The organism is Bacteroides cellulolyticus (assembly GCF_025567135.1).
Classification (GTDB): Bacteria; Bacteroidota; Bacteroidia; order Bacteroidales; family Bacteroidaceae; genus Phocaeicola; species Phocaeicola cellulolyticus.
This window is the reverse complement of sequence record NZ_JAOQJJ010000008.1, coordinates 57,672-111,151: the sequence shown is the minus strand read 5'-3', so window position 1 is coordinate 111,151 and position 53,480 is coordinate 57,672. Positions and strand designations below refer to the sequence as shown.

At 39.3% G+C, this 53,480-nt stretch carries 38 protein-coding genes, 1 pseudogene and 1 riboswitch (1 of these 40 only partly in view); of the genes and pseudogenes, 16 read left to right on the top strand and 23 right to left on the bottom strand.

Features of this window, described 5'->3' with window-relative positions; genetic code table 11:
- From OCV82_RS09440 to OCV82_RS09415, 6 genes are all read left to right on the top strand, one after another.
- On the top strand, positions 1-896 hold an 896-nt coding region (locus tag OCV82_RS09440; RefSeq protein WP_154044194.1), incomplete at its 5' end, for an IS110 family RNA-guided transposase.
- 104 nt (positions 897-1,000) lie between these two features.
- Positions 1,001-1,198, top strand: a complete 198-nt coding sequence (locus OCV82_RS09435; RefSeq protein WP_154043669.1) for a hypothetical protein — start codon at positions 1,001-1,003, stop codon at positions 1,196-1,198.
- Positions 1,199-1,547: 349 nt separating this feature from the next.
- Positions 1,548-2,921, top strand: a complete 1,374-nt coding sequence (radA, locus tag OCV82_RS09430; RefSeq protein WP_154044193.1) for a DNA repair protein RadA — start codon at positions 1,548-1,550, stop codon at positions 2,919-2,921.
- Positions 2,922-2,980: 59 nt separating this feature from the next.
- Positions 2,981-4,624: an NAD(P)/FAD-dependent oxidoreductase gene (locus tag OCV82_RS09425; protein ID WP_154044192.1), complete on the top strand. Its 1,644-nt coding sequence runs from the start codon at positions 2,981-2,983 to the stop codon at positions 4,622-4,624.
- A gap of 44 nt (positions 4,625-4,668) precedes the next feature.
- Positions 4,669-5,250, top strand: a complete 582-nt coding sequence (locus tag OCV82_RS09420) for a response regulator transcription factor (RefSeq protein WP_154044191.1) — start codon at positions 4,669-4,671, stop codon at positions 5,248-5,250.
- 85 nt (positions 5,251-5,335) lie between these two features.
- Entirely contained in the window at positions 5,336-7,747 is a 2,412-nt protein-coding gene (locus OCV82_RS09415; protein ID WP_154044190.1) for a TonB-dependent receptor, read from the top strand.
- A 67-nt stretch (positions 7,748-7,814) separates the two neighbouring features.
- On the opposite strand, the gene OCV82_RS09410 is transcribed toward OCV82_RS09415, so the two are convergent.
- The 5 genes from OCV82_RS09410 to OCV82_RS09390 form a co-directional block, all read right to left on the bottom strand.
- Complete coding sequence (locus OCV82_RS09410) at positions 7,815-8,753, bottom strand: Ppx/GppA phosphatase family protein (RefSeq protein WP_239469100.1); 939 nt, start codon at positions 8,751-8,753, stop codon at positions 7,815-7,817.
- Between the two features lie 134 nt (positions 8,754-8,887).
- The gene (locus tag OCV82_RS09405; protein ID WP_154044189.1) at positions 8,888-10,948 is read right to left on the bottom strand and encodes an RNA degradosome polyphosphate kinase; all 2,061 of its coding nucleotides are present in this window, start codon (positions 10,946-10,948) and stop codon (positions 8,888-8,890) included.
- Between the two features lie 109 nt (positions 10,949-11,057).
- Entirely contained in the window at positions 11,058-12,176 is a 1,119-nt protein-coding gene (locus OCV82_RS09400) for a glycosyltransferase family protein (protein ID WP_154044188.1), read from the bottom strand.
- Positions 12,173-12,973, bottom strand: a complete 801-nt coding sequence (locus OCV82_RS09395) for a UDP-2,3-diacylglucosamine diphosphatase (RefSeq protein ID WP_154044187.1) — start codon at positions 12,971-12,973, stop codon at positions 12,173-12,175. The genes OCV82_RS09400 and OCV82_RS09395 overlap by 4 nt, the downstream gene beginning before the upstream one ends.
- A gap of 149 nt (positions 12,974-13,122) precedes the next feature.
- On the bottom strand, positions 13,123-14,127 hold the full coding sequence (locus OCV82_RS09390; RefSeq protein WP_154044186.1) for a class II fructose-bisphosphate aldolase: 1,005 nt from the start codon (positions 14,125-14,127) through the stop codon (positions 13,123-13,125).
- Between the two features lie 390 nt (positions 14,128-14,517).
- Between OCV82_RS09390 and OCV82_RS09385 the strand changes: the two genes are divergently transcribed.
- Both OCV82_RS09385 and OCV82_RS09380 read left to right on the top strand, forming a co-directional pair.
- Complete coding sequence (locus OCV82_RS09385) at positions 14,518-14,769, top strand: type B 50S ribosomal protein L31 (RefSeq protein WP_013617874.1); 252 nt, start codon at positions 14,518-14,520, stop codon at positions 14,767-14,769.
- Positions 14,770-14,886: 117 nt separating this feature from the next.
- Positions 14,887-18,987, top strand: coding sequence for a hybrid sensor histidine kinase/response regulator transcription factor (locus OCV82_RS09380; RefSeq protein WP_154044185.1), 4,101 nt, complete (start codon positions 14,887-14,889; stop codon positions 18,985-18,987).
- Between the two features lie 98 nt (positions 18,988-19,085).
- On the opposite strand, the gene OCV82_RS09375 is transcribed toward OCV82_RS09380, so the two are convergent.
- The gene (locus OCV82_RS09375) at positions 19,086-19,553 is read right to left on the bottom strand and encodes a YhcH/YjgK/YiaL family protein (protein WP_262543377.1); all 468 of its coding nucleotides are present in this window, start codon (positions 19,551-19,553) and stop codon (positions 19,086-19,088) included.
- Between the two features lie 222 nt (positions 19,554-19,775).
- A pseudogene (locus OCV82_RS15240) lies at positions 19,776-19,883 on the bottom strand (hypothetical protein); the annotation flags it as partial.
- Between the two features lie 279 nt (positions 19,884-20,162).
- Between OCV82_RS15240 and OCV82_RS09370 the strand changes: the two are divergent.
- From OCV82_RS09370 to dnaG, 8 genes are all read left to right on the top strand, one after another.
- A complete protein-coding gene (locus tag OCV82_RS09370) occupies positions 20,163-21,053 on the top strand; it encodes an AraC family transcriptional regulator (RefSeq protein ID WP_262543376.1) in 891 nt (296 codons plus the stop codon).
- Positions 21,053-23,998, top strand: coding sequence for a helix-turn-helix domain-containing protein (locus tag OCV82_RS09365; protein WP_154044184.1), 2,946 nt, complete (start codon positions 21,053-21,055; stop codon positions 23,996-23,998). The genes OCV82_RS09370 and OCV82_RS09365 overlap by 1 nt, the downstream gene beginning before the upstream one ends.
- A 141-nt stretch (positions 23,999-24,139) precedes the next feature.
- The gene (locus OCV82_RS09360) at positions 24,140-26,590 is read left to right on the top strand and encodes a glycoside hydrolase family 31 protein (protein WP_154044183.1); all 2,451 of its coding nucleotides are present in this window, start codon (positions 24,140-24,142) and stop codon (positions 26,588-26,590) included.
- 145 nt (positions 26,591-26,735) lie between these two features.
- Positions 26,736-28,154, top strand: coding sequence for a CCA tRNA nucleotidyltransferase (locus tag OCV82_RS09355; protein ID WP_154044182.1), 1,419 nt, complete (start codon positions 26,736-26,738; stop codon positions 28,152-28,154).
- Between the two features lie 246 nt (positions 28,155-28,400).
- A riboswitch (cobalamin riboswitch) is annotated at positions 28,401-28,582 on the top strand.
- Between the two features lie 28 nt (positions 28,583-28,610).
- Entirely contained in the window at positions 28,611-30,998 is a 2,388-nt protein-coding gene (locus tag OCV82_RS09350) for an anaerobic ribonucleoside triphosphate reductase (RefSeq protein WP_154044181.1), read from the top strand.
- A gap of 8 nt (positions 30,999-31,006) precedes the next feature.
- Positions 31,007-31,483, top strand: a complete 477-nt coding sequence (gene nrdG, locus OCV82_RS09345; RefSeq protein WP_154044180.1) for an anaerobic ribonucleoside-triphosphate reductase activating protein — start codon at positions 31,007-31,009, stop codon at positions 31,481-31,483.
- A gap of 1,057 nt (positions 31,484-32,540) precedes the next feature.
- On the top strand, positions 32,541-33,542 hold the full coding sequence (locus OCV82_RS09340) for a malate dehydrogenase (RefSeq protein WP_154044179.1): 1,002 nt from the start codon (positions 32,541-32,543) through the stop codon (positions 33,540-33,542).
- Between the two features lie 102 nt (positions 33,543-33,644).
- Complete coding sequence (dnaG, locus tag OCV82_RS09335; protein WP_154044178.1) at positions 33,645-35,810, top strand: DNA primase; 2,166 nt, start codon at positions 33,645-33,647, stop codon at positions 35,808-35,810.
- Here dnaG and folE read toward each other — a convergent pair.
- From folE to clpX, 16 genes are all read right to left on the bottom strand, one after another.
- Complete coding sequence (gene folE / locus OCV82_RS09330; RefSeq protein WP_154044199.1) at positions 35,807-36,385, bottom strand: GTP cyclohydrolase I FolE; 579 nt, start codon at positions 36,383-36,385, stop codon at positions 35,807-35,809. The genes dnaG and folE overlap by 4 nt on opposite strands.
- A gap of 27 nt (positions 36,386-36,412) precedes the next feature.
- Complete coding sequence (locus OCV82_RS09325; RefSeq protein ID WP_154044177.1) at positions 36,413-36,874, bottom strand: SPOR domain-containing protein; 462 nt, start codon at positions 36,872-36,874, stop codon at positions 36,413-36,415.
- Positions 36,875-36,967: 93 nt separating this feature from the next.
- Positions 36,968-37,723, bottom strand: a complete 756-nt coding sequence (gene tpiA / locus OCV82_RS09320) for a triose-phosphate isomerase (RefSeq protein ID WP_154044176.1) — start codon at positions 37,721-37,723, stop codon at positions 36,968-36,970.
- 41 nt (positions 37,724-37,764) lie between these two features.
- Positions 37,765-39,087: a BT_3928 family protein gene (locus OCV82_RS09315; protein WP_154044175.1), complete on the bottom strand. Its 1,323-nt coding sequence runs from the start codon at positions 39,085-39,087 to the stop codon at positions 37,765-37,767.
- On the bottom strand, positions 39,077-39,619 hold the full coding sequence (locus OCV82_RS09310) for a DUF1599 domain-containing protein (protein WP_154044174.1): 543 nt from the start codon (positions 39,617-39,619) through the stop codon (positions 39,077-39,079). Before OCV82_RS09310 ends, OCV82_RS09315 begins: the two co-directional genes overlap by 11 nt.
- A 137-nt stretch (positions 39,620-39,756) precedes the next feature.
- Positions 39,757-40,665 carry a peptidoglycan DD-metalloendopeptidase family protein gene (locus OCV82_RS09305; protein ID WP_154044173.1) on the bottom strand — a complete coding sequence of 303 codons (909 nt, stop codon included), beginning with the start codon at positions 40,663-40,665 and terminating at the stop codon, positions 39,757-39,759.
- A 233-nt stretch (positions 40,666-40,898) separates the two neighbouring features.
- Positions 40,899-41,525 carry a DUF3256 family protein gene (locus OCV82_RS09300; protein ID WP_154044172.1) on the bottom strand — a complete coding sequence of 209 codons (627 nt, stop codon included), beginning with the start codon at positions 41,523-41,525 and terminating at the stop codon, positions 40,899-40,901.
- Between the two features lie 151 nt (positions 41,526-41,676).
- The gene (gene mutL / locus OCV82_RS09295) at positions 41,677-43,569 is read right to left on the bottom strand and encodes a DNA mismatch repair endonuclease MutL (RefSeq protein ID WP_154044171.1); all 1,893 of its coding nucleotides are present in this window, start codon (positions 43,567-43,569) and stop codon (positions 41,677-41,679) included.
- 24 nt (positions 43,570-43,593) lie between these two features.
- Positions 43,594-43,890: a hypothetical protein gene (locus OCV82_RS09290; protein ID WP_154044170.1), complete on the bottom strand. Its 297-nt coding sequence runs from the start codon at positions 43,888-43,890 to the stop codon at positions 43,594-43,596.
- Positions 43,891-43,898: 8 nt separating this feature from the next.
- Positions 43,899-45,566: an OstA-like protein gene (locus OCV82_RS09285; protein WP_154044169.1), complete on the bottom strand. Its 1,668-nt coding sequence runs from the start codon at positions 45,564-45,566 to the stop codon at positions 43,899-43,901.
- A 29-nt stretch (positions 45,567-45,595) separates the two neighbouring features.
- Positions 45,596-46,969, bottom strand: coding sequence for a peptidylprolyl isomerase (locus tag OCV82_RS09280; protein ID WP_154044168.1), 1,374 nt, complete (start codon positions 46,967-46,969; stop codon positions 45,596-45,598).
- Positions 46,962-47,828: a peptidylprolyl isomerase gene (locus OCV82_RS09275; RefSeq protein ID WP_154044167.1), complete on the bottom strand. Its 867-nt coding sequence runs from the start codon at positions 47,826-47,828 to the stop codon at positions 46,962-46,964. Before OCV82_RS09275 ends, OCV82_RS09280 begins: the two co-directional genes overlap by 8 nt.
- 36 nt (positions 47,829-47,864) lie before the next feature.
- Positions 47,865-49,046, bottom strand: coding sequence for a hypothetical protein (locus tag OCV82_RS09270; RefSeq protein WP_154044166.1), 1,182 nt, complete (start codon positions 49,044-49,046; stop codon positions 47,865-47,867).
- Between the two features lie 80 nt (positions 49,047-49,126).
- Complete coding sequence (gene guaB / locus OCV82_RS09265; RefSeq protein ID WP_154044165.1) at positions 49,127-50,602, bottom strand: IMP dehydrogenase; 1,476 nt, start codon at positions 50,600-50,602, stop codon at positions 49,127-49,129.
- A gap of 157 nt (positions 50,603-50,759) precedes the next feature.
- A complete protein-coding gene (gene recQ, locus OCV82_RS09260; RefSeq protein WP_154044164.1) occupies positions 50,760-52,943 on the bottom strand; it encodes a DNA helicase RecQ in 2,184 nt (727 codons plus the stop codon).
- A 133-nt stretch (positions 52,944-53,076) separates the two neighbouring features.
- Positions 53,077-53,480: the 3' portion of an ATP-dependent Clp protease ATP-binding subunit ClpX gene (gene clpX, locus OCV82_RS09255; RefSeq protein ID WP_154044163.1), read on the bottom strand. Its footprint extends 847 nt past the window's final position; the window shows 404 of its 1,251 coding nt (coding positions 848-1,251); the start codon falls outside the window, past its right edge; it ends in the stop codon at positions 53,077-53,079.

The window sequence follows — 53,480 nt, the reverse complement described above, 5'->3', positions numbered from 1 at the left end:
TGAAGGTTGTGGTGGCGACAATAGACGGAGTAGGCATCCAACGTGATACCCGCTCATTCAAAACCTTCACGAGTTCTTTGAATGAATTGAAAGAATGGCTATTGTCCAATGGTGTAACGCATGTGGCAATGGAAAGTACCGGTGTTTACTGGAAACCTGTTTATAAGGTACTTGAAGATTCCATTCCCAATGTCTGGATAGTCAATGCCCGTCACATAAAGAATGTTCCGGGTCACAAGACAGACAAGATGGACAGCGAATGGATCTGCAAGCTTCTTTTGGCAGGTCTTCTCAATCCGAGCTATATTCCTCCCAAGGAGCAGCGTCAGCTTCGTGACCTGACTCGCTACCGGAACAAGCTTATTCAGCAGATAGCTTCAGAGAAGAACCGTATGATGCGTATTCTTGAAGACTGCAACATCAAGCTTTCAAGTGTTGTAAGTAACACAAGCGGTACGACAGCTACTTCTCTTATTGATATGCTTTGTGAAGGTAAAGTCCTTACTCTTGATGATATAAAGTCAGTTTACCACGGAAAACTGTCAGCCAGTCCGGAAGAGTTGTTGGAGGCGTGTACCGGTTTTGTTGAAGATCATCACATTTATCTTCTCCAGATGATCCGAAAGGATATAGACCAGACTCAGGCTTTGGTTGATGATTTGTCCGAACGTATAAAGAGACTGTTGTCCAAGTACGATAATGTCCTTGAACTTCTCAGGGAGATTCCCGGTTTTAGCACCAAAGTTGTAGAGGATCTGGTTTCTGAGATAGGTCTTGACATGTCCCACTTCCCTTCAGAAAAGCATCTTTCGTCCTGGGCCGGTCTTTCTCCGGGCAACAACGAGAGTGCGGGCAAAAAAAAAGCGCACGAATCACTCACGGAAACAAACAGGTAAAGGCGGTAATCACAGAAGCCGCATGGGCTGCGACCCGTACAAAGAATACGTTTTTCAGTGAGAGATACCATCGTATAGCTGCCCGCAGAGGAAAAAAACGTGCCTTGATTGCAGTGGGACATTCTCAGTTGATATCCGTTTATCTGATACTGAGTACGGGAGCCCGTTACCATGAACTTGGTGCACAATATATGCAATCCAAGATAGAGCAGAAACGCAAGGTATATTTGTCTTCCGAACTTAAAAAGCTTGGATACAATGTCTCGCTTACTAAAGTTCCACAAGCAGTAACACCCAATTAACAATACAGACCAAAGGCCGACTTTTACTGGAATTACCATAGTCCGAAAATGAAATTGGTCTCAACAGCTAAGCGCCAAAGATTGTGACTTATGTACACGTGTATGAAACTTTTAAATTCTTAGCTGTTGCTATTTGTCATCGTATAATCGTATAATAGCCGCATTTGTGTTTTCATGAGTGCTAATCTTTCTTTTGTCAAAACACTCGGTTTTATATCAATTTTAGTATAAACCTGTCCTACTTTATGTGTAGGACGCTTAATATTTACGTATGAAAAACTGTGTTTTTCATTTGTCTCTACGCTCACCTTTCATTACTTTTGCATATTATACATTATCAAGCTCAACAATGGCAAAAGACAAAACAGTATTCGTATGCACAAACTGCGGACAGGAGTCACCAAAATGGATTGGTAAATGTCCTTCATGCGGACAGTGGAACACTTTTTCGGAAGAAGTGGTGAGAAAGGAAACACCTGTGGCAAAGCATGCCGTCCACGGTATTGAATCCATTCGTTCAAAACCACAATATCTTAAGGAAATTGTTTCATCGGACGAACAGAGAATTGACCTTATGGACGACGAGCTGAACAGAGTGCTCGGTGGCGGACTGGTGCAAGGTTCGCTCACACTGCTTGGCGGCGAACCGGGTATAGGCAAGTCAACCCTAGTTCTGCAAACAGTACTACATTTGACCAACAAAAGAATACTGTATATATCAGGCGAGGAAAGTGCGCGACAACTCAAGCTGCGCGCGGACAGAATAAAGCATAACGGAGAGAGCGAACTGCTCATAGCATGCGAGACCTCGCTGGAACAGATTTTTGCTAATATAAAGAGTACTTCTCCGGACTTGGTTATTATTGACTCCATACAGACTATTTCTACAGAGAATCTCGACTCATCGCCCGGAAGTATAGTACAGGTGAGAGAATGCTCGGCAGCAATACTGCGATTTGCAAAGGAAACGGGAACTCCGGTCATACTGATTGGTCATATCAACAAGGAAGGAAGCATTGCCGGGCCTAAGGTATTGGAACATATCGTTGATACTGTACTTCAGTTCGAAGGCGACCAGCACTATATGTACCGAATACTGCGAAGCATAAAAAACCGTTTCGGAAGTACCGCCGAACTGGGTATATACGAGATGCGTCAGGACGGTCTGCGTCAGGTAAGCAATCCTTCTGAACTGCTGCTCACACAGGATCATGAAGGAATGAGCGGAATTTCCATAGCCTGTGCAACTGAAGGTATCCGTCCATTCCTTATCGAGGTACAGGCACTTGTGAGTACTGCTGCCTACGGAACGCCTCAACGCTCGGCAACAGGGTTCGACATCAGAAGAATGAACATGCTGCTTGCTGTACTGGAGAAACGTGTAGGGTTCAAACTGGCCCAAAAGGATGTATTCTTGAACATTGCCGGTGGACTGAAGGTGAACGACCCTGCTATCGACCTGGCTGTGATAAGTGCCATTCTGTCAAGCAATATGGACACCGAAATAGAATCGGGAGTATGTATGGCAGGCGAAGTGGGACTGAGCGGTGAGATACGCCCTGTGAACAGAATTGAACAAAGGATAAGCGAGGCCGAGAAACTTGGTTTCACACGTATGCTGGTGCCAAAACATAATCTGCAAGGATTGGACAAAAAGAAAATAAAGATTGAACTTGTTCCTGTAAGAAAAGTGGAAGAAGCATTCAGGGAACTTTTCGGATAAGAAACTATCCAAACTCATCAACTAACAACTAACAACTAAAGACTAACAACTCCACCAAGATGGTAAACGAATATCAACTCAGAATATTGCCTGAACAGGCTGCAAGCGAACAGTCGCTGAAGACATATATCAGCCGCGAAAAGGGGCTTGACATCAGAACTATCAATGCCGTGAGGGTACTGAAAAAAAGTATTGACGCACGCCAGCGTACCATATACGTAAACGTAAAGGTACAGGTGTTCATCAACGAAGTACCGGATACACAGGAATACACCCCTACTGAGTACAAAAACGTGAGCGGAAAGCCTCAGGTGATTGTTGTGGGCGCCGGTCCGGGAGGACTGTTTGCCGCACTGCGACTTATAGAGCTTGGTCTGCGTCCGGTAGTAATTGAACGCGGAAAGAACGTACGCGAAAGAAAAGAAGACCTGGCAAAAATCAGCCGCGAGCATAAGGTTGACCCTGAATCGAACTACAGCTTCGGCGAAGGTGGAGCAGGCGCTTATTCCGACGGCAAGCTTTACACAAGAAGCAAGAAGCGCGGCAATGTGGATAAGATTCTGAATGTGTTCTGCCAGCACGGAGCCAGCACCTCAATCCTTATAGATGCACACCCTCACATCGGAACAGACAAACTGCCAAGGGTGATTGAAAACATGAGAAATACCATTCTGGAATGTGGTGGAGAAGTTCACTTCAAGACCAGAATGGATGCCATTATTATAGAGAAAAATAAGGTTGTTGGCATTGAGACCAACGACGGAAGGACTTTCAGAGGTCCGGTGATACTTGCCACCGGTCATTCCGCACGCGACGTTTACCGCTGGCTATATGCCAACGGGGTGAAAATGGAGACTAAAGGTCTTGCCGTAGGTGTACGTCTGGAGCATCCGTCAATGCTTATCGACCAGATTCAGTATCACAACAAGAACGGAAGAGGCAAATATCTTCCGGCAGCTGAATACAGTTTCGTACAGCAGGTTGACGGACGCGGTGTATATAGCTTCTGTATGTGTCCTGGTGGTTTTGTGGTTCCTGCCGCAAGTGGTCCTCACCAACTGGTTGTAAACGGAATGAGCCCAAGCAACCGTGGTACGAAATGGAGTAACTCGGGTATGGTGGTAGAAATTCGTCCTGAAGACTTGAACGACCCTACCCTGCAACTGCAGGCATGCGAAGTGATTGAAGGCTCTGCAGAACAGCAGACAGAGGAACTGATACGCAAGACTGCCAAGGATGGAGAACAGTCGGTTCTGGCAATGATGCAGTTCCAGGAAAGACTGGAACAGATATGCTGGCAACAGGCAAATATGCGACAGACTGCTCCCGCACAAAGAATGGTAGATTTCACAAGAAAGAAACTGAGTTACGACCTTCCTGTCACTTCCTACAGCCCTGGCATTATATCATCACCACTACACTTCTGGATGCCTAAATTCATCAGCGAACGTCTGAGCAAAGGATTCGAGATGTTCGGCAGAAGTTCGCGCGGATTCCTCACCAACGATGCGGTGATGATTGCAGTGGAAACACGTACATCGGCGCCTGTCAGAATTGTACGCGACAACGAAACGCTGCAGCATGTCACAGTGGAAGGACTCTTCCCTTGCGGTGAAGGTGCAGGTTATGCCGGAGGAATAGTATCGGCTGGGGTTGACGGAGAGAGATGTGCAGAAGCTGTTGCTGCGTTAATGAGAATTTAAACACCATTTAAATACCATTTAAACACTGTTTAAACGATAATAAAATGATTCCTGAAATTGCCATAATCGAAAAGAATACTCTTACGGCACTTGGATTGCAGACCATATTGGAAGAGTTGATACCGCAGGCTGTCATACGCGTGTTCCACTCGTTCGAAGCTCTAATAGACGATACTCCGGACATGTATGCACACTATTTTGTGTCGACATCAATATATTTCGAGCATACCGCTTTCTTCCTTGAAAGAAAGCCAAAAAGCATAGTGTTGTCAGCCGGAGAGCCGCAGATTCCGGTTGGCATTCCTGTGCTCAACACCTTTCTGCCACAGGAAAAGCTGATCAAAGCTTTTATGGATATGCGTAGCAAGGGACACGAAATGACACATCATCCGGTCAAACCTTTACAAAACGAAAACATCAATACTCTTTCTGCCAGAGAAATTGAGGTGCTGGTTCTTGTAACCAAAGGACTGATAAACAAAGAAATTGCTGATAAGCTGAACATAAGCCTCACAACGGTAATATCACACAGGAAAAACATAACGGAGAAGCTTGGCATAAAATCCGTTTCCGGACTGGCTATTTATGCCGTAATGAACGGATATATTGATGCCGACAGCATATAAAATCATAATAAATTAGGATTGTACATTTTCACCAATTGAGTTTCCTTTGCATCCGGATTTACAAAAACGACAAACAGACTAAAAAATGAAAAAAGGTACAGTTCTAAAATCATTGAAGATAATGGCAGCAGGTGTAACTGTCATCTCTGCTGCGACACCGGCATATAGCATGCCTAAGGAGGAAACAGCAGAAGCTCCAAAAGACACAACACGAGTAATAGACATTGAAGAAGTTATAGTAATAGCTACTCCTAAAGAAAACAACAGACTGAGACAACAGCCTCTTTCTGCAACATCTTTTTCGCAAGGAGATATGAGAAACAACTCTGTGACTTCTGTAAAATCATTGTCCGGACTTGTTCCAAACCTGTTTATACCTGATTACGGATCTAAACTTACCACATCAGTTTACGTAAGAGGTATAGGCTCAAGAATAAATACCCCTGCCGTAGGACTATACGTTGACAATATTCCTTTTATTGACAAATCGGCTTTTGATTTCAACTATTCAGATATAGAACGTATAGACGTATTGCGCGGTCCGCAGGGTACTCTGTACGGACGCAACACTATGGGTGGTCTTATACGTGTATTCACTAAATCTCCTTTTTCATATCAAGGTACAGACATAAGCCTAGGAGCAGCCACTTATAACAACTATAAGGCTTCGGTAAACCACTATCATCGCATTTCTGACAAATTTGCATTTTCAGCAGGAGCTTTTTATGAACATGAAGGAGGCTTCTTTGAAAATGTGGCACGTAACAACGAAAAGATAGATAAAGGTGACGAAGTAGGTGGAAGAATGAGAGCTATCTGGTTGCCAAAAGACAATCTTAAACTGGACTTTACAGTAAATTATGAATATTCCAACCAGGGAGGTTATCCATATCAGCTGACAAGCCTTTCTGAAACAGACATCTACTATCAGGACTTGAAAGGGGACTTGGGTAAAGTAGCATACAACAATGAATGCGGATATATGCGTCATCTCCTCAACGGTGGGTTGAACCTTGAACATCAGGCAGACAACTTCATTCTGAGCAGTGTTACAGGTTTCCAGTATCTGAAAGATGAAATGAACCTTGACCAGGACTTCACAAGAAAGAATGTCTATACTATGTCACAGAGACAGAATTCAAAAACAATAAGCGAAGAAATAGTTCTGAAATCAAAACCGGGACGCCGCTGGCAGTGGACTACCGGCGTGAGCGGTTTCTACCAATGGCTGGATACTGAAGGGCCTGTGACTTTCCATGAGGATGGTATTTCATCATTAATGGAAAACAATGTAAACGGTATATTCAAGAAAATCAAAGAAGAGTACCCTATGATGCCGGACATGAGTCTTGATATAACAGATGAAAACATATTAATTGGTGGAAACTTCAAATCTCCAATGCTCAGTACGGGAATATACCACCAATCAACAATAAATGATATTATCTTTGAAGGACTTTCATTTACAGCAGGTTTAAGAATGGAATACGAAAGATACTGGCTGGACTATAACTCTAACACCAATATCAATTTCGATTTTAAAATAGCTGTTATGCCTATGCCATTCAAAGGATTGAACTCTTCACCGAAAGTAAATGGTAATATAAGCCATGACTATATTCAGTTATTGCCTAAATTCGCCCTACAATACGATTTCAACAAAAGCAACAATATCTATGCATCAGTATCTAAAGGTTATCGTTCAGGAGGATACAATATACAAATGTTCTCTGAAATAGTACAAGGAGAAATGATAAATGGAATGATAGCTGTATTGGACGAAAAGAGCCACGGTTTGGTTTCACAAATGGGAGGAGACAAAATTCCTCACTATGAATTCAACATTCAGGAAACAACAATGTATAAACCTGAATATTCATGGAACTACGAAATAGGTTCGCATATGACCATGTTTGACGGACGACTTCAGGCAGATGTAGCCGCATTCTATATGGACACTCACGACCAACAGATTTCACGATTTGCAGCAAGCGGCTTGGGACGTATAACAGTAAATGCGGGCAAGAGCAGAAGCATCGGTGGTGAACTGGCTCTGAAAGCACAGATAACAGATGCATTCAGCCTGAACGGTAATTACGGATACACTCATGCCACATTCACCGACTACGTAGTAAGCGATGAAGTAAACTATAACGGCAACTATGTACCATTCGTTCCACAGCATACTTTCAACATTGGCGGACAGTACATTTTCCGAATGAAAAGTGGATCATGGCTTGACAATATAATGTTGAATGCCAACTATAAAGGAGCCGGACGTGTATATTGGACAGAACAAAATAACGCATACCAGAATCTTTACGGTACACTGAACGGACGTATCAGCCTGAACAAAGGAAACGGACAGATAGGTATCTGGATTAACAATGCACTTAACACAAAATACCAGGCTTTCTACTTCGAATCAATGAACAGAGGATTTGCACAGATGGGACGCCCGATGCAGATAGGTGTCGATTTAAGATGCCGATTCTAATTACTTACTACATAAAACAAAAAAATGGCAGGACACGTTTTTCGTTCTGCCATTTTTGTTTGTTATATCACACCTCATTATTCAAAGCTTTCCATTTGTTTCGCAAATAAATACCGTCTATCACTCCATCAGCAAGTCCGATAACAGGAACGTAAATGTAAGTAGCCTTAATAATTCCGGCAATGGTAAGGAAAATATCACCGGCCGGAACAATAACATCAGCACGGTCAGGTTTAAGATTGAATTTCTGCATTCTTTCGGACACAGTCAATTGCTTCAGTTCATTATGAAGCTCCTCAAGTGACGCAACTGTCATACGGGCACGCTTCTTGTCTTTCTTCTCAATCATGCGGTACAACTTATTGATATTACCTCCCGAACCGATAATATTCGTATCCGGATAAGACTGCGCCAGTTCTGCCATGTCATTTTTCAGTCTCTCCCACTCGCCTTCTTTCACTGCCTCATTAAGGATACGCACTGTTCCGATGTTATATGAACGGCTACATACCAACTGACCTTTGGACAGCAAATTGATCTCAGTACTACCACCACCGACATCGACATACATATAATTACCCTTACGGTCTTCCATAGACTCAACATGGTTGTTATATACAATCTTTGCCTCTTCCTGACCGTCGATTATCTCAATCTCAATTCCCGTCTCCTTGGCAACACGTTTTATTATCTCCGGACCATTCTTTGAGTCACGCATTGCAGAAGTAGCACACGCGCGGTAATCCTTTACGTCATATATCTTCATGAGATAACTGTAAGATTTCATCAGACGAAGCATGTTTTTGGCACGTTTATCAGAAATCTTATTCTTTGAGAACACATCAAATCCCAACCTGAGGGGTACACGCAACAATAATACCTTTGAGAATTTCACTCCTTCTTTTGTTTCTTCAAGATGCTTGATAAGCAAACGCACCGCATTGGAACCGATGTCTATGGCTGCATAATTTACGCCATTCTGCATTGTTTCAATTTCTTTACTCATAGTATTTGCCTTTTATATTTTAACAATAAGTTTATAAACTAGATAGTTGCTTGCCACCATACCCTTGCGGGCAAGCGACAAGCAACATTGTGAAAAATCAAGCTATATTTATCTATTCGTTAACGTCGTTGATTTCAATTTTCAGCCAGATAACTATCGTAGAGGGCTTCCTGAGAACGGAACGGTGTTTCATCTTCATTAAGAGAAACAAACTTGTTATCGCCAAATCCATCTACTATACGTCCCTGAAGAGTATCTTTAAGTCCAAAGTCAACAATACGCTTCAACTCACCTTTGATAGCAGGATCATAAACAGGGGTTATAACCTCCACACGGTTATCAAGATTACGAGGCATCCAGTCGGCAGAACCCATGAAGACTTTCTCTTCTCCTCCAGCAGCAAATATAAATATACGTGAATGTTCCAGATAACGGTCTATTATACCTTTAATCCTGATATTACTGCTTACTCCAGGTATGCCCGGTACAAGAGAACAATTTCCGCGTACCAACAAATCAATATCAACACCTGCCTGAGAAGCCTCATAAAGTTTTTCAACCATTACAGGATCTGTGATATGATTTATCTTGACTTTTATATATGCAGGTTTTCCTGCCTTACGGTTCTTTATCTCGTTATTAATAAGAGTTATAAACTTATTCTTCATTTCATTAGGAGAAACAAGCAACTCTTTAAACTTGATAGGCGTATAAGGACGTTCGATAAAATCAAAAACCGCATCAACATCATTCACCAACCTTCTGGAAGCAGTCATCAAGACACAGTCCGTGTACATACGGGCATTCCCTTCATGGAAGTTACCGGTACTAACACATGCTATATCCGGACCTGTTTTCATTCCGATGTGTGTTATCTTTGAATGCACTTTCAAGCCTTCTACTCCGAAAATAACCTTTATGCCGGCATCCTGCATCTTCTTAGACCAGTTAATGTTAGAAGCCTCATCAAAGCGGGCAAGCAGCTCTATGACCACTGTTACCTTCTTTCCGTTTCTGGCAGCTCCGATAAGAGCCTTTACTACTTTTGATTCTTTTGCAAGTCGATACAAAGTTATCTTGATGCTACTTACTTTCTTGCTTACAGCAGCTTCCTGCAGCACTCTAATGAATGAATCGAAATTATGGTAAGGAACATGTATAAAACGATCCTTTTCCTGAATCTTGGACAAAAGACTCTCCGGACCATCCAATTCTTTTTTCATTATAGGAGTCCAAGCCGGATATTTCAGGTTCTTCCTGCCACAGTCTGGAAACTTCATCAGATCCTTATGATTCTGGTAGCGACCACCTGAAAGAATAGTGTCCCATGAATCGACATCAAGCTTATTAAGCACTCGCTTCATAAGATCCTTAGGCATATCACCGTCATATATTACACGTAACGGTTCACCACGCTTACGGCTCTTTACACCTTTGGAAATCTTCTGCAATGTACCCGTTCTAAGGTCATTGTCAATCTCCATCTCTGCATCACGGGTAAATTTAAAAGCGTATGCTTCATAATCTGTAAATTCAAGACCCTCAAAGACAATAGGAAGACAACACCTTACTACATCATCAAGATACATCATATAGCTCTTTCCATCGCAGTCAGGAAGACGAACGAAACGTCCGCACAATCCTACTGGAAGTTCAAGAAAGGCATAGTCAGCAATCACCTTTGAGCCGTTTTTCTTCTGAAGCTTTACAGCCAGATAAATATTTTCATCAGTTTCAGAATCAAGAGTCTTGACTGCAGAGAACCATACAGGTACTATAAAACCATTAAGCTTTTCCTTATAATATGAACGTATATATTCCAGCTGCTCAGATGTGATATTTTCATTATCTACCAGATATATATTTTCCTTCTCCAGTTCAGAGATAACATTCTCTACGGCCTGTTCGTATTCCTTGGCGTATTCGGAATTAAGCTTAGTAATTTTCTTTATTATCTTCTTAGCCTTCTCTCTGTCCTTGGCTGCAGATTTGTCCTCACATTCAGCTATGCGGTTTTGAGAAGCCATACGGACACGGAAAAACTCATCAAGATTATTCGAATATATTCCAAGGAAAGCCATCCTTTCAAGCAAAGGAACATGTTGGCGTGTAGCTTCCTGCAAGATACGCCTGTTAAAATACATCCAGCTTATATCTCTTTCAAGATATGGATCTTCTTTCTTCTTAATTGCCATAACTACTAAATTTTGCGCAAAGGAAAGTAATACATATTACATTGTTATTGCAATTTACAAAAAAAATCGATACAAGGATTATTTATTACAATAAAATATAATTACGTTTTCAGATATACTCTTCCACCATATACATGTTTGGCATAAACTCAGCAGAAGCCAGTCCTTCCAGTTCGTTTACAATCATGTATTCGGCCGAATTAACCCATTCCTTAAATCTCTCGTCCGGTTTATAAGTCTCCGCAAATTTCAACAGTTTACTTAAATCGAAATCACTGTCAACAATTCCGGCAGAACTCTTCATTGCATCAAAAGCATTACATTCCTGCTCTATATGTGCCGGCACCATCATTAAGGGCTTTCCTAAATACATAGCTTCACATACCGACTCAAAACCTGCTGTACTGGCATATGCCTTACAACCGGACATCTGTCTAAGAAATTCCAAATCGTCAAGCTGGTAAAAAGACAAAGTGTCGTCAATTTTCTTGACAGGAGATTCCTCCCACCTGTCCCAGAAAAAGCGTAAAGGCGTTTCAGGGTGATCTTTATGCCACCTCATCACACATTCCGAGAAACCAGAATTAACCATGTAACCATGTATATAATTACCATCAGTGGCCTCCTGACGGAACACATCACGTCGCAACAGCGGTGGAACTACTTTTATCTTTTTAACGTCATCATCCTTCATGCTACGGAAAGAAAGAGCCAGATATTCCTTTGCTCCCAATGCAGTCAAACGGGTAAACATATTAAGCAGTTTCATTCCAAACTTATGCCTGTATGGCATCTCGAAATCTTTATGCAGAAAAAGATATTGATGTCCGATACAAACTTGTGGTACAAGGGGGCGATAAAAGAAATATGTAAGTCCTGTCAGAAGTTCGTAGAAATTTATAACCATATCTGCACCGGTCTTGACAATACGGTCGTTTATATAATGCATACTGCCCAAATATTCGGGTACTCTCATTACATTATACAAAATACTGCGAGTTATATTGACACGTTTATTAGCCGGTGTAGGAAGGAAATTAGGACTGACAAACTGTTTTACCGGAGCATGTACGCTACGTGTAAAAAAGCCTGGCAGACGCCTTGATTCACTTTTACCCACCAGAATTTCCACGACTTCATGTCCGCTTCTTAACAATACATTCTCCAAAGTTATAGCTTGGGTAAGGTGACCACGTCCTTCTCCCTGAACGATAAACAAAAATTTCATGATGCAACAGATAATAATGTTAGTTTGGCAGTTTTATTTAATTGATTTATCACCTCAGAATAGTTTACCACTTCCCACACTCCGTTTTCATCCTCGGTCAAGGCAGAAAGTGTTTCAACCCAATCACCTGAATTCAAGTAGTGTATTCCATCTATCACTCTATTTTCAGGATGATGTATATGTCCGCAAATAACACCGTCGCATTCACGTTTTCGTGCAAAATCAACCAAGACCTTCTCAAAATCTGAGATATAAGATACAGCCGACTTCACTTTATGCTTTATCGCTTGTGACAATGAATAATAAGGCTTGCCTTGCTTTGAACGATATTTATTATACATTCCGTTCATCCACAACAATAATGTATATCCTACATCACCCAATTTAGCCAGCCACTTCATTTCTGTAGTAACTTTATCGAACACATCTCCATGAGTGACAAAATAATGACGTCCATTACTTTCCAATATATAATCTCTTACAATACTTATATTGGAGAACCGTAACGGAACCAGATTATCCAAAAAATCATCATGATTGCCTCGAACATAAATAACCTCAGTTCCACACTTTTCCATCATTTTCATGATTATCTTAAAAAAACGGGTGTGTTCCGGTTTCCATTTTCTTACACCCGATTTCTGCAGATGCCATCCGTCTATTATGTCACCATTAAGGATTAATCGGTCGCAATCAACCGTGCTTAGAAAATCACTAACTTCATCCACCTTTGAATGTGACGTACCAAGATGAATGTCCGATAAAACGATTGTCCTGTAATGTGGTCTTAATTCCATTTCTCTTCATTTTTGTCTGATGCAAAATAACGGAATCAATATTACAAAAACATGTACTTTAGATTAACAAAACAATACATTTATGCATAAAAAAAGTGGAGACTGCCCTGTACGGACAATCTCCACAATCATATAATTAAAATAAAATATTATTCAGCCAATTTGTTGTCTGAACCCAACACGTTGATGATTTTGTGCTTGTAAAGTTTTTCCATGTTGTCACGAGCTGGACCAAGATACTTACGTGGGTCGAATTCAGCTGGTTTTTCAGCGAATACTTTACGTACAGCAGCAGTCATAGCAAGACGAGAGTCAGAGTCGATATTGATCTTGCAAACTGCAGACTTAGCAGCCTTACGCAACTGATCTTCTGGAATACCGATAGCAGCTTCCAATTTACCACCATACTGGTTGATTGTATCAACTTCTTCCTGTGGAACTGAAGAAGATCCGTGAAGTACGATAGGGAATCCAGGAAGTTTTTCCATAACTGCATCCAATACGTCGAATGCCAATGGAGGAGGAACCAAACGACCTGTTGCAGGATCAACATGGCACTGTTCTGGTTTGAATTTGTAAGCACCGTGAGAAGTACCGATTGAGATAGCCAATGAGTCGCAACCTGTACGAGTAGCGAAGTCGATTACTTCTTCTGGGTTAGTGTAAGTGTGGTGGTCAGAAGAAACTTCGTCTTCAACACCTGCCAATACACCAAGTTCACCTTCTACAGTTACATCGAACTGGTGAGCGTATTCAACAACTTTCTTAGTCAAAGCAACGTTTTCTTCGTATGGAAGGTGAGAACCGTCGATCATAACTGAAGAGAAACCAGAGTCGATACAGCTCTTGCAAGTTTCGAATGTATCTCCGTGGTCAAGGTGAAGAACGATTTCAGGATGTGCACAACCCAATTCTTTTGCATATTCTACAGCACCCTGAGCCATGTAACGCAACAAAGTAGCGTTTGCATACTGACGAGCACCTTTAGAAACCTGAAGGATAACAGGTGATTTTGTTTCAACTGCAGCCTTGATGATAGCCTGCATCTGTTCCATATTATTGAAGTTGAAAGCAGGGATTGCATATCCACCTTTGATTGCTCTGGCAAACATGTCTCTTGTGTTCACCAAGCCTAAGTCTTTGTAATTAACCATTGTTTTTACTATTTATAATGTTAGTGATTAAATTCCATTGCAAAAATAACAATTTATATATACAGAACTTCTATTTTAAAAGAAAAAAATATACACAAACATACATATATTGATAAAATATGGCAAATATTACAAACCTGAGTACGCATAATGCAATGTAGATATTGCAAGTTTTACCAAGCCGATGAATACAACAATGCTTTTTTAATCTATACATTAAGGGAAATACACATTATATATTATTTATAGAGAAAAAGATTTCACAAAAAAGATCGATAAAGTTTTCTCATTTAAAAGAAAAAGCGTATCTTTGCAACCCGAAACAGACCATTACACACGACTAAGTGTTACCAACTAGTCAAAATAATAATAAATAAAGTATATACTGAAATGAAAAAAGGAATTCATCCAGAGAACTACCGTCCGGTAGTATTTAAAGACATGTCAAACGGTGATATGTTTCTTTCACGTTCAACTTGTGCTACAAAAGACACAATTGAATTCGAAGGTGAAACTTACCCATTGGTTAAGTTGGAAATCTCTAACACTTCTCATCCGTTCTACACTGGTAAGTCTAAGTTGGTTGACACAGCAGGACGTGTTGATAAGTTTATGAACCGTTACAACCGTATCAAGAAATAATTTAATACGAGTTTACGATAAAAGCGGGCAATCTTCAAAACAGGTTGCCCGCTTTTATTTTTGTAGTTCTCATTTTTTAATTACCTTTGTGAAAAGTTAAACATATAATATAATACAATGAAATATAAACTGTCAGGATTAATTATTCTAATATTCTTTTTTACAAATATCCTAGCACAAACAAGTGTCATTTACACAACCGGCGACCATATATCAAGCAGCTTGATAAACAATATTTATCAGGACAAGAGAGGTTTTATATGGATAGCAACGGAATACGGACTTAACAAATTCGACGGTAACCGATTTACACTTTATACACACGATGAAAATGACTCTACATCAATATGCAACAACTATTCAAGAGTGGTGTATGAAGACATGAACGACAATATCTGGATAGGTACTGTAGCCGGAATGATGAAATACAACAGTGACGAGAACAATTTCATGAACGTCAGATTATATATCAACGGAAAAATCACAATACCACACATATCGGATATACTAGAAAGGAAAAACGGTGAAATATGGGCTACGACTTCAAATCAAGGATTATTCAAAATTGATACAGAGAACAATACAGGCTCATGTATAAACGAAATAAGAAGGACTGGCATATATAAAGTCAACACTATAATTGAAGATAATGACGGTATAATATGGATAGGAACAGAAGACCACGGAGTTATTACATATGACACTCATAACAATAAAATAGATAAAGTACAACTGCCAGGAGTAGAAAACTGTAATATTACTTCAATGACCTTAAATGCCAATGGTGATATATACATAGCGACATTCACCAAGGGACTTTACATTTTCAACAAAGGAAAAAACAGCATAGACAAAATTACAAGTTTTGGCAATCTGCCAATAAAAACACTTGCATTATGCGATAATAAGCTATACATAGGAACAGACGGAGCAGGTGTAAAAATTTACAGAGAAGACACAAAACAAACACAAGATCTGTATATAGCAGATGCAGCTATAGACCTGAAAGATACAAAAGCACACAGTATTCTTTTTGACAAAGAAGGAAACTTATGGTTTGGTATTTTCCAAAAGGGAGTAGTGTTTATACCCAAGAAGACAAATCCTTTCAGATTCTACGGAGGCAAGCAAATAAGCAACAGTCCCATTGACGACGGATGCGTAATGTCTATACTTAAGAACAGCAAAAACAATATACTAATAGGAGTTGACAGCAAAGGACTATACTTCTTAAATTCAAATTATGGATTAATTAAGCATTATACTCCGCAAGAAGGAAAGCCTCTTTTCCCGAATACTATTATAAACATATTCGAAGATTCATCAAATAATATCTGGCTTGGAAGTTACAGCCAAGGGATAGGACTATTTGATACACAATCCGGAACATTCAACCGTATATCTGGACTGGAAAACGAAAGTGTATTCAGCATCGCTGAAGACCACAACAGAAATCTTTATATAAGTACATACGGTACAGGTATGTGTGTATATAATCTGGACAGTAAAGAAATAACATATTTCAAGGAAAGCGACAAGGATGAAAACGGTGATTGCCTGGCAGACAACTGGATAAACACATTATATTGTGACAGTGAAGGATATATATGGATAGGACATTTCAAAGGAGTAAGCTGTTTTAATCCTAAAAACAAAAGTTTCATAAACTTCACCGGAACAAACTATATCATTAAAGACAAGATGTGCTATTCAATATTGGAAGACAGCGAAAAGACAATATGGCTAGGTACATCCGAAGGATTATACTCATTCAACAAATCAAATAAAGAAATAAAACAATTTGGTATAAACGACGGATTGTCAAACGATGTGATATGTGGTTTATGCGAAGATAACAGTGGACATATCTGGATAAGTACATTCAATGGAATAAGCAAATTCAGCAAACGTAACAATACGTTTACCAATTATTATAGTGAAGACGGACTTCAGGGTAACGAATTCACACGCGGTGCTGCATATAAATCCGCAAATGGGGAAATCTTATTCGGAGGTACAAATGGTATCACATGTTTTTACCCGTCTGAGATAACAGACTCAATATCAAAACCTAGTCTTACAATATCAGACTTCCAGGTTTTCGGAAAGAGTATAAATACCAATTCTCTATCAGGAGGAAAAAAGATAATAAGCGAAGATGTCACACGGGCAAAAACATTCAGATTAAGTCATAAGGACAACACTTTCAGAGTACTTTTCACAACTATGGACTATGGAAGTACGTCACATATTCTATATAAATACAGAATTGGAAAACTGAGCAAGAACTGGCTGTCAACAAGAAGCGGTGAAAACTACATAACATTCAACAATCTACCTCCGGGAGATTATACTTTAGAAGTTTTTGCAGTAAACAGAAATATAACATCGGATACATACGTATATAATATTCATATATCCTACCCTTGGTATCAGACATGGTGGGCATATATATTATTCTCCATACCTGTGATAATACTTATATGGTTGACAGTGAACTATATACGAATCAAGATACGACGCAAGCGCGACTTCATGGAGATACGTCATGCACGAGAAATTAATGAAGCCAAACTACAGTTCTTCATAAATATCTCACATGAAATACGTACCCCTATGACTCTGATTATAAACCCATTGGAAAAGCTAATTGCAGCAAATAATGATAAGGAGACAAGCAAGACATACATGATGATTTACCGAAATGCAAAAAGAATACTGCGTCTCATAAACCAGCTTATGGACATAAGAAAAATTGAAAAAGGACAGATGCAGATGCATTTCCGTGAAACAGACCTTGTAGGTTTCATTAACGACCTTATGATTACTTTCGAAAACACTGCACGCCAGAAAAACATCAGCTTCAGCTTCGAACATGAAGACGAAACACTTATGGGATGGATAGACATAAACAATTTCGACAAAGTATTGATGAACCTGTTATCAAATGCATTCAAATATACACCTGATAATGGTAAAGTATGTGTCAGTCTATGCCATGGTGAAAATCCGAATGCAAAAGGAGCGTTAAAAAACTATATTGAAATAAAAGTAACAGACAGCGGTATAGGGCTGGATGAAAACCAAAAAGAACGTATATTTGAAAGATTCTATCAAATCAGCGGAAATGGCGTACATAATCAGGGCGGTACAGGAGTTGGACTACATCTGACACGCTCACTCGTAGAAATGCATTATGGAACAATAACAGCAGAAAATAATATAGGAAGTTCAGGTTCCACATTTACCGTAAGAATACCTAAAGGATGCGACCATATAAGTCTGGAACAGATAGAAGAGAATGACACATACGTGAACAATGATATCAACATCCAGCAAATATCGTCATCAATATCAGATATAAACGAAGAAGAAAATACTGTAAAGAAGAAATCAAAAACCAATTTTACCATACTGATAGTTGACGATGAAAAAGAAATTCAGGAATTCCTGAAAGATGAGTTGTCTGACGAGTTCAGAATATCATTGGCAAGCAACGGACGTGAAGCCTATGAGCACATACTCACCAACCATGTTGATCTGGTGGTTAGTGACGTTATGATGGATGAAATGGACGGACTGACATTATGCAAGAAAATCAAACAAAATGTAAACATCAACCATATACCTGTCATCCTGCTTACAGCTAAAGGCAAAACAGAAGAACAGGTAGAAGGAATTGAACATGGAGCTGATGCATATATAATAAAACCATTCAACACTGAAGTCCTAAGAAGCACAATATTAAATTTGCTCAACAGCAGACGTATCCTGAAAAATAAGTTCAGTGGCGCTCAAGAGCAAAAAGAAAAAGTAAAGGATATAAATATAAAATCTTCAGACGAGGCTTTGATGGATAAGATTATGTCGGTAATAAACAATAATATGTCAGAACCGACTCTAAATGTTGAAATGCTGGCACAAGAAGTAGGTTTGAGCCGTGTTCATCTTCATAGAAAACTAAAAGAACTTACCAACTTGTCAACACGCGACTTTATCAAGAATATAAGAATGCAGCAAGCTGCCAAACTGTTGAAAGAAAAGAAACTAGGAATTTCAGAAGTAGCTTATGCTGTAGGCTTCAGCAATCTATCGCATTTCTCTAGTACCTTTAAAGAGATTTTTGGTGTTTCTCCAAAAGAATACACTTCCGAGAAATACAAAATGGAAGAAGAAAAAGCACAAAAAGACAAATCTGAGAAAGAAAATAATGACTGAAAATAAAACCTCTTAAATTGTATTCTTGTTACATTTAAGAGGTTTTACTTATTTATAATAATCTTATTTTATATAATCCAACTTAACGACTACGACTCTTATATTTTGATCTTCCTTATCAGTTTGTATTTAGCTATATGCCAGTCTGACGGGAAGAATAAGAAAAATCGTTCTGGAGTTGAGTCTATAAACATAGCCTTAGATGCATCATACGAGTAACCTATAATATCAGGTTTGTACGCTTTATTAGGATATGAAGTATCATGGTTAAGCAATGCAAAACGCTCTGTACCCTTTACTACATATTGCAGGTCAATATGATGATAATGAGACTCAGGCCCTCTTTTCTCTAACGGATCGTTTACACCATCCTCAACACTGGCAAACAACTCTGTATCCTGAATCTGATGTTTTCCTGCAGGTATAGTCTGCAAATCTGTCTGTGCCAGCCAAGCAAACACAGCATCCCATTGTTTTTTGTTTTTATGATATTGTGAATAGAATTCACTCAGATTTGTGCAGACATCAGGCAAAGCTTGAAATCCGTTACTCCATCCCCTCTGCATAACCCAATTAGTATAATTTATTTTAGAACAACAATTCTGGGCATACGTTAAATTTCAAAACAACACCGATAACGATAAAATAAACAATAATTTAATAGACTTTTTCATATTGGTAAGATTTAATAAATGTAATGTAACAAGTTTATGATGGCAAAAATACAAAAATCCTGCAAGGGACACAACACTCCTTGCAGGATTAGGAAACAAACTAATATGGGGTAATTACAAAGTCTTCTTGTAAAGTTCAAGGATTATCTCTTCTGTCACCTCACGAGGGTTACCAGGAGTACATACATCTGCATAAGCGGCCTTAGCAAGACGAGGAAGGTCCTCTGCCTTTTTTCTTTTATATTAGATTATAATAGTTAGTTTTACATAGGAATTCACATATCTACAGAAACTCTTCCATTAAAAACATAATAACAATATATGATGTAATAATCAAATAAATGAAAAGTAAATGTCATCGCATATTACGTTATTTCATTTTCAGTAAACGTACTTTGTATTTAAAATACAAGTTACCATATAAAGAAACAACAGGTAAAAAATGATGTTAGAAATGGAAGATTTGATGGAATTACATATCTTTGCAAAAACCACGATATAATGAAAAACAATTTTACGAAAAACTATAAATATCTTATAAGTAGCCAACGTGTTGAGGACTGGGACATAAATGTCAGTACCGTAGGATGTGAAACTATTGAAAAGAACTACGAAACATACCCGCCCCGTACAGGTCATCCGGCACAATTTTTCTTCACACCGTCGCGTGGCAGGAAACTGGACAGCTATCAACTTCTATATATAATAAAAGGTAAAGGGATATTTTTCACTTCACCTGAGGATAGCATGGAAATAAAGGAAGGTGACATGATTATACTTCGCCCATACCAATGGCACAGCTACATGCCTGATAAGAAAACCGGATGGACTGAAATGTGGATCGGTTTCGAAGGAGCAAACATGGACAGCAGATTCAAAAACAATTTCTTCAACAAAGAACAAATAATATACAGGATAGGAGTACAGGACAATATTGTTAACCTGTATAATCAAGCCATAAAGGTTGCCAATGAAGAAAAAGCTGCCTGCCAACAATATCTAGCAGGAATAGCAAATCTGATTCTTGGTATGACAATGTATTATGACTATAACAGATGTTTCGACACTGCTACTGAAGAACAAATAGACAAAGCCAAAATCATTATAAGGGAAAATCTGCTGAAAGGAATAACAGCTGAAGATGTAGCTTCCAAGATAAACATGAGTTATTCATGGTTTCGCAAACTCTTCAAAGACTACACAGGAGTATCGCCTGCACATTACATTCAAGAACTGAAAATACAGGAGGCTAAACAGTTATTGTCGGGAAGTGACAGTAATATAAAGGAAGTATCATACTATCTTGGTTTCTACGATATAGCGTATTTTTCAAAAGTGTTCAAGAAATATACGGGATTTACTCCTATTGAATATAAAAAGATATACTATTAATGAAAGCACAATACATTAAATATAAACTAACAAAAATAGATATAAAAAATACTGCAACATTAAGACTCTTAATCCTGTTATGGATATTTGCAGCAGAACCGGTCTTTTCTGAAAAGCATTATGTTTTCACACCATTGGACGCATCACAAGGACTGTCCGGCAATAAAGTCAGAAACATATCACAACTACCAGACGGACGTATGATGATAACAACAGAAGGACAAATAAACATATACGACGGAACCAGCTTTACATATCTTCACTATAATAAGAACAACATATGCCGATTATCGGAATATTCTGGATTTAACCATACGTATGTTGACAACAGCGGATATGTGTGGGTTAAGAACAATCATACTTTAATGGTTGCCGACATTACACGCGAAGAGTTCCTGAATTGTCCGGATTCCATATTCAGAGAATGGGGAATAAACACACCGTTGAAAGATTTGTTCATGGACAAATATAGTGATTTATGGGTTATCACGGAAAAAGACGATTTATTACACATAGGTAAAGACAGGAAAAATACATTTATTTTCAAAAATAAGGTTTCACTGGACAATGATCAGATTTATGATTTAGGAGTAATAGACGACAAACTTTATCTATTCTACAAATCAGGAATGCTGATATGCCATGATATAGTGTCAGGAAAAGAATTGTACAGACGTAATGTACCGGCCGACCTGCCCAAAGCACTATACGGAAATACTTCGTATGTAGTACAAGGCCATGATTCGTTTTATCAGTTATGTAATGGCACAGGCGGTGGCATAATGCTAAATTTCAACATATATAAAAAGAGCTGGGAAATAGTCATGAATACAGACTCATGGTTCAACTATCTTTCCATTGACCGCGACGGCAGCATTTGGGTTAGCGGACATGACGGACTCTACAACATTTCACCCGACCTGAAAGAAAAGCAATACATACAGACACTTAAACTGGTTGACGGTAGAAAGATTGACACAGAAATAAGCACGCTGTACAATGACCTTCAGGGTGGAATGTGGATAGGTACGTTAAATCGTGGTATCCTATATTACCATCCTAACCGTTTTCGTTTTCAAAATATCGGAAAAGTTATGTTCTCTCTTCCTGAAGAAACTTCAATGCACGTGACAGGATTTGAAGAGACTAGGAACAAAGATATCATAGTAAAGACTGATACTGGAAATTATTTATATAGCCCAAAATCAGGCAACATTTCAGTGTATAAAGGTAAGGAAACGACCATTATAGAAGAAAAAATCGACAACCTCAATAATAAAAGAATACTTCAGACTGCCAAAATCGGAAAAGATTTATTGGTAGGTATTACCAGAGACGGATGGTTTATATTTGATAAACAAAACAATAAAACCGATTTCCATCCGACATGTCATCCTTGCAACTGTATTTATACGGCAGGAAGTGGAAAAATTTGGATAGGATTAGAAGACGGACTTATGCTACTGGATGTGAAAACCGGGAAAGAACACAGATTTCACACATCCGATGGCCTTGTAAATAATTCAGTCCGTAGCATAATACAAACGCCTGACAGTTCCGTATGGATTTCCACTGCCAATGGAATAAGCAACATGCAAGCGAACAGAAACACAGCCGATTCGCTTGGATACTCATTTGTCAACTTCAATCAATATGATGGGGTCATAACCGATGAGTTTTGCGAACGTTCTGTCTATATCACTTCCGACAACACCATCTACTGGGGTGGTATTAACGGTTTCAACATATTGAATACATCTTCTGCACAAACAGAGGAAATCCCTTATTTGCCATTGTTCGTCGGATTTAACCTGTTTGGAGAGAAAATCAACAACGGAATGTATTATCATGATAAGCAGATATTAAAAAATCCTATAACAACGACAAAAGAGATTGTTCTGCGCCATGACCAGAACTTCTTTACAATAGAGTTTGCCGCCATGAACTACATAAATCCGACACAGACATACTATCGTTATCAACTTAACGGAATAGACAAGACAGAACTGGAAATCCATTCAACAGACGGTAGAGGAAGAGCCACTTACACAGATTTGCCTCCCGGTGACTATACATTCAAAGTACGCGCTACAGGAAACGGCAAAGGATGGACAGATAAATATGCCGAGCTTAAAATACGAGTAAAAGCTCCGTTCTGGAAAACCGGATATGCTTATACCGTTTATATAATATTAGCCGGCAGCTGCATAGCAGCTTTCATACTTCTATATATCAGAAAAAAGAAACGAAGCATAATACGTGAACAGAAAGAAAAACTGGATGAAATGAAAACAACATTCATCCAAAACATTAATCAGGAACTGGAAGAACCGATTAAAAAGATAATATCTCCTCTGGATGCTGTAATTATGCACATGGACGAAGGAAGGAGCAAATTACAACTGCAGTCTATTCGTCAGAATGCTACAGAACTACAAACATTAGTAAAGCAACTTTCAAAAGGAGCATTATTGCCTATACCGACCGATGAAAACAATATAAACCTAGATGTACTGATTGTTGAGATGCGTCAATTGCTGGAACAGCAAGAAACGAGAAAGAAACAAATAAACACTATCAACGAGAAAGAAGAAAAACAGGAACTCTTAAGCGAAACAGACGAAGCATTTATACGAAAAGTCCTTAAAAATGTAGAGCAGAATCTGGACAATCAGGAATACTCCGTGGAAACACTAAGTCGCGACATGGGAATGGACCGCACTGGACTTTACCGTAAGTTGATAGCTTTGGTTGGAAAAACGCCTACCAGTTTTATACGCTCCGTTCGTCTTAAACGGGCAGCACAACTGCTGGAAAAAGGTTATACTGTTGCCGAAGTGGCAGACAGTGTTGGCTTCAGCACTTCAAGTTATCTGTGTAAATGTTTTCAGGAAGAATTTGGTGTACGTCCTTCACAATACGTCCAACAACTGAAAAAGCATTGATAAATTTCAACCAATATATTGTTATCTGCAACATATTTACAACTTTTTCTTATGCCATCATGATAATTTTGCATGTACGAAAAACATTGAATCCACATTTTAAAGTGTAATTAAATTATCTCTTAATCAAACATACAAACCATGAGAAAAAGTTTATTGATTTTAGCATTATGTTCATTGCCGATTTTTGTATGGTCGCAAAAATACCAGGAAACAGAAAACGGCATAAAGACTTCCATCAATGAAAAAAAAATAGATGTAGAAGTTCAGTGGTTCACTCCAAACAGTCTGAGAATTTTAAAGACACCGCTAGGAAAGACTGTAGAAAAGAAAAGTCTCTCCGTTATTGCAAAGCCGAATAAGTCCGGAGTAAAAATCGCCACATCAGACAACAGCAAGATTGTAATGAAAAGCCCTGTACTGACTGTTACTCTCAATACAGAAAATGGTATAATAACCTATGCCAAAACAGACGGTACTGTTCTATTGAAAGAGAATGAAAACTCAAAGCCTTTTACTCCGATGAAGGATGCCGATAGAGATACATATACCGTTTATCAGGGATTTATTACAGATAAGGAAGAAGGACTATACGGTCTGGGACAGTTACAAAACGGACAGATGATGCAACGCAACATGAGTAAAGTATTAATTCAAGGTAATGTTGAAGATGTGTCACCTATCTTTCAGTCAACAAAAGGTTATGGAGTATTTTGGGACAATTATTCCGCGACTACTTATACAGACAACGAAAATGAAACCTCATTCAGTTCCGAGGTGGGAGACTGTATTGATTACTACTTCATGTATGGTGGTTCTGCCGACGGAGTTATAGCACAAGTACGTGCTTTGACAGGAGAAGTACCGATGATGCCACTGTGGAGCTACGGATTTATGCAGAGTAAGGAAAGATACAAAAGCCAGGAAGAAACTGTAGGTGTGGTAAAAAAATACAGAGAATTAGGTATTCCATTAGACTGCATCATACAAGACTGGCAATACTGGGGACATAACTATCTGTGGAATGCAATGGACTTCCGCAATCCGTCTTTTGACAATCCCAAAGCCATGATTGACAGCATACACGGAATGAACGCGCGTATGATGATATCTATATGGTCTTCTTTCGGACCGGCAACAAAACCATACCGTACATTAGATAAAGAAGGACTCTTATTCAACATAGAGACATGGCCACAATCAGGAGTTGAAGGCTGGCCGCCAAACATGGAATATCCATCAGGAGTTAGAGTTTACGATTGTTACAACCCTAAGGCACGTGACATTTACTGGGATTACCTTAACAAAGGTATATTCCAATTAGGTATGGACGGATGGTGGATGGATTCAACAGAACCAGACCATTTCAACTGGAAAGATAGCGACTTTGACCGCCAGACTTACTTAGGTTCATACCGCAGCGTACGCAATGCATATCCTCTTATGACTGTTGGAGGTGTTTACGACCATCAGCGTGCAGAAACCAGCGACAAACGTGTTATCATATTAACCCGTTCAGGCTTCCTCGGACAACAACGATATGCCTCAAACGTATGGTCTGGCGATGTACAGTCATCATGGGATATGTTCCGTAAACAAATAACTGCAGGACTTAACTTCTCACTCACAGGAATGTCACATTGGAATTCTGATTTGGGAGGCTTTTTCGCCGGCTCATATAACACTAATGGAAATGCCAGTGCCACAAGAAACCCAATGTATCAGGAACTTTATGTACGTTGGTTACAATTCGGAGTTTTCTGTCCGATGATGCGTAGTCACGGTGCCGACACTCCTCGTGAATTTTTCTGGTACGGCAAAGCCGGCGAACCGGTTTATGACGCATTGGTAGATGCTGTGAAATTACGTTATTCCCTACTGCCTTACATCTATTCTACAGCCTGGGAGGTTTCACACAGACAGTCAACATTTATGCGTGCCCTCTACATGGATTTCCTGAATGACAAAAACACCTGGAAAATAGGTAACGAATACATGTTCGGAAAAGCATTCCTCGTAGCGCCTGTTCTTCACGCTCAATACACACCTGAACAAAAACAAAATATCTTAAAAGAGAACGAAGGATGGAATAAGACAACAAACAATCAGGTAAACCTTTCATTAAATGTTGACTTTACACAGTCTAAAGAAATGGAAGTTTATCTTCCTTCAGGAAACAAATGGTATAATTACTGGACTAACGAGGATTTCGACGGTGGACAAAAATTGAAAATCAAGACATCACTTGACAGAATACCACTTTTTGTCCGTGCAGGAAGCATCATACCTATAGGTCCGGATGTGCAATATACAAACGAGAAGAAATGGGATAATCTGATAATAAACGTATATCCGGGAGCGGACGGAACATTTACACTTTATGAAGACGAAGGTGACAATTACAATTATGAATCCGGAGCATACACTGAAATACAAATGAAATGGAACGACACAAAACGTATTCTCACAATTGATGCACGTAAAGGTGAATATAACGGTATGCTGACCAAACGTAACTTTACCATACGTACAGCCGACGGAAAAGAAAAAGTCATTACATACAGCGGAAAGAAAATAAATGTAAAGATATAATAGTACAAATAAAGTTATTATTATAACCATATAGGAAAGTGAATATTGCGTATAAATTGTAATATTCACTTTCCTATTTATGTTTATATATTGCAGAAAAAAGACATTTTTGTACCTTTGCACTTCAAACAACAGATTTCTATATATGGAATTAAAAGAACATTTCTCCGATAAAATATTTAGTATAATATCCGAAACTGCAGACGAACTAGGGTTGGAATGCTATGTAGTAGGAGGCTATGTGCGAGATATATTCCTGAAACGACATTCAAAGGACATTGATGTGGTAGTGGTAGGAAGCGGTATAGAAATAGCACAGGCACTAGGCAAAAAATTAGGCAAAGGAGCTAATGTTTCGGTGTTCAAGAATTTCGGAACAGCACAGGTGAAGTTCAGAGACATCGAAGTGGAATTTGTAGGTGCAAGAAAAGAATCATATAGCCACGACAGCAGAAAGCCAATAGTGGAAAACGGAACACTGGAGGATGACCAAAACAGACGCGATTTTACAATAAACGCTATGGCCGTCTGCCTGAACAAAGACCGTTTCGGCGAGTTGGTTGACCCATTTGACGGTATGGAGGATCTTAAAGACAGAATCATAAGAACCCCTCTTGATCCGGACATAACATTCAGCGATGACCCTCTGCGAATGATGAGATGTATCCGTTTTGCCACACAGCTGAACTTCTACATAGAGGACGAGACATTCGAAGCTTTAGGAAGAAATAAGGAACGTATCAAGATTATATCAAAGGAACGTATAGCAGACGAACTGAATAAGATAATATTATCACCTATACCGTCGAAAGGATTCGTAGATCTTGACAGATGCGGGCTTCTGGAACTTATATTCCCTGAGCTATGTGCTCTTCAAGGTGTAGAGACAAGAAACGGAAGAGCCCATAAGGATAATTTTTATCACACGCTTGAAGTACTCGACAATATATCGAAAGCTACAGACAATCTGTGGCTCAGATGGTCTGCCCTGCTTCATGACATAGGCAAACCTAAGACAAAAAGATGGGAACAGAAAGCCGGATGGACTTTCCATAACCATAACTACATCGGCGAGAAGATGATACCGGACATATTCAGGAAAATGAAACTTCCAATGAACGAGAAGATGAAATATGTCCAGAAAATGGTGAGCCTCCACATGCGTCCTATAGTAATAGCCGACGAAGAAGTTACTGATTCTGCAGTAAGACGACTACTCTTTGAAGCAGGTGATGATATTGACGATCTGATGTGTCTGTGTGAAGCGGATATCACCTCTAAGAACGAAGCCAGAAAACAACGTTTCCTGGACAATTTCAAGCTTGTAAGACAAAAACTGAAAGACCTTGAAGAAAAAGACAGGATAAGAAATTTCCAACCACCTGTAGATGGAGCTGAGATTATGAGAGTTTTCAACTTACAGCCTTGCCGCGAAATAGGTGACTTGAAAAGTTATATCAAAGATGCTATTTTGGACGGTGTAATACCTAACGAACACGATGCAGCATTTGAATATATGATGGAAAAAGCCAAAAAGATGGGCTTGAAACCTGTCGATGAATAATATAATCCCAATTTATATCATCCTGTAGTATTATTGAAATCTACAGGATGATAAATTCCCACAAGATTAAAGCAGAACCTAAAACAAAATCACCAATAATCTAATATATTTTAAATTTACATCAAATATAGTTTTCCACAAACTTCGCTCACAGACCGCTCTAGAGCATTTTTAAGAATTAAAAATTTCCACTTTTGTAAATTCCAAACATTTTGATGTTTTTTATTTCAGAAATTTGTTTATAGCTTTGCAATACCTTTTCAGAGTGACATCAGTCTCAAAAGGGAATACCGTGAAAATCGGTAACAGTACCCGCTGCTGTGATTCTTGATGAAACGGAACAAGGTTATTCCGACCACTGCCTCATTGGCGGGAAGGTGTTCCGCGGAAAGATCAGTCAGAAGACCTGCCCTGAAAAGAAAAAACAAACAATTGTATGATTTAAAAGACAAAAAAATGGAAACAAAAGACATCTGCATCATCAAAAGAGACGGGAAGCGGGAAAACTTCTCATCTGCAAAAATCTACAACGCCATTACAAAAGCTTTCGTAGCATCAGATCTTACAGACTGCGAAACCCTTATCGATGAAATAACACAGAGGGTAATCAACCATTTCAATACACCTACCATAGGTGTGGAAGAAATACAGGACCTTGTAGAAATGGAATTGATGAAAGTAAGACCGGAAGTAGCGAAAAAATATATCATCTACAGGCAGTGGAGAAACACCGAACGCGACCGCAAGACGAAAATCAAACATATCATGGATGGTATTGTGGCTATCGACAAGAATGATGTCAACCTTAGCAACGCCAACATGTCAAGCCATACTCCGGCCGGGCAGATGATGACTTTTGCATCTGAAATTACAAAAGACTATACTTACAAGTACCTTCTGCCTAAAAAATATGCGGAGGCGCACCAGTTGGGTGATATTCATATTCACGACCTGGACTATTATCCGACAAAGACTACCACATGCATACAGTATGACCTGGAAGACTTGTTCGAGAGAGGATTTCACACAAAGAACGGAAGTATACGTACTCCACAGTCTATACAGAGTTATGCCACTCTTGCTACAATAATCTTCCAGACTAACCAGAACGAACAGCACGGAGGACAAGCAATACCGGCATTCGATTTCTTTATGGCCAAAGGAGTCCTGAAAAGCTACCAGAAGAGTGTAGCTTCAATCATGTCTTTCTTTATGGAAATGAAAGGCATTGACATAACAGAAGAGACTCTGAAAGATTGCGTAAAAAAGCATCTCATGACAATAATCCCGTCTGAAGATGATAAAAACAACCTTATAGAAGAGCTAAAATCCATAGGTGCAAGCATAGAAAAGGGAGACCTGGAACATATATTAAACAAGGCAAACGAACGTACTCGCAAAGATACCCACCAGGCGATGGAAGGTTTTATCCACAACCTTAACACGATGCACTCAAGAGGCGGTAACCAAGTAGTTTTCAGTTCTATAAACTATGGTACAGATACGTCGGCAGAAGGAAGAATGGTTATAGAAGAGTTGCTTAAATCTACAATAGAGGGTCTTGGAGCTCACGGTGAAGTTCCTGTATTCCCGATACAAATTTTCAAGATAAAGGATGGAGTATCATATTCGGAAGAGGATTATCAGCTTGCAATGAGCGACTTCGATGCCGCAATGGAAGGAAAACTACAGTTCAAGGCACCAAACTTCGACCTTTTCCTAAAAGCATGCCGTACCACAGCCAAGGCTTTATTCCCTAACTTCATGTTCCTTGATACACCATTCAACAAACATGAATTATGGAGAGCCGATGATCCACACAGATATAAATACGAGCTTGCCACAATGGGATGCCGCACAAGAGTATTCGAAAACATTAATGGAGAAAAGACATCACTGGGAAGAGGAAACCTGTCATTCACCACGATGAACATGCCAAGACTGGCTATTGAAGCAAGAATTAAGGCAGAAAGTATTATCGATTCAAACAACAAGGAGGCTATTGAACAAAAAGCCAAAGAAGTATTCCTTCAGTCGGTAGAAGAGATGGCAGAAATGATTGCCGAACAGCTTTATTCAAGATACCAGTATCAGAAGACAGCCTTGGCAAGACAGTTCCCGTTCATGATGGGCAACAACGTTTGGAAAGGTGGCTGCGATGTAAACCCTAATGAAGAAGTCGGTGACATACTGAATCAGGGAACACTTGGTATAGGTTTCATCGGAGGTCACAACGCAATGGTTGCACTCTACGGCCAGGGACACGGACACAACAAAAAATCATGGGATACCCTTTACGAAGCTGTAGAGAAAATGAACGAAGTAGCCAAGAGATATAAAGAGAAATATCATCTTAACTATTCTGTCCTTGCCACTCCTGCAGAAGGCCTGTCTGGGAGATTCACAAAGATGGACAAGCGCAAATATGGTATTATAGAAGGAGTAAATGACAGAGATTATTACGTCAATTCATTCCATGTTGATGTAAAAGAGCCTATCAACATCGTTGACAAAATTAAATGCGAGGCTCCTTTCCATGCACTTACCCTTGGAGGACACATCACATACGTAGAACTGGACGGTGAGGCGCAGAAAAACGTAAAAGCCATAGCAAAAATAGTGAAAGTAATGAACGACGAGGGCATTGGATACGGTTCGATAAACCATCCGGTTGATACATGCCACAACTGCGGATACAGAGGTGTGATCTACAGCAAATGTCCGATATGTAACAGCGAAAACATACTCCGCATGCGCCGTATCACAGGTTACCTGACAGGTGATTTGAACAGCTGGAACTCGGCAAAACGTGCAGAAGAACGCGACAGGGTAAAACATGCCTAAACTGAAACATGCTACATTATTTATATACATATCCTGAAACAATAGTCGATGGAGACGGCATCCGGTATTCTATTTATCTGGCCGGATGCAGTCACCGTTGCAAAGGATGCCATAATCCTGAATCGTGGAATCCCAAAGCAGGGAAACCACTTACCGAAGAAGCATTAGAAAGAATAATAAAGGAAATAAACGGTAATCCTCTACTAGACGGAGTAACTTTTACAGGAGGAGATCCTTTCTTTAATCCTGAAGAATTCGGTAATGTTCTAGAAAAAGTTCGTAAATCAACAGGATTGAATATATGGTGCTACACCGGTTATACACTGGAAGAACTCATAAACGATAACAGAAGAAAGAATTTACTGCAATATATAGATGTACTTGTAGATGGGAGATTTGAAGAAAGCTTATACTCCCCTACCCTTGAATTCAGAGGAAGCAGCAATCAAAGGATATTACACCTTAAGAAACTACTTAAACAATAAGAAAAACCATATACAAAGGACTGGAGAAACCATTACGGAAGTTCTCCAGTCCTTGTTTTCTTTATAAAAGAACATATATATACACATTGCATCGCATAATTATTACGTTTTCAGAATTGAAGGCATACAGTGTATATAATATGTTATACAACACAAATATCAAACACCGCATATAATCTTAAAATTAACATTATCGTTTCAAACTCCGTTTTTTTAATTGCGATTTTATCAACTAAAACACAAGATTAACCATAATACATACTTAATTGTGTTTTTCCGTTCGCGGACACGGAGCCTACATACACGAAAACATGATATAAATCAAGAAAAACATATATTAATATAAAAAACAATCACAACTTATTGCAGAATAAAAAAATATCCATACCTTTGTATCGTGGTTGTGAAACTAGAGATTAAATTAATAAATAGCACAAAACATTAAAGGTATTAGACTTACTTAAGGTATAAAAATAAAAAGGTATTAGATAAAGGTTATTAGTTTAAAGTAAAGATTAGGTATTAGGTTTAAAGTTAAAGGTATTAGTAAAAAGGTAAAAGGTTTTCAGTTTAAGGATAAAAGGTAAAAAGATCAATAGGTTTAGTGCTAAGGTAAAAAGAAAAGATTAAAAAGGATAACAATTAAGACTAGAAAAACCAAAGAAACAAAGAACCCTAAATTGGGGGGTTCTTTCAGGAAGCCGGCGGCATTCAAGATGATGAATGACGCCTTTTTTTATTTTTATTCTGATCAATCTAACTTTTCTCTTTATATAATAAGTTCGAACATTCATCAGGAAATCATATACACCCCCTCAAGAAACGAAATACACACGAGTTATCAATATCCATAATTGCAACATCATCATTACAATTTCAATACAACTAAAATGAAATAATGATTTTTTTCCGTAATTAAGTATAAAAGCACAGAAAATACTATTTATTTGCCATCGGTAAATCTGTTATTTCTTCGATAATTTCTTAACTTTGTAGCGCAAGAAAGAAAAAGAGACAATAAAAACACTTTTATAACATAACATAAATAATTAGAATTATGGAATTTGTAACAAACGAAAAACTTACTATCGTAGGTGCTGCCGGTATGATCGGTTCTAACATGGCTCAGACTGCAATCATGATGGGCTTGACTAATAACATCTGCTTGTACGACCCATACGCTCCAGGTTTGGAAGGTGTAGCAGAAGAATTGTTCCACTGCGGCTTTGAAGGTGTAAACATCACTTTCACTTCTGATATCAAAGAAGCTTTGACAGGTGCTAAATATATCGTTAACTCAGGTGGTGCTGCTCGTAAAGCAGGTATGACTCGTGAAGACCTTCTTAAAGGTAATGCAGCTATCGCTGAAGAATTCGGTAAGAACGTTAAGACTTACTGCCCAGATGTAAAACACATCGTTATCATCTTCAACCCAGCTGATATCACTGGTCTTATCACTTTGTTGTATTCAGGTTTGAAACCAGGTCAGGTTACAACTCTTGCAGCTCTTGACTCTACTCGTCTTCGCAGCGAATTAGCTAAACACTTCGGTATTTCTATGGACGCTGTTGAAAACTGCCGTACATATGGTGGTCATGGCGAACAGATGGCTGTATTCGCTTCTACAGCTAAAGTTAACGGCAAAGCTTTGACTGACATCATCGGTACAGATGCTTTGACTAAAGAACAGTGGGCTGAAATCCAGCAGAAAGTAACTAAGGGTGGTGCTAACATCATCAACCTCCGCGGACGTTCTTCATTCCAGAGCCCATCATACGTTTCTATCGAAATGATTGGTGCTGCTATGGGTGGTAAAGCATTCCGTTGGCCAGCTGGTACATACGTATCAAACGATAAGTATGACCATATCATGATGGCTTGGGAAACTTCTATCGACACTGAAGGTTGCCACTGCGCTGCTTTGAACGGAACAGCTGAAGAACAGGCTGCTTTGGATAAGAGCTACGAACACTTGTGCGCTCTTCGTGACGAAGTTATCGCTATGGGCGTTCTTCCTCCAGTATCAGAATGGAACGCATTGAACCCAAATATTAAATAATTAATATCCAGGTTTAAAATTATATCAGGGGAAACCGCGTATGTGGTTTCCCCTATTTTTATACCCATAAATCATAATTTTTTATGTACTTTTGCAGCCAGTATGATAGATCAGGCCACCATAGACAGAATTCTTGATGCAGCACAAATAGTTGATGTTGTTTCCGACTTTGTTACTCTGCGCAAGCGTGGAGTCAACTACGTAGGTTTGTGTCCTTTCCATAATGAAAAGACTCCATCGTTCAGCGTTTCTCCAAGTAAGGGAGTATGCAAATGCTTCAGCTGCGGAAAAGGTGGAAACGCGGTACATTTCATAATGGAACACGAACAACTGTCGTACTATGAGGCTCTGAAATGGCTCGCAAAGAAGTATAATATCGAAATAAAGGAAAGAGAGCTTACAAAGGAGGAAAAGCAGTCTCAAAGTCTGAGAGAAAGTCTTTTCCTTGTCAACCAGTTTGCAGCAGAATATTTCCAGGACATTTTATACAACAACATTGACGGACAAAGCATTGGTATGACTTATTTCCGCCAGAGAGGATTCCGTGACGATATTATAAAGAAATTCCAGCTTGGATATTGTACTGAGTCAAAAGATGCATTAGCTAAAACAGCTGTACAGAAAGGCTACAAACAAGAACTGTTGCTCAAAACCGGACTGTGCTACATGAAGGACGACGGAAAAACCATACGCGACCGCTTCTGGGGACGTGTGATTTTCCCGGTTCACAACATCACCGGAAAAGTTGTTGCATTCGGAGGACGTGTACTCAGCGCTGCAACAAAAAACGTACAGATGAAGTACGTCAACTCTCCTGAATCCGAAATCTATCATAAGAGTAAGGAGCTGTACGGAATATACTTTGCCAAACAGTCAATAATCCGCCAGGACAGATGCTTCCTTGTGGAAGGCTACACAGACGTTATCTCAATGCATCAAAGCGGTATTGAGAACGTAGTGGCATCATCAGGAACAGCACTTACATCAGATCAGATAAGACTGATACACAGATTTACAAATAACATCACAGTGTTATACGATGGCGACGGTGCAGGTATAAAAGCCAGTATCCGCGGTATTGACATGCTTTTGGAAGAAGGTATGAATATAAAGGTATGTCTGCTTCCAGACGGTGAGGACCCTGACAGCTTCGCCAGAAAGCATAATGCTACGGAATATCAGGCATACATCAATAACAATGAAGTTGACTTTATACGCTTCAAAACCAACCTGCTTATGGAAGAGGCAGGCAAAGATCCTATCAAAAGGGCTGAACTGATTTCAAGCATAGTAAAAAGTATATCGGTCATTCCCGACAGCATAGTCCGTTCTGTATATATCAGAGAGTGCAGCCAGCTGCTTAAAATGGATGAAAAAATCCTGGTTGAAGCTACAGCCAAACTTATTGAACAGGCAGCAGAAAGTAAGGAAAAGGAAGAAGAAAGAAAAAGACAGAGAGAGGAATACAACAGAAGGCAGCAGGCAATCTCAACTCCACAACAGGAAGAGGAAATTGCTTCAGACAGTAATGCAAAGAGTAACAATACTGCAGATATTGTTCCACCTGTGAGCAATCCTACTATTGATAGAAATGAAACTCCCGTTCTTCCACCTGAAGGAAATATACCCCCTCCAGAATTAATGCCGGAAGAGATATCACCTGTTGACACATATTCATCATACATCCCTGCACAGGGAAATGAGAACAAGGTTTTCTACAAGCAGGAAGAAAGTCTTGTGAAAATGATTATCAGATATGGAGAGAAAGTAGTGTGCTGTGTAGAAGACGAAGAAGGCAACGAACAGCCATTCACCGTAACTGAATATATTGCATACAATCTGAAAGTTGACGACATACAGTTCCACAATCCTATACACAGAAAGATACTTAAGGAAGCGGAAGAGAACGTACACAATGAAAACTTTGTGGCAGAGAGATATTTTCTGTCAAATCCGGATCCGCAGATAAGCAAGGTTGCTGCCGACATGTCGAGCGACAGGTACCAGCTTAGCAATTATCATTCTAAAGGCCAGAAAATAATAACAGACGAAGAACGTCTCTACGAACTAGTTCCCCGCCTGCTGCTGGATTTTAAGATTTCTATTTTAAAGGAAGAGATGAAACATACCCTTCAAGCACTGAACGATCCTGCTGTAGCTTCCAATCCGGAGAAATGCGCAGAGATAATGGCCCATTTCAAAGATTTGACAGAAACACAGAACATGATTCTGAAAGATGCAGGCGATCGTACTACCAGCCTCTATTAATGGTTGTTTCTGATAAGATTCATGAACTCCTCACGAGTCTTTGCCTGATTAAAAGCTCCTGTAAAATCGGATGTTGTGGTTATTGAATTCTGCTTCTCTACACCACGCATCTGCATACACATGTGTTTGGCTTCTACAACAACCATCACTCCAAGCGGATTCAATGTTTCCTGAATACACTCCTTAATCTGCAGAGTCATTCGTTCCTGCACCTGCAAACGATGCGAGAATATATCCACCACTCGTGCTATCTTGCTTAACCCTGTTATGTATCCGTTAGGGATATAAGCTACATGAGCCTTACCATAGAAAGGAAGCATGTGATGTTCGCATAAAGAGAAGAAATCTATGTCCTTCACGATGACCATCTGACTGTATTCTTCCTGGAATTTTGCAGCATTAAGCACTGCTTTCGGATCCATTTCATATCCTCTTGTAAGAGTCAGCATTGCTTTTGCAACACGCTCCGGCGTTTTCAGAAGTCCTTCACGCTCAGGATCTTCTCCAAGCAATGACAATATCTCCCTGTAATGCCCCATCAATTTCTGAACCTTCTCTTCAGGCCAGTTTATCATATCGGTTGTCATCATCATCTGTATATATTATTCTATAGGAATATTTATCTGTTCACGCACTATTGCCACTTCCTTAAAACTTCCTTCAGCTTTCAGCTGTCTCATTGCTACATGGGCCTCTTCTATACTTTTATAGTCGCCCACTCTGCATAACCAGCGAGGCGGTTGGAAAAATGTATATACCGGCATATCTGGAAACTTTTCCTTAACCTTCTCTGCCACAATGTTAGCCTCATCTCTGGCCTGACGGGAATTATTGCCAGCATAGACCTGTACACGATATCCGCGTGTTTTTATAACTCTCTGCGCTTCAGAAGAGCCAGTCCTGACAAAACGTTTGCCTATCATATCGGTTATCTGGGCATCCTGATGTACAGTCACCTTACCTTGACCGGGAACGTTTGTCTGCAAACTTTCCACTATATTACTCTGTGCCACGGCAATTCCCGATGAGACAGTAAAGACTAAAGATAAAAAATATTTCATCATACCGGTTGATTGAATTTTTAAAGACAGTATTCCGGACATAACTTCCGGAATACTGCCATATTATTTAAACTACAGACCTGTGTCTGCAATAAATTATTTGAATGCGTCGATGATACCCTTGAAGTCAGCAGCTTTCAAAGCAGCTCCACCGATAAGACCACCGTCAACATCAGGATTAGCGAACAATTCCTTAGCGTTAGAAGGCTTGCAGCTACCACCGTAAAGGATAGAAGTGTTTTCAGCAACTTCCTTACCGTATTTAGCAGCAACCAATGAACGGATGTGAGCATGGATTTCCTGAGCCTGTTCTGGAGTAGCAGTCTTACCTGTACCGATAGCCCAAACTGGTTCGTAAGCCAAGATTACTTTACCGAAATCTTCAGCTGACAAAGAGAATACAGAAGCAAGCTGAGCTTCAACTACTTCATTCTGCTTGTTAGCTTCGCGTTCTTCAAGAACTTCACCGATACAGAAGATTGGCTTCAAGTTGTTAGCCAAAGCAAGTTTAACTTTTTCTTCAAGGATTTCTACTGTTTCGTGATAGTAAGCACGACGTTCAGAGTGACCAAGGATTACGTACTGAGCACCTGTAGAAGCTACCATTTCTGCAGAAACTTCACCTGTATATGCACCAGAAACTTTGTCTGCACAGTTTTCTGCACCTACACCGATGATTGAGCTGTCAACGATAGGAGTTACAGAAGCCAAGTGGATGAACGGAGTACAGATTATCACGTCGCAGTTTGGCTTGTCAGCAGTCAAAACTTCATTCAATTCTTTTGCCAAAGCAATACCTTCTTGCAGGTTCTTGTTCATTTTCCAGTTACCTGCTACAATGTTTTTTCTCATCTTGTTGAAATAATTAAATAGTTAAATATAAAAGGTTATAATCAATCTTTCTTTTCATTTACTCCTTTATTTGGAGCAGGAATAAACTTTTTCTTTCTGTGTATGTTCAACCATATCAAATCTATGATTATGAACAGTATCAACGGTCCGAAGAACCAAACCAACATTTCTGTAACCTTTGTCCAGAATGTATTATCGTCAAGTTGTCCTATAGGAAGTTCCTCCAAAGGGCCAGACAGCTGATATTCGTCAGGCAAAGAGAAATTACTCCATTTTCTTATCACCACACCGTCTTTCAACAATATCATACCCGGATTGGAACGAATAATGGTTTTCAGCGTTATCTCGTCCATTGTGGCAAACGGATATTCCGCTCCAGTATAATCCTGCCATCTTGATATAGCTTCATCCGATGATGCTGTTACACAATAGAACTTATAGCCATGATCCAACGAATAATCATACACTTCGTTTATCAGATCCATTGAACTGTCATCAGCCTTTTCAAGCCATGGCGAAACCAGAAGAAAGACATAGTTACTATTCAGAATTTCTTCAGTTATATCAGCGCCATCGTCATTCGATATCACAACAAAATCCTTGATTGGCGGTTCATAGCCCTTTTCTTTCAGTACAGTCTGCGACTCTACAAATGTCCATGTGGTATCGGTCGGGAAATTATCTATAGTAAAATCCTTCTTCACACCATCTTTCTGGTATGTAAATATGGTTTCATAAACAGGAAGTTTCACCCCCTCAGGTATCTCCATTCCAGCCTTGATGTCAGCCCCTATATGATACGGACGAAAGTCAAATACCGGTAAATGATTAAGGGTGAAATATGTGAACAGAAATATAAAGACAGTACTGTACATTGCTACCAGCCAATCCACCTTATCAGTCACTAACTTGAATACACTCCTGTTACGCACAAAGACAAATACTGACGCCAAAAGAAGGACTACATTCTTCCAGAAAGTATCCCAATTTGACAAATGAACGGCATCACCGAAACATCCGCAATCGGAAATAGGATTGGAAACAGCAAGCCACAACGTAAGAGGAGTCATTACAAGCATAAAAAGCAGGCAGGATATTGAAGCCAATTTACGTCGTATTCCAAACAGGAGGTAAGAACCTAAAGTAAATTCCACTATAGCCATTATCCAGGCTATAAGATAAGGTACAAAACCGGAAATCCATCCGGCCAGCCCGAAAGCTTCAAAATAGTCCTCTACTTTATAGACTGTTCCCATCGGATCATTGGCTTTAATGAATCCCGAAAACAGGAATACTATAGCCAAGAGGAAGCGACATATATTTACGCCTACATAAACAGCCCTATGTATATACTTATTCTCCAAACTCAAGTTTTATTAATCCGAACACCGAATAGTTAATCATATCCATGTAGTTGGCATCCACTCCTTCCGAAACCAATGTCTCACCACCAAGTTCTTCTATCTGCTTGGTTCTGTATATCTTCATAAGAATCAAATCCGTATATGACGATATACGCATACTGCGCCAAGCCTCATCGTAATCATGGTTTTTTGCCAACATAAGCTCCAATGCCTTCTTTGCGTATTTGTCATACATCTCAAGCGCACGCTCTATGCTCATATCGTTAGTCTCGGCAAAACCCAGTTCCAACTGGATAAGTCCTATTATACCATAATTTACTATTGCTATGAATTCCGAACGGATACCTTCGTCGATAAGGGCAACACCCTTCACTTCTATACTGCGGATGCGGTTAGCCTTTATGAATATCTGGTCTGTTACCGAAGACGGACGCATGATGCGCCACGCTGCGCCATAATCATGCAATTTCTTTTCGTAAAGGCTACGACATATTTCTATAACGTGTTCAAACTGTTGTTTAGTATCTTTCATAAACCAATTGAATATGTGGCAAAGTTACTTATTTTTCGTATAAACACATAATAAAAAAGGTGGAAATGCTTTTGCATTCCACCTTTTTTAATCATATAAACGTCAAATAAGATTCTATATTAAAGTATTATACAGAATTATGAACAACGCAACACCTGTCCGATTCTGAGAACTGTATTACGTTTTATACCGTTCATGCTACACAGCTTGTCAATTGAAATATGATATTTTCTTGATATTGAGCCCAAAGTGTCACCACTTTTAATTTTATGATAACGTATGGAGTTAGCGGCTGCTGCAACCTTCTTCATGTCACCGTTCTTTAGTGCAGCCAACGCTCTTGTACGCTGATAATTATACATATTGGCTCCCTTTATGAAGAGATAGCTGTCTGCCACAATATCCTGTTTTGGAAAATCGAAAAGGAACTCAGGATTGATTACCTGACCTAGCAATCTTGTTTCGAAATGAAGATGCGAACCTGTTGAACGTCCTGTATTTCCCCCCAGACCTATTACCTCGCCAGCCTTTACGAACTGGTCTTCCTTGACTAGCTGCTTCGAAAGGTGACCATAGATTGTTTCAAGTCCGTTATCATGACGAATTACAACATACTTACCGTAACCAGAACGTTCGTATCTCACGATTCTTACTCTACCGCTGAACGCCGCACGTATTGTATCGCCGATATATACCTTTATGTCAAGTCCGTTGTGCATACGTCTCCATCTGGGACCACACTTCGATGTAATCTTCGTATGTGGTGTAGGCATACAGAAGCCTGTTAAATCTATTCTGAAAGTATCCGGTACAGTCACTTTTTTTCCGTAGGCATGAACCCTTTCATTGCTCCATTCCGGATAAAGCGAATAAGCCGGGTAGAAGGCTTGTTCTGTTTCAATCTGACGTACCAAAGCTAGTGAGTCAACAGACTTTAGCTTCCTATCTATGGGTGCCTGCTTGGCCAACAAGTCCTGTGCCGAAGTATTTACAGACACCAAAGCAAAAGCTGCGACCGATAATGTTCTAAGAATTTTAATAAGCATTTTACAGTTAATATTTTTATATATGAGTATAAGAAATACACGTTTTATACATATTATCCCTTATACCTAACAACTCAAAACTAAAAAGGTTTTCAAAAAATCCTTGTAAAGATAAGTTTTTTTGTGGAGCGAGGCAAGCCAGATTAAGCATTTTTTACGTATTTTCATACACTATATACGTAAAAACAAGTATTATATGTTGAGTAACATATTTTGAGCAAATATAGATGTTACTATTCCTTTACATACTTTCCGGCATTCCAATTGAATTTTAATGAATCCACTGTATATGGCTTCATGATATCTGCACTTTCCTTGCCCATAGCTTCAAGAGTATTACACTTGAATACAATACTATTGTCCTTGTCTGACAATTCAGCTTTCATTATATACATTTCATTGGCGAAATCTTCTCTTGAAACTGTGTTTACACTGTCATTAGAAGATTTATAGAAATCTCCATGTCCCGGAAGAGAGATAAAGTTACGCAACGGCAATTCTTTCCAGTCGATAGAATAGAAATATACCTGGCTGTCTTCTGCTGGTCCGTTGTATGTTTTTACCACACAAACCACATTTACCGAATCGTTCAATGGCAACAGTTTCATTTCCTCTGATGATGCCTCTGTGGTTTTAAGCTTCAGATAATCGTCCGTAAGCTTAAGCATTTCCGATTGACCTCCGAATCTGTTCTTTACTACAGCCTTCATTCCCGATGACAGGAAATCGGCAAAGTCCTGACGGTTTACCTTAGTCAGCAGCGGAGAAAGTGAATCAGGCATTGAAACGAATACTGAGTTTATATTTTGTGCATTAGCCGAAAGGCTTAAAAGTATGGAAAACAATAGAATTAATCTCATATTTATATTTTAAAAGCATTTAATAAACATCGAAACTCCTTGATATATTCTGGTCCGACAATTGTCGGCAGTGGTGCTGACCAAGGTCGGCAATACTACCGACAATCGTCAGAAGCTCTGCTCACAGCTGTCAGCAGCAGGATATATGCTTTCAACGGAAAAGTTTCTCTATATCATCATCATTCATAAGTGCAAGAACAGTCTTTCCGTCTGGTGTATAATTTGGTGCCGGAGCAGAGAACAGCCCGTCAACCAAAGCATTCATTTCATCGTTGGAAAGCACCTGACCAGCAACAATGGCAGAAGCACGTGCCATTGAAAGTGCAATCATGCTTTGCACCTCTTCTTTCACCTTACAGCCTTTCTCTATTGCCGAATGAACAATATTAGTTATCAGCTGTTCAGGATTGAGTCCCTCAATATCGGCTGGTACACCATTAATGGAATATGTTCCTCCACCAAGCGGACTGAGTTCAAATCCCAATGATGTCAAATCATCCATAATTTCTTCCAGTACAGGAACTTCGGAAGGTGAAAAATGAATCATGTCGGGAAACAGCATACGTTGTGACAATCCTACGTGTTTCTGTATCTGATCCATATACTTGTCATACAATATCCTTACGTGTGCCCTATGCTGGTCGATAATCATAAGTCCGGATTTCACCGAAGTAAGAATATATGTTCCTTTGTACTGATAATGCTGCGCAGCTTTTTCCGTAATGACAGCATCCGGATGCTCATCATATATGGTAGCCTCTTCTGCATCCTCATGAAATTTTCCCGAGAAAACGTTTTCTTCCGAGAAAGGACTCACATCTTCCTCCACTGTACGTGTCTTTCTCTCCAATCCTTGGTAGAATGGCTCCCATTCTGTCCTTTTCTTGCTTGCCGAAGAATAAGACGACGGAGGAACAATAGAAGACGATTGGTTGAACGGATTATATGAAGGATCATACGAAGTAGGTGGAAGTTCACTCCCTATTGAACCGGCCATATCAATGGCTGGAATATCGGGCATACCCTCGGTATCAAAATCTATCGAAGGTACGGCATTAAATCTGCCTAATGTTTCCTTTACAGCCGCAGATAATATCTGCCAGATGGCTTGTTCATTCTCAAACTTTATTTCGGTCTTGGTAGGATGAATATTGACATCTATATTGGCAGGATCCACATCAAAATATATAAAATAAGACACTTGTTCACCTACCGGAATAAGATGCTCGTATGCATCTGCCACAGCCTTATGGAAATAAGGATGACGCATATATCTGCCATTCACAAAGAAGAACTGACGTGCACCTTTCTTTCTGGCCGTTTCGGGCTTACCTATAAAACCGTGAATGTTTACCATAGTAGTGTCGATATCCAGCGACAACAGATCCTGGTTCAATTTCTTGCCGAACACTCCCATTATGCGCTGTCTAAGCTGTATGGCAGGCAGGTTCAGAATTTCCGTTCCATTATGATGGAATGTGAACGATACTTCCGGATTTACGAGAGCTATTCTTTCGAATTCCGATATTATGTTACTCAGTTCAGTCTGATTTGATTTGAGGAATTTTCTTCTTGCAGGAACATTAAAAAACAAATTTCGCACTATGAAATTACTTCCTTCAGGGCATGCCACCGGTTCTTGCTTTTCCACTTTGGAGCCGGAAATCAAAATAGACGTACCCAGCTCCTCACCGTGCTGCCTTGTACGCAACTCTACTTCGGCTACTGCAGCAATAGATGCCAGCGCCTCTCCGCGGAAGCCCATAGTCCGTAGAGCAAACAAATCCGAAGCCTCGCGTATCTTTGAAGTGGCATGGCGTTCGAAGGCCAGACGCGCGTCTGTTTCCGACATTCCTTTACCATTGTCTATCACCTGGATGCATGTCTTTCCGGCATCTGTCACAGATACATCAATATGTCCTGCTCCGGCATCAATGGCATTCTCAACCAGTTCCTTTATCACCGAAGCCGGCCTCTGGATAACTTCACCCGCTGCAATCTGATTGGCTACAGAGTCGGGCAACAAACGGATTATATCGCTCATAAATTATGTTTCTCCTTTATTTAATCAAAAAGTAAAGCTACCTGTTACAAGATAATGCAGGATATAAAGCAATAACACAATTGCCACAAACAATGTTGCATAACTGAGCGGTTTTCTGCCACTCTCCTTACGACGTTTTAGATATTTTGTACCTTCAACAAATTTTCCTCTGATATCTTCAGGAGAAAACTCCTTAGGAGGCAACATGCCAAGCTCACGTTTTGCAGTATCCTCTATCTTCTGCAGCTTTTCCTTACGCTCATCCACATAGATATACTCATGGTGATACGCTCTCGGTTTTCTCATTGTAAACATTCCCATAATATTATCTATTTATCGTTAAACAAATGCTGGTTAGGCAACTCTATAGGTCCGCGAACATTCTTCTTCAGCTGATCTTCAAGTTTCTTGCCACGCCAGTTGAATATATCCTTCTTATTCAAAGGACGAATATAGTCAAACCATACGAAATTATCAAGATGACTTTTCTCCAAAGGTATCTGAGACATAGGATATAGAGTACCATTCGACTTAGGACTCATCACCATGCGTTCCAATTGCTGGTTTTCAAGATATATATCCAGCTGACTGGTTTCAGACACGTTCATTCCTATAAGAAGACTGTCGGAGTCCATTGGATAATACACTAACCGGACAGAACCTATCACCTCTACTTTTTCCATAAGTCCGTCTTCGAAATACGCCTTGATTTCCTTTCCGGAAATCTGATTGAACAATGTAGTATCTACAGGTATCTGTTCCACAGAAAGAGCCTGATTGATGATATGTGCCCAGTCTATGGTACTGTCGTTCATGTATATATTTATCTGTTCACCCAAAAGTTGCTGGTTTTCATTCCATAGGACAGGATCCTTATACATGATAAGACATGAATCTTTCGACGAGAACACCAGTGAGTCCGCTACTCCCTGGACATCTGTTCTGTAAAACCTTACCTTATGGTATGCCTTTACCTCTCTATACATAGAGTCAGTGTCAAGATGGAAAGTATTCATACTGAGGGTATCAGCATGTAGGAAAAGACTGTCTCCCTGAGAGTAATCTATAGCTACTGCATTCTTCGTAACGAAAGCACTTTTCAGTTTCTCATTGTAATAACCATAGTCCCCCAACATCATGTTCTTGTTTAGAGTATCTGTCATTACTATATTTGAGAAAGCCTCGCCAATACCTGTGTTTCTGTCATAGAACAATGAATCTCCAGTCAGTTGCTTGCTGTCGCTTGTCAACACCGAGCGCTGATACAGGTCTGCTTTACCGGTCTGTGTATCATAATATCCCGACTCGGAATAAATATAATTGTTGTCGCTGTAAATATCAGAAGGACCAACAATATTTGCCACCTTTGTCAATGTACTGTATTTCAACGTGTCGGACAGCATTGTAAACTGTGGGTTTTCCAGTTTCACATTGTAATAGAAAACAGACATTTTGGTAGAAGGACTATATTCTCCCCATTCGGAAGTCAGTACATTCTGGTCGTCCATCATTGTTCCACCATCGAAGAAATATCCAAGATTGAATATTCTGTCATAGTTCAAGCTATCGGTAAGCAATGTTGTTGTTCTGTTCTCCATTCTTACGTTCATTCGCATCTGCGCAATCTGGGTCAGCCCGTCATAATACAGTCTGTCACCATATAGGAACAAAGTATCCCCCTGTTCCATACGTACATTGCTGAATGCCTCGAATGAATTTATCTTGTCATAATAATATGCACTGTCGCAATACATATACACACTGTCATGACGGAAGACTACGTTTCCAACCACTATTTGCGCGTCAGGATGCAGAGCGTCTTTTTTCAGTTTGTCGGCACGCAACAAATACACCTTACTTTTCTGTTTCGGCTGAGTCTGTGTCCTGCCGTCCTGCATATTGGCAGCCGTCAGGCAAAAGCCCAACAGGCAGAGAGTACATAACAACAGTACTCTCTGCCCGCCAAATAACATTATTTTTTTCTTTATATCAAACATTCTGTCTATTTAGGCAATAATGTAAATTATCATTCCTTGATCCATCCCGGATATTTAAAATCACATTTTCTCCAATTAGGATTAATTCGAACGTATGTATTTTTCTGTTTTTCAACAATCCATTCCTGAATTTTCTCTTCACTGCGTTTTGCTGTCACCATACTCTTCAGGCGTTGATAATCTTCAGTAATGGTAGCCTTGTGTGCATCAATTCTGTTTTTCAGCTTAACGATGGCACACACCTCCTTACCTTTCGAGTTAATCATCGTAAATGGCTTTGATATTTCACCTATCTGCATACCTTCAACTACCTTTGCAACTTCCTGAGATACCAGTCCGGCAAGATGCTGCATTTCGAAGCGAGAAGTTCCTGTTTGAGGATTGGCCAACAATCCATGATTATTCTTTGTATCCTTGTCCTGAGATACCCATGTGGCAGCCTCATCGAATGTCACTTTTCCTTTTCGTATATCATTAGCCAAGGTATCAAGCTTGTTGAGCGCCTCTTCTATTTCCTGTTCATCAACTTTAGGCTTCATAAGTATATGACGATAACTTACTCTATCACCTCTTTTTTCAATCAGCTGTGCTATGTGGTATCCATACTCTGTTTCAAACACTTTTGAAATCTTCTTCGGATCTGTCATATTGAATATTACATTCGCAAATTCCGGTGTCAGCTCACCTCTTCCTGTAAATCCGTATTCACCTCCACGGCGTGCAGAACCCGGGTCTTCGGAATAATACATAGCCAATACAGAAAATGAAGATTCTCCCTTGTATATCTGTTCAGTGAAATCACGAAGTTTTTTCTTTACTCTTTCTATTTCCTCCTCTTTAATCTTCGGTTCGCGTACTATAATCTGCACCTCAACCTGAGTAGGAATACTAGGAATACTGTCAGAAGGCAAATTCTTGAAATAATTTCTCACCTCTGCCGGTGTCAGTTTAATATCCCCTACAAGCTCACGTTGCATCTGCTGCACAATAAGTCCGTTACGGATATTTTCTCTCAACATTTCGCGTATTTGAGTAGATGTCTTATTATAATATTCCTCCATTTTTTCCTTTGAACCTATCTGATCGATAAGCCATGCAGTCTGCTGCTCTACCTTCTGTATAACTTCCTGCTCTGAAACTTCTATACTGTCAATCTCTGCCTGATGCAAAAACAGTTTCTGCACAGCCAGTTCTTCCGGAATGACACAATATGGATCTCCGTCAAAACGTCGTCCCTCATATTGGGCATTCAACCTTTCATTCTCAACATCAGATTTCAGAATAGCTTCATCGCCAACCACCCAAACGACTTCGTCAATAACATTGTCCTGGGCATTTACTGTCAATCCCACAAAAGATAATAGTAGGAAAAAACCAAATCGAATTACACTTAATTTATTCATTTGAGGCATTAAAATATTTTATATCATTATTATCACAGGCTTCGTCATACAAATCTTTCTTCATTTTTGTTATAAACTCCACCCTTTTATTATTCATAATTATTTCTCTAATATCTTTCCCTGCATATTCCAAAGGCAAAATTTCACCCTTTCCAAGGTAATCTTCTATATGAAGGAAATAATAGAATGCAGAATCACTTAACTCTATATTCTTATTCTTTCCAATATTGTTTTTTTCTTTGTCAGCATCAGTCGGCAATCTAAGAAAAAAGTCATTCACAGATCTCCACCTGTCATAAAAATACTCATAATCAACAGCATTACGCAAACCGTATTTTTCTATCTTGTCAACTGAGCGTTCAGAACCGTCCTTATACCACTGCCTTACTTGAGAAATCCCTGAAGCAGTTTTCGGTACTTTTATATAAAGACCTTTTATGTATGGCTCAACAGCCAGAAAGGCATCCTTATTTTCATTGTAGTACTCTTCAACCTCACTATCAGGAATTAGGCTTTCAACTTCCTGACTTACAATCTGCTCTATATATGTATGAGTTATCAACTCCCTACGATACGAATTGACCAATTCATTTATTCCGGCATCATCAGGTATATTACCCTCAGCTTTTGCATAAAGCAACATATCATCAATCCAGTTTTTGATATATCTGTCAGCCATCTCGGCACTATCCTTTTCAGATATTCCAGGAGGTGTTACCGCCATGACATCTTCCATATAAAGATAATTATCACCCACCTGAACAAGTGGTGTCTTACCTTTATGGTCAACTGTCTCGGTACACCCGGAAGCAAGCAATACAAAAGCCGTTATAATACAAAAAAGATATCTGTAGTACATTTTTCAATAAATCAGTGAACGAAGATACTGTATAAATCAATTACTTCCATCACAATTAACTGTTTTTAAAACGTCTATATACTTTTCTACCCTAAATTTACGTTCCAAATCCTGAAAATAAAGCGTCTCGCATTCCTGTTTATAATCCTGAATCAACACATCATATACATCATGATAATTATCAGCCATATAGTCAAGCTTCTTTCCAAGAATAAAAGTATATGGAAACTCATTCATTTCTTTATATTCTCCGCATTTAAAGGCCAATTTATCTATGTATTCATTTTCGCCGATTTCAAAAAGACCGACTTCAATTACAGAATCATAAACTTTATTTTCACGTATCAATTCATTCAGTTTATCATTCCATAACTCCATAGGCAACTTTTTCAACTTACGTCTTATTTTAGAACCTGCCTTTTTGCTTTTACAATGAATTACAGCTCCTTTGTAATGCGGAAACTCCCATCTGTATTTACCCCTGTTCCGTTTGAAGAATTCCTCCAAATCTTTTTTCGATGCTTTAGAAGTTAACAAATCATCCTTCTTATCAAGTTCTGCTGCAAGCAACGTTTCATAAGCCATTTTCAAAACAGAATGAGCATCACTTTCATCATGAAGCAATCTTACTATATTAACTCCTTCCGGAGAGATAAAAGGCTTTGAACATCCTCCTACAGAAATGCCACTCATGGCATCTTTTACTTCATTCAGCAAAAACCTTGTATCATGATATACACATTGCTCTAATCTTGAGTCTGCATCTCTGGCAAGAATACGTTCTGTCTGTTCGCCGGATATAATCTTAGAATACACATCCTGCATAAAAGCAAATGCCTTATCAGACACTTCATTCTGACGTAGCTTATAAGTAATCACCTGAATAACAGCATTGCCACTTTGCTGTTTTTCATTAAGATCATCTATTCCCGACAATTCATTACTTAAAAGCCCAAATTCCTTCTTAAAACCGGACTCTTCGTCTATACCTCTACTCTTGGCCTCATATACTTTCAACTTAAACTGAAGGAAATAATAAAAATAATCCTCTACAGAACAATCTGATATTTTTGATATGTTTCTATAATACTGTTCATATTCCGACAAAAGGATTTCATCACCATTTATTTTCAATATGACTTTGTCGGACTGATTATACGGATACAGTCCGAGACAGCACCATATAAACATAAAACATAATACAAATAATCTTCTCATGATAAAAAAATAGCATGGACCATACATAAGCGTAAACGCATTATATATAATCCATGCCAACACTAATATTCTAAATGATATTATTGAGGACGGCTGTAGTTAGGAGCTTCACTTGTAATAGCCACATCATGTGGATGACTTTCCAATACACCAGCATTTGTAATACGTGTAAACTTGGCGTTATGAAGTTCCATAATGTTGTGTGCTCCACAATATCCCATACCGGCACGCAAACCACCAGTCAACTGATAGATAACTTCGTAAAGTGTACCTTTATAAGGAACACGTGCTGCGATACCTTCCGGAACAAGTTTCTTAACATCAGTAGTAGAACTCTGGAAATAACGGTCTTTAGAACCATTTTCCATAGCTTCCAAAGACCCCATACCACGATATGACTTGAATTTACGTCCGTTGAATATGATTGTATCACCAGGAGCTTCTTCTGTACCTGCAACAAGCGAACCTATCATTACACTGTATCCACCGGCAGCCAATGCTTTAACCACATCACCAGAGTAACGCAATCCACCGTCAGCAATCAAAGGCACACCTGTACCTTCCAAAGCTTTAGCCACATCATATACAGCAGTCAACTGAGGTACACCAACACCGGCTACCACACGTGTAGTACATATTGAACCAGGACCGATACCTACTTTAACAGCATCTGCACCAGCTTCTACCAATGCTTTTGCAGCAGCACCTGTTGCCACATTACCAACTACGATATCTACATTAGGGAAACGCTTCTTTGCTTCTTTAAGCTTATCTATTACATATTTTGAATGTCCGTGTGCTGTATCAATAACAATTGCATCTGCTCCGGCATTCACCAATGCCTCCATACGTTCCAATGTATCAGCTGTAACACCTACACCTGCAGCTACACGCAAACGTCCCTGTGCATCCTTGCAAGCCATCGGTTTGTCTTTTGCTTTAGTTATATCCTTATAAGTTATAAGGCCTATCAACTTACCATTCTCATCAACTACAGGAAGCTTTTCAATCTTATTTTCCTGAAGGATCTGAGCTGCTGTCTCCATATCTGTTGACTGTTTTGTTGTGATGATATTTTCAGAAGTCATCACTTCCTGTATCTTCTTTTCCATGTCCTTTTCGAAACGAAGGTCACGGTTAGTAACGATACCTACAAGATAATTCTCGTTGTCCACAACAGGAATACCACCGATTTTGTATTCAGCCATGATATTCAAGGCGTCGATCACCTTTGCATCCCTATTTATAGTAACAGGATTTGAAATCATACCGTTTTCAGCACGTTTCACTGTTGCAACCTGACGAGCCTGTTCGGCAATAGACATATTTTTGTGGATTACACCGATACCTCCTTCTCTGGCAATAGCAATAGCCATCTGAGATTCTGTAACTGTATCCATAGCGGCAGTTACGAAAGGAATTTTCAACTCGATGTTTCTTGAGAACTTAGTCGTAAGTTCGACTGTTTTAGGTAATACTTCAGAATAGGCAGGGATCAACAAAACGTCATCGTAAGTCAATCCATCCATAACAACTTTATCTGCAATAAATGACATAGGGCTTTATGCTTTTGATTATTATTGCGTGCAAATATACGATTTTTATACGAATTATATAAGAGCAGACAATTATATTAACATATTTTTATGACAAAAAAAATGCTTCGCCAAGGCTACAAACCGGCGAAGCTAGTTGTTTACATCAAAATATCAATTAATTTGCCATTTCTGAAATAAACTTAATTCTGACTAGTCTGATTTCTTCCTCTGTATAGTCATCACCAAGTTCATCCATGGCATCTTCTATTTTATCTGTTTCCGATTCCTTAAAATAATCATAGATATCCAACATATGGTCTTCGTCCATAATTTCATCAAGGAAATAATCAATATTAAGCTTAGTACCGGAATATACTATAGCCTCAACTTCATCAAGCAATTCCTGGAAATCTATACCCTTTGCAACAGCAATATCGTCCAAAGCTACTTTTCTGTCTATACTCTGAATGATAGAGACCTTCAGTTTAGATTTGTTGGCTACAGTACGCACCCTTAAATCTTCAGGTCTGTCTATTTCGTTCTCCTCGCAATGAGTCTTTATCAGATCACAGAATTCCTGACCATAACGTTTTGCCTTACCGGCTCCGACGCCCGGAATATTCTGCAACTCTTCAAGGGTAATCGGATATATAGTAGCCATTGCCTCCAGAGAAGGATCCTGGAATATTACGTAAGGAGGAACATCAAGTTTCTTCGACATTTTCTTACGCAAATCCTTAAGCATAGAATACAATACAGGATCCACAGCACACGAAGCTCCACCTCTCATCGGGGTTTCTTCAACTTCATCTTCATCAAAGTCTGTATCTTCAACTATCTTGAATGATTTCGGGTTCTTCAAGAACTTATGTCCGCTTGGAGTAACTTTAAGCAATCCATAATTCTCTACATCTTTTGCCAGATATCCGGCAATAAGTGCCTGACGTATTACAGAATTCCAGAGGCGCTCCTCTTCACCCATTCCTGAACCGAACACTTCCAGTTCATCATGTTTATGAGCCAACACTTCTGATGTTTCTTTACCCAATAACACATCAATAATATAATCTTGTTTGAAATTTTCTTTAACAGCAACGATTGTTTCAATCACTGCACACAATAATTCCTGAGCCTCCACTTGTTTCTTAGGATTTAAACAGTTATCACAATTACCACAATTATCTTCCGTATATTCCTCACCGAAATAGTGCATCAGAATCTTCCTTCTACATACTGAAGATTCCGCATATGCAGCAGTCTCCAAAAGAAGCTGTTTGCCTATTTCCTGTTCAGACACAGGTTTACCCTGCATGAACTTTTCCAGTTTCTGTAAATCCTTGTTCGAGTAGAATGCTATACATTGTCCTTCACCACCATCTCGTCCCGCACGTCCTGTTTCCTGATAATATCCTTCAAGACTTTTAGGAATATCATAATGCAAAACATATCTTACATCCGGTTTATCAATACCCATTCCAAATGCGATAGTAGCAACTATGACATCTATATTTTCCTTCAGGAAATCATCCTGATTTATATTTCTTGTAGCTGCATCCATTCCGGCATGATATGGTCTCGCCTTAATGCCATTTGCTACAAGTATTTCAGCCAACTCTTCAACTTTTTTTCTACTCAAGCAGTATATGATACCTGATTTCTCAGGATTCTGCTTTATAAATTTTATTATATCCTTATCAATATTATTTGTCTTCGGACGAACCTCATAATACAAATTAGGACGATTAAATGAAGACTTGAACTCGGCAGCATCAGTCATTCCCAAGTTCTTCTGGATATCCATTTTTACCTTAGGTGTGGCAGTAGCCGTCAAAGCTATAACAGGAGCCTTTCCTATCTCATTTATGATAGGTCGTATCCTTCTGTACTCAGGTCTGAAGTCATGTCCCCATTCAGATATACAATGCGCCTCATCAATTGCATAAAATGAGATTTTCACATGTTTCAGAAAATCCACATTCTCTTCTTTGGTAAGAGATTCCGGCGCAACATACAGCAATTTTGTTTTACCTGACGAGATATCAGCCTTAACCTGATCTATAGCCGACTTTGACAGTGACGAGTTGATGAAATGCGCAACTCCATCTTCTTCACTAAAGTTACGCATAGCATCCACCTGATTCTTCATAAGCGCAATAAGCGGCGAAATTACAATAGCCGTACCTTCCATAAGCAAGGAAGGTAATTGGTAGCACAACGACTTTCCACCTCCAGTAGGCATTAATACAAAAGTATCATGACCGTCAAGAAGACTTCTTATGATAGCCTCCTGATTTCCTTTGAAAGTATCAAAACCGAAATACCTCTTCAATTGTTCCGCTAAATTGATTTTTTCCGCCATTGCTTCCTATGAATTAAATGATTCAACGATATTCTGAAAAGTTCTTATGTAACAAAGTTATAAACAACTTTCAATATTACGCAAATAAAACGTGAAAAAAATCATCTGAAGATGTATTTTTTTCATTTATAATTTAAACAGACTGCAAGCGGGACAGATTAGTCTTTCCCATTTGTTCTTTTGCATAATCAAGCGTCACCACAAAGTCGCTTACATTGCTAGAAGGCACATTATACATGACATCTATCATTATAGTTTCAACGATAGACCTCAGTCCTCTAGCGCCTAATTTATATTCTACCGCCTTATCCACAATATAGTCAAGAACTTCAGGTTCGAAAACAAGTTTCACTCCATCCATTTCAAGAAGTTTGATATATTGTTTGATAATAGAATTCTTAGGCTTTGTCAGAATATTACGCAAAGCTGTTCTGTCAAGCGGATTCAGATAAGTCAGTATAGGAAGTCGTCCGATTATTTCCGGAATCAATCCAAATGATCTCAAGTCCTGAGGAGCAATATACTGCATCATATTAT

What these genes read in the sequence shown, in the direction of transcription:
- OCV82_RS09275 (WP_154044167.1), bottom strand. Translation starts at nt 47,828, where the DNA reads ATGTACTACAGATATCTTTTTTGTATTATAACGGCTTTTGTATTGCTT.
- tpiA (WP_154044176.1), bottom strand. Translation starts at nt 37,723, where the DNA reads ATGAGAAAAAACATTGTAGCAGGTAACTGGAAAATGAACAAGAACCTG.
- radA (WP_154044193.1), top strand. Translation starts at nt 1,548, where the DNA reads ATGGCAAAAGACAAAACAGTATTCGTATGCACAAACTGCGGACAGGAG.
- recQ (WP_154044164.1), bottom strand. Translation starts at nt 52,943, where the DNA reads ATGGCGGAAAAAATCAATTTAGCGGAACAATTGAAGAGGTATTTCGGT.
- OCV82_RS09405 (WP_154044189.1), bottom strand. Translation starts at nt 10,948, where the DNA reads ATGGCAATTAAGAAGAAAGAAGATCCATATCTTGAAAGAGATATAAGC.
- dnaG (WP_154044178.1), top strand. Translation starts at nt 33,645, where the DNA reads ATGATAGATCAGGCCACCATAGACAGAATTCTTGATGCAGCACAAATA.
- OCV82_RS09350 (WP_154044181.1), top strand. Translation starts at nt 28,611, where the DNA reads ATGGAAACAAAAGACATCTGCATCATCAAAAGAGACGGGAAGCGGGAA.
- OCV82_RS09410 (WP_239469100.1), bottom strand. Translation starts at nt 8,753, where the DNA reads ATGAGTAAAGAAATTGAAACAATGCAGAATGGCGTAAATTATGCAGCC.
- OCV82_RS09400 (WP_154044188.1), bottom strand. Translation starts at nt 12,176, where the DNA reads ATGAAATTTTTGTTTATCGTTCAGGGAGAAGGACGTGGTCACCTTACC.
- OCV82_RS09270 (WP_154044166.1), bottom strand. Translation starts at nt 49,046, where the DNA reads ATGAGAAGATTATTTGTATTATGTTTTATGTTTATATGGTGCTGTCTC.
- OCV82_RS09385 (WP_013617874.1), top strand. Translation starts at nt 14,518, where the DNA reads ATGAAAAAAGGAATTCATCCAGAGAACTACCGTCCGGTAGTATTTAAA.
- OCV82_RS09420 (WP_154044191.1), top strand. Translation starts at nt 4,669, where the DNA reads ATGATTCCTGAAATTGCCATAATCGAAAAGAATACTCTTACGGCACTT.
- OCV82_RS09310 (WP_154044174.1), bottom strand. Translation starts at nt 39,619, where the DNA reads ATGAAAGATACTAAACAACAGTTTGAACACGTTATAGAAATATGTCGT.
- OCV82_RS09395 (WP_154044187.1), bottom strand. Translation starts at nt 12,973, where the DNA reads ATGGAATTAAGACCACATTACAGGACAATCGTTTTATCGGACATTCAT.
- OCV82_RS09300 (WP_154044172.1), bottom strand. Translation starts at nt 41,525, where the DNA reads ATGAGATTAATTCTATTGTTTTCCATACTTTTAAGCCTTTCGGCTAAT.
- OCV82_RS09415 (WP_154044190.1), top strand. Translation starts at nt 5,336, where the DNA reads ATGAAAAAAGGTACAGTTCTAAAATCATTGAAGATAATGGCAGCAGGT.
- OCV82_RS09380 (WP_154044185.1), top strand. Translation starts at nt 14,887, where the DNA reads ATGAAATATAAACTGTCAGGATTAATTATTCTAATATTCTTTTTTACA.
- OCV82_RS09355 (WP_154044182.1), top strand. Translation starts at nt 26,736, where the DNA reads ATGGAATTAAAAGAACATTTCTCCGATAAAATATTTAGTATAATATCC.
- OCV82_RS09365 (WP_154044184.1), top strand. Translation starts at nt 21,053, where the DNA reads ATGAAAGCACAATACATTAAATATAAACTAACAAAAATAGATATAAAA.
- OCV82_RS09425 (WP_154044192.1), top strand. Translation starts at nt 2,981, where the DNA reads ATGGTAAACGAATATCAACTCAGAATATTGCCTGAACAGGCTGCAAGC.
- OCV82_RS09325 (WP_154044177.1), bottom strand. Translation starts at nt 36,874, where the DNA reads ATGATGAAATATTTTTTATCTTTAGTCTTTACTGTCTCATCGGGAATT.
- OCV82_RS09340 (WP_154044179.1), top strand. Translation starts at nt 32,541, where the DNA reads ATGGAATTTGTAACAAACGAAAAACTTACTATCGTAGGTGCTGCCGGT.
- nrdG (WP_154044180.1), top strand. Translation starts at nt 31,007, where the DNA reads ATGCTACATTATTTATATACATATCCTGAAACAATAGTCGATGGAGAC.
- guaB (WP_154044165.1), bottom strand. Translation starts at nt 50,602, where the DNA reads ATGTCATTTATTGCAGATAAAGTTGTTATGGATGGATTGACTTACGAT.
- folE (WP_154044199.1), bottom strand. Translation starts at nt 36,385, where the DNA reads ATGATAAACTGGCCTGAAGAGAAGGTTCAGAAATTGATGGGGCATTAC.
- OCV82_RS09285 (WP_154044169.1), bottom strand. Translation starts at nt 45,566, where the DNA reads ATGTTTGATATAAAGAAAAAAATAATGTTATTTGGCGGGCAGAGAGTA.
- mutL (WP_154044171.1), bottom strand. Translation starts at nt 43,569, where the DNA reads ATGAGCGATATAATCCGTTTGTTGCCCGACTCTGTAGCCAATCAGATT.
- OCV82_RS09305 (WP_154044173.1), bottom strand. Translation starts at nt 40,665, where the DNA reads ATGCTTATTAAAATTCTTAGAACATTATCGGTCGCAGCTTTTGCTTTG.
- OCV82_RS09360 (WP_154044183.1), top strand. Translation starts at nt 24,140, where the DNA reads ATGAGAAAAAGTTTATTGATTTTAGCATTATGTTCATTGCCGATTTTT.
- OCV82_RS09370 (WP_262543376.1), top strand. Translation starts at nt 20,163, where the DNA reads ATGAAAAACAATTTTACGAAAAACTATAAATATCTTATAAGTAGCCAA.
- OCV82_RS09290 (WP_154044170.1), bottom strand. Translation starts at nt 43,890, where the DNA reads ATGGGAATGTTTACAATGAGAAAACCGAGAGCGTATCACCATGAGTAT.
- OCV82_RS09375 (WP_262543377.1), bottom strand. Translation starts at nt 19,553, where the DNA reads ATGCAGAGGGGATGGAGTAACGGATTTCAAGCTTTGCCTGATGTCTGC.
- OCV82_RS09390 (WP_154044186.1), bottom strand. Translation starts at nt 14,127, where the DNA reads ATGGTTAATTACAAAGACTTAGGCTTGGTGAACACAAGAGACATGTTT.
- OCV82_RS09280 (WP_154044168.1), bottom strand. Translation starts at nt 46,969, where the DNA reads ATGAATAAATTAAGTGTAATTCGATTTGGTTTTTTCCTACTATTATCT.